Raw genomic sequence first — 57671 nt, 5'->3', positions numbered from 1 at the left:
CGGTATATCATTCTACACATTCCAGACTATGTCTTATTCTATTGATGTGTATCAAAAAAAAGCGAATGCTCAGAAAAATATAATAGATTTCGGTTGTTACGTGGCAATGTTTCCGCAACTTATTGCAGGACCTATTGTACGTTATCACGAAATATCTTTGGAACTTAATAAAAGAGAAGAAACATTTGATAAAGTTTATGACGGTATAAAAATATTTGTATGCGGGCTTTCCAAAAAAGTGTTACTTGCAAATAATATCGGACTATTGTGGGATACTGTTAAAGTTCTTCCAAAAAGCGAGATGTCAGTCGTTCTTTACTGGCTAGGAATATTAGCATTCTCATTCCAGATTTATTTTGATTTTTCAGGGTATTCTGATATGGCAATAGGTTTAGGAAAAATATTTGGTTTTACTTTTCCGAAAAACTTTAATTATCCGTATATAAGTAAATCGATAACTGAATTTTGGCAAAGATGGCATATTTCACTTGGTACATGGTTTAAAGAGTATCTTTATATACCTCTTGGCGGAAACCGTGTTAAAATATCTAAAAATATATTAAATCTTTTGATTGTCTGGTTTGCTACAGGATTATGGCATGGAGCAAGTTATAATTTTATTGTATGGGGACTTTATTACGGAATTTTACTTATTATAGAAAAATTCCTTTTAAAGAAAGTTCTTGATAAATTGCCCGGATTTATATCTCATATATATACTTTGTTTTTTGTAATAATAGGCTGGGTGCTTTTTGCATTTGATTCTATAAATGATGGAATAGATTATATTTTCGGTATGTTTGGCAGTGGTGTTCCTTTTATAAATAATAACGCACTTTATAATCTTTCTTCCTACTTTTTGATATTTATAATACTTGTTATTTCTTCAACACCTTTGTTTAAAAAGATAAAAGTAAATAAGTATTTAACCTTTATACTATGTATTATAGGATTTATAATATCATTTGCGTATATTGTGGATTCAAGTTATAATCCGTTTTTATACTTCAGATTTTAAATTTTAATATTTTATTAGGAGAATTTATGAAAAAGATATTTGTAATTATATTCGGGATAATTTATTTATCCTTTAGTGTTTATAATTTAACAGTACCTCAAAAAGAATTTTTAGAAAATGAAAACAGGTATGCAAAAAAAATGCCTGAATTTTCTTTTTCTTCTTTGGTAGATGGGGGATATACCAAAGATTTTGAAGAACATATAACCGATAAAACTGCATTCAGGGATTTTTTCGTGTCGCTAAAGAGTAATCTTGAAAAACTAACTTTTAAGAAAGAAAGTAATGGCGTATATTTTGCACATGATGATTATTTAATTCAAACTTATCAAAGTAATTATGATAAAAATATTGTTTCAAATAACATAAATGCGATAAATAAACTTGCTAAAGAAAAGGATTTAAATGTAAGTTTTGCTTTAATTCCTACAGCCTATGAAGTTTTAAAAGAGAAACTTCCAAAGTATTCTTATAACAGTTATCAGTTGGATTTAATGGAATATGCTAAAGAAAACCTAGACAACGTAAATTTTATAAATCCGACTGATAGTTTAAATCAAAATAAAGATGATTATATCTATTATAAAACCGACCATCACCAGACGGCAAACGGAAGTTTTATCGTTTACTCTGATATAATGAAAAAAATGGGGATTACTCCGTATTCAAAGGAAGATTTTGAAATCAAAACAGTTTCCGATGATTTTTATGGCACAACCTGGTCTAAGGCGACTATAAATCTTAAAGGGGATAAAATTATAAAATATGAACCTGAATTTAATGTATCATATAAAGTTAATTATGACCTTATAAAAGAGTCAGATTCTTTATATGAAGAAAAAAATATTGCCATCAAAGATAAATATACTTATTATCTTGACGGCAATCATGGTATTACAACTATAAAGACAAATTTTTCGGATGGGGGAAAACTCACTTTTGAAAATGGAAAAAAATTAGCGGTTATAAAGGATTCTTATGCTCATAGTATAATACCATTTATAGCAAATCATTATAGTGAAATAGTCGTATTTGACTTAAGATATTATAATTTAAGTATTCCAAAATACCTTAAGGAAAATGGAATTTCAGATGTGTTATTTATTTATAATACGGATAATTTTTTAACTGACAACAATCTTAATAAAATAAGCGCATACCTACAAGACAAGTAAAAACAGAAATAAGCGCAGAGCATAAAAAGAAAAGAATTTTCTTAAATAAAAATGATGAATTGTTCTTTTTATTCTTGTTTTCATATTCGTAAATAATCTTTTCTGCCTGTTTAATGAGTAGTTCTTCGGGAACTACTCTTTTTTTGTTGTCATTAAGTATAAGAATAATCTTATCAATGTATTCAGAATCGGTATTACTTATCATAATTACATCTTTATCTTTATTCATTGAAACACCCTTTTTATCTTAGGCACTCGGGAGCCGAACACCTTATGCCTTAAATTTGTTAAATTTTAATCTTTTCAACTTGGCGTCCTCGTAAGGCGACGGCCTGACATCGTCCTTCGCATTGAAAATCTTAGAAATTTTCCTGCATTTAAGGTCTAAGAGTTTAAAATTGAGAAATTTTGTTTTAGACAAAGAAATTTCAAGAATTATACTTTCGTATGTTCGCAGGAATTTGTGCAGTATAAAGCGAAATTTCTAATTTTAAACCATAAGGTGTTCGACTTCCGAGTGCCTTAAGCAGATGCGTTAGTATCCAAACTCGTTTCTTGTCGGATTTTTTCGCTACTGCATCGTTAAAATACTCGCAAATATGTTAATATTCGTTCCGTTTTTGCCTCACATTAACAAAAAAATCCAGACAATAAATTCAAGGAACCATAAACCTTTTAAATTCGAGATTTTTTTAGACGGAAGATTTCGATAATACGAGGTATATCGGAAGCGACAACGACAAAAAAGCCGGATTTTAAAGGTTTTGGCGAGTTCGGATATTAACGCATCTGCTTATATTGTAATTATTTCCATAATTACAATTTATATACATTGGCTGACACATTTACTTACTATTACTGTCATATCATCTCTATCCCTGTTTTCAGTGCTTTGTGCAATTTTTAATATAAGGTCGGAAATAACATCAGGGTCATTTGAATTTATTGCTTTTAATGCTTCTATAATCCAGTCTTCTTTGTCAAGAGAATCATAAATCCCATCACTTATCATAATTATTAAGTCGTTTTCCGACAATTTAATTTTTTGCGGAATTTCTTTTTTTTCGTCAATTATTCCTGCAGGAAAAGAGTTGTTTCTTATAACTAAAAATTCACCGTTTGCTTTTTTTATATAAGTAGGGCAGGCTCCTTTTTTTAAGATTTCAAGTTCTGCATTTTTTAAGTCCATAATACTTAAATCTATGGTAGAAAAATAATCGTTTTCCTTATTGCACATAAGTGAGGAATTAATGAGTTTAACAGATGCCGATTTGGAAAAACCTGTTTTTAAAAATTCTTCTAAAAGTTTAATAGTATTTTTAGAATAGAAAGATGCTGTTTCTCCGCTTCCGCTTCCGTCACAAAGAATGATGTATCTTGAGGAGTTGTCAAGCGTTTTTATTGAATAATTATCTCCGCTTTTTTCATTTTTGTTTTTAGAGCATTGTTTTACACTTGATTTAAGAGAATAACTTTCACATTCTTTGAATTTAAGAACACACTCTTTAAATGAGCATTTTCCCGATATTTTTATAAAAGGAATATCAAGAATTTCAGATAGCCTTTGTTCTATAAATTTGTAACATTTATCTTTTTTCTGACAGGGGAAAAGCGTAAGTTCAATCTGAGTGTTTTCGTTGCAGTCTTTTATTACACTTAAGTTTTTAATATTTATACCGTCGTTTTCCAGTTTAGAGGAAATTTCAAGGGATAAGTTCTTATCAAAATATGGATTTTTTTCAATCTCATTCTTTAAATTCTCAACAATATCTGAAAGTTCTAAGAACTGGTCTTTATATATCTTTGCGTTTTCTTTCATTTTACTTTGCCACATAGAATTAAGGCGGTATATTTCATAAAGAGAAATAATCGCCTGAAGCACTTCGTTTACTTTTACGCATTTTCCTTTGAAATAATCAGGGAAATCATCACGGTTGGCAGTCCCTTTTAAATTTATCTTTTTTACTATCTGGGACATGGCTTTTTTCGTTGTATCATAATCCTTTTGCCAACAGTAAAATCTTAATGCACATTTTTTACATACTTTTTCGCCTACTTCGTCATAAAAAGCAGATGAGTTATCCTCTTTTAATTTATCGTTTTTTATAAGAGTAGAACAAATGGTGTCGGATAATTTTTTGAATGCAAAACTAAGCCTGTCCAGTTTGACTGTGGCAATCTTTTTTATGGTAGATGCTGAATCATTGTTAAGACCATACTCAGTGTTTGTTAAAAATATTCTTTTTATTAAAATATCGGGAAGTAATATGTAAAAAAACGATGCAATTAAAATTTCAGGATAGTTTATAACCATATAATATTCAAACCCCATAAGTATGTTCATAAATACATTCCCAAGAGTAAAGCCTAAAACAGATATAACCTTTCCGTATTTTGACATTGTAGATGCTATAAGTCCGTTAACACAGTATGTAGCAATAAAAACTCCCATATAGTCGCTTCCGATACCTGCTGCAATTCCCATAAATGCTGCAATTTGAGAACCTATGCCTATATTACTTAGCGATGCACCCAGAAAAACAATATATACTGAAATGACGTTTTTTAAGTTTATAATATCATAAATATAAATATCTCCTATACCGGAAATCAAAATTGTAAGTATGATAAGAAAAGTTGTGATTTCCTCTAAAGTAAAATATTTCTTTGCATTGATTTTTAAAATTGATATGATTCCCTTTTTTAAAACAAAGTAAGACAAAAAGGAAATTATGGACTCGAATAATACAAGCAATATATCGTAAATAACATAATCTTTAAACAAGGTAAAACATAAACTGAATGTAAATAAAGATATAAAACTTATGGTTGGATTTACTTTATCTTTGTTTATATTAGGGAAAATCCACTTAATAAGTGTGGATAATGTAACACCAAAAAAAACAGTCAGCACATATTTAGGTGCATTTATAGTGTTTGTTGAAATTATACCAAGAAGAGTAAATATTAAGACTATAGGATTGTTTCCCGAAGCAAGTAAAAAGGAAAGTGAAAAAGGAGAAAGAGAAGAAAAAATATTTATTCTTCCTATTAAAAAACCTATTACCGAAAGAATCCCAATATTTTTATATTTCGATAAAGATAAAGTAAAACTCATTATAAAGTTTTTAAAAACCGACAAATTTTTCTTAAGTAATTCCATAATGATATGCTCCTTTTTAATAACTTAATTACATTATACATCAATCATTTGGAAAAAAATGTCAAAAGAGCAGAGGGGTATAAAAAAATTATTCGACAAAGAAAATTAATATTTTTTATAAATTTTATTGACAAATATGTAGAAAGTATGTATAATAAAGAAAGCATAATATGGTCAAACTGTATATGCACCCAAAGCATTTGCTTTAGCGGAGGGAGGGAAAACAAATGTCAGAAATCAGAATTAAAGAAAACGAATCTTTAGATAATGCTCTTCGCAGATTTAAAAGACAGTGTGCCAGAGCAGGAGTGTTAACTGAAATTAAAAAGAGAGAACACTACGTTAAACCAAGTGTAAAAAGAAAGAAAAAATCCGAAGCTGCAAGAAAAAGAAAATTCAAATAATGTGGCTTAATTTGGTATGCATTTAATACTTCTAAAAAATACGGCTCAGAGAAATTCTCTGAGCTGTTTTTTTCATTATAAAACAAAATGGACGCAAAAGGGACAGACCCCAAAACGTCCGAAAAATGGACGTAAAAGGGACAGACCCCGTTGCGTCCATTGTGATTTTACATTCGATTACGAATTATATTGTAGGGTACGGCTGCCTTCCCCTTGAGGGGAAGGGGGACCATCGCAGATGGTGGATGAGGTGTAAAAAAACCGACGAACTGTATTCGGTGCATCCTGAAGGCTGCACCCTACATATATACTTCGAAGAAATTGCCTCCCCAATGTCATCCTGAACGCTACCCTATATGTCATTTTGCATTTTGCACTTTGCATTTTGCATTTACTTTGCGCTCGTTTTCTTAGTTTCTATTCTGAGCCACTTGATATCTCTGTCAAACTGTTGCTTTCTGTACTCGGATGGGGTAAGCATCATAATGCTTTTAAATACCCTGTTAAAATACGTCTGCGACGAAAATCCCAGAAGCTGAGAAATTTCCATAATAGATTTATCGGTAGAAGTTAAGAAAAGTTCAGCGTTCTTAACCCTTATCTGATTTAAGTATTCTACAATAGTTAAGTTCGTTACTTCTTTAAATAATCTGCATAAATATGACGGGTTAATGTAGAATTCCTGACTTAAGGATTCTAAAGTAATGTCATTAGTGTAATTTTCGTGAATATATTCTGTAATCTTATGAATTTTGTCATAACCTTTTTTTGAGGTATCAATAGTCTGGGGTTCCATAAAACCAATTTTTCTGAAAAAAGCGTATAACTGATAGAAATATCCTTTGATATAGTCGGTGGAATAAAAATCGTCAGTATTTGACTTGTGGATATTTGTTACATAATAGGCAAGTTCGTCATAATTTTCTTCACCTTTTCTAAAAATCATATAAGGTTTTTTATAATTATAAGCAAAAATGTTCTTAACATCTTTTTCATCAAGAATAGTCGGAAAGTTAAACTGAATGAGATATTGAATATGATTAAGTTTTGCAAGCGTGCTGTGAACAACCTGCGGATTAATTATAACAATGTCCTCTTCATTTAAAATAAATTCTTCTCCTTGAACGTTTACCTTAAGGGGAATTTTTTTAACCATCAGTACTTCAAATTCTTTATGAATATGAGATGGAGTAAAAAGATCTTCCACTTTGTCGTAATATACAAGATCAATTTTAGTTTTATGATAATGCGTAAGTTTTAAAAATTCAGTTAACATTTCTTCACCATTCCTTTTTTTATGCCATTCTGAGAATGTAGGGCGTGACGACTCGGTACGCCATAATCTAAACCTAAATCGTCGCTGCTATATTGTTGATTATATAATATGAAATAAAAAATGTCAATATTGTACTAAAAAAATACAAAGATATGAGTTGAATACTTTTTGTTTATGTCTTACAATTTAAACAAAGGGAGGGGTAAATTGCCTACCCATTTGTACATATTATACATAAATTTGCCAGTTTCTAAAACTTTATAAATTAATTTAAAAAGTAAAAATAATGAAAATTATGGAAATATAAAATTGCTTCAAGGGTATACCCTTGAGTAATGTATGTAATACATTACTCAAAGGAATCTTAACTAATAAATTAAGACGCAAGGGGCATTTGCCCCGATTGTCTTATAATAAAAAATAAAAGAAGAAAGGTGATTTTTATGGCAAAAAAACTAACAAGTATATGCTTAGCGTTAAGTATGCTTATGATGCTTGGCTTAACAGGTATGGCATATACACTCCCTGCCGATGCGAATGCAGTTATTGTTACAAGAAACGGCAATGTTTATACAGTAGAAGTTTCAAATCCTGTATATGCTAATGCTGATGTGACTTTAGTAGCAGTTGCAAACGGCAATGATATTCCTGAAAGTATGGCAGTCGATAGCGTTGCTTACTTTAACGAAAAGACTGCCGATGAAAACGGCGACGTAACATTTACATTTGAGCCAAAAGACGGATTTAATAATGATAATGGCTTATATGTAGCAGTTTCAACAAAAAGAGGCGTTGACACAGTAATTGCAAGAGCAGAATATTCTGTAAGCGTTAATTCGGAACACGGTGCAGTTTCCGTATACGAATCTGTAAAAGAAGGCGATACTCTTTACTTTAGTGTTAAAGCAGATTACGGATATGAAGTAGCAAATGTTAAGGTTAACGGAAATGTTGTGGAAGAATATATAGTAGAAAAAGTTAAAGATGATATAGAAATTTCCGTAGAATATGAAGTTGTAGCAGCAGCAATTGGAAATGCAACAGTATTTAATACAGATATTATTCCTTCAGAATTTTTAACACAGTATGGTGAAGATATGACTGAAGATGCTCTTAATGCAAAATATGCGGCTGTTATATTCTCAAAAGTTTCTTCCCTTACTTACGAATATGGTATAGTATATTCTAAAACAAATGCTGATCCAACTGCAGACGGAGCTGATTGTAAAGTTCTAAAAGCTAAAAAAGTTGGCTCGCAGGGTGCGTTCGGTATGTACTTATTCAGCGATGTAGAAAATACTGATACATATAATGTAAGAAGTTACGTTAAATCAGGAAACGAATATACTTACGGCGATGTAACAACCTTCACATTACGTGCAGTAGACACAGGCGCTGCAGAATAGGAGGAAATGCAATGAAAAAATATGAAAAAATTCAAATGACTCTTGTGTCAATCGATAATAAAAATATGATATGTAACTTAGCCAACTGGTTAGAAGGCGAAAGTATGTACGCTGATGCGGGAATAACAACATATCAGATAGAATCTTAAAAAAGGAGTTGATATAAATGAAAAGAATTTTATCTTTATTAATTTGCGTAACAATAATTCTTTCAGCGTCTTTCTTTGTAATGCCTGTATATGCGTCAACTGAAGAAGAATCGTTTATAGATTATGCTTATTACAACGATTTTTCAGATGTTTCCGATGCCGCGAAATATCGTCACAGTTCTGGTACAACATACGGTACTATGTCATCAATTTATGACGAGAGTACACAAACTTTTGCAACGGGGTTTGAACATACAAGCGATGGTACATTGAAAATAACTAATTCAAATGATAAGTATTCCGGTGTGTTGATAAATGGCAAAGATGCAGAGGGAAATATTCCAAAACTTATTGTAAGCTATAATATTAAACCATATTTTGGTAGAGATGGGGCATATTATTATGGTACATATAAAGATAACAGGGGAACCAGCAATATTGCTTTGTATAATTACAGCTCTACCGGAAGAGGAATATATACAGGACCTACATCCGGTGGTAAATGGATTGTCGACAATAAGATTTTCGATGTTGGATCTTTTGATGGAACAAAGTGGTATAATATAACACTTGTTTACGATAATGATTCTACGAAAATTAATACCAGAGATATATATATTGACGGTCAATATTATAAAACAACCTCGTCTAATGATGCCAGTGTTATAACATATAATTATGCATCTACAGGTGAAGTGGATATAAGAAACTATTTTAATTCAAATAGTGGCGACTATATTGAATTCGATGATTTTAAAGCATATGCATACCCTAGCAAACTTAAATATGAACTAGAATCTGCTACAGCAAATGAAGTTAAACTTAACTTAAATATGATTCCAGACAGAGCAACAGTTATCCCTGCAAACTTTACTGTTAAAGCAGGCGACAGCGTTATAACACCTGCAACAGCAACTCCATCTGCTGTAGATCCAAGACAGGTAGTGCTTACGTTTTCTGAAAACTTACAACCAGGTACACAATATACTGTATCAGTAGCTAATTTAACAGCAGGAAATAATGATGGAGATGTTGCCGATTCGTTAGTTTTGACTTCGAACCCTGAATTAAGTTTTAAAGTTGCGCCTCCAAAAGTTGAATGGACACAAACAACTAATATTAAATTATACGATTATGAATCTGAATCCTGTCCAATTGGGACAATTACAGAAAAAAATGAAACACTTTATGGAGCATACGAACAAGGCGAAGATGGTATTTATAAAATTGAAGAAGTTGACGGAACAAAAGTTTTAACTATGCAGCAAAATGGAAATACAAGTGTTAATAATACAAGATTAAGATTTCTGCCCAGAAAAGCAAATTTCACTTCAGGTAATGCCTATGCTGCGGAACTTAAGATTAAAACAGATTTTTCAAAATATCCTGAAAATACAATGATTGGTGCATGCCAAAATGCCGGATACGGATTGCCGTTTACTGCATTGAACAATGGGGTTATATATACAAATGAATTACTCCAAAAAAGCATAGGAACTTATACAGACGGAGAATGGTTGACACTTAAAAATGTTTATTACAGTACTCCTGTTATGATTGACTTATCTGATGACGGAATAGATAATCCTACACAACAGTTAAGAAGGGATATCTATGTAAACGGTCAATTTATTAAAACTGAATATGACAGCTGGGATGATTTTGGCAAATATATTATCGGAAATCAAAACTTCAGCCTTTATTTCAGATTAAGAGACAAACATACTTATGTTGAAGATACTAATACTTTAAATACAGTTAATACAGAAGGTAAAGTTTTTATAGATTATATAAGATTTTATAAAACAGTTGATTCTTTTGCAGCAAAACTTGATAAAGCAGAAAATATTGATACAAGTTATATAAATGTAGTATTTAATAACACTCCTGTAGATGCTGATTTAACAAGTAAAATTTATATCGCTGATGAAAATGGAACAAAGGTATCTGACATTTCCGTTCCTGAATTTGTAAATGAATTTAATGCTGATGGTTATGCTTCTAATGTTAATCTTTGGTTTAAAGATGAACTCGAAAACGGTAAAACATATAAATTATGCATAAATGGCGTTACCGATATTATGGATAATACTTTATATCAGGAAGAAACCTTTACAACAAAAGCACTTCCTGAAGCACAGGAACTTGCAATAGTAAATGGTATAGCATCAGTTAAAGTCAACGAATATTCAGAACCTCTTACACTTTATGTGGTAGGTTATGACGTTGTTGACGGCGTTGAACAGATGACAACCGTTGTTACAAAAACAATTAACGAAGCAGGTACATTCTCAACAGATACCGCTGTTACAGAAGATGTTGTTAAAGCCTTCTTATGGAAAGGAACAAAACCGGTTATCGCTTGCGAAAGTGCAAGCGAAGGTACGAATTAAATTAGGAATTAGGAATGAGAAATGAGGAATGAATGTCAAGCAAATTATGCCATACGGCAATTTGCTTTTCAGGACAATTTCTTCGAAGAAGAATATATGTAGGGGAGGGTCTCCGCACCCTCCCGAAACATAAACTGCTCATTATTCATTTAATTGCATTTTATAACAAACAGGTGATTAAAATTAAAGCGGCTTAAGCCAACCAACCCTTAAGCCGCACCGCACCTGTATTCAATTCGTAACTGAAGGTACGAATTGAATAGGTAATAACTAATAGTGAATAGTGAAGAGATAAGGTAAAAACGCGAAGCGTTTCAGAACTAAAATATATAAATCGCTGTGCGATTTATACCTTCATTTCTAATTTCGAATTTCGCATTTCGAATTTACAAAGCCTGCTTGTAGGATATAAATAAGTCAATAAATTCCTGTTGACTTACTTATGTCTTATATAGACAATAAAATAAATACCACTTAACTCATAAGAAAGGATGAATTTTATGAAATTTAAAAGAAGTTTAAGTATATTGCTTATGCTTACGGTTGTTTTGTCAACCATAACTTTTGCAATACCGACTTATGCCAAAACTGAGGAAAAGCCATTCATAGATTATATCTGGTATGAGGATTTTTCTTCGGATACTTTATCTACAGCGTATTTTGGCGGTACTCTTTATAATAGTACAACCCAGATTAATGACGGAACATCATTGATGAGTGGGTATGCATTAACCGATGATAATACTCTTAAAATGACAGGTGCAAGCCAATATGCATATTTTATAACACCATGGAAAACATTGACGGATAAACCTAAACTTTATGTTTCATATCGTGTTAAAACAGATAAACCTACAAAAAACCGTTGGGGAAACAGAGAAGGATATGGTTTGACAACTGTTTTCGGAAGATGGGATGGAAATATCTACACAGATCAGGATACAACAGCAGAAGAAGATAAGGTTGGTTCATTCTCTGCAAATGAATGGGTAACTGTAACTTGTGTATATGATAATGATATTAGCAGTAAAAAGCGTGATATATATATAAATGGTGAACTCAAGAAAACAGCAGACATTTCTGCTAAAGTAACAGGAGATTATATTTATTCGACAAGCGGAAAATATCAGTTTACATTTATGACATATGGTTCATCATTTGTTACAGAACTTGATGATTTTATGGTATATGCATATCCTGAAAAATTAGATTATGAAATTTCTTCCGCTTCAGGGAATGAAATAGTCCTGACATTTAATATGATTCCAAATATAGATACTGTTATTAAAAACAATTTTGCGGTTAATTCAGGTAATATAACTAAGGTGGAGAAGTCTATAAAAGATCCAAGACAGGTTATACTTACTTTAGACGAAACTTTACTGCCTGGAGCTGAATATTCCGTGACAGTTTCAAATATTACTGCCGGTAAAGCAACCGCAGTTGGTGGCTATCTAACAATAGACCAAAAAGATTTAACATTTGAAACAAAACCATATAAAGTTTATGCTGAAAACTTAAAATTATATAACGGAGCAGATGAGGTAACAAGTTTAACTGACGGAACATATAAAGTTAAAACAAACTTTATAAATGAAAGTGAGCAAAATTTAACTCCTGTTATAGCAGCAGGTTTATATGACCAAAATAATGAACTTAAAAACTTACAGTTAATTCCTGTTTCTGATCCAACATTACCGATTGAAGAAGATATTACACTTTCAGGTACTTCAGGGCTTACTTTAAAACTATTTATGCTAAAGAGCAAGACTTCACCCGAAACTGTGTCTAATGTATCGGTATATACTGAATCAAATGCTGTTACTGGCGGGGCATTTGACTCTCAGATTAAAATCATAAGAGATACATTTAATATAGGAACAGTAGTTAACGGGGATACACAGGTTATCACAACAAAAGTTGACACCTTTACAAATGAAATGGCAAGACCTGCAACTCTTATCGTTCTTAAAAAAGGTAAAACACTATCCGATATAGACTTATCAAATCCAATGGCAACAGTTGTTGCACTTGACTCAATAAATCTTACTGAAAGTGGTATGTCATATAAAATCGCAGATGTTAAAGACGATTATGAAGCATATATCTACTTTAAAAACAGTAACAACTTTGGTTATAAAACATTTACATATTATGGCAAAGCGTATATGGACGAAGGTAAAGACATAATAAAAGATATTGAAAAAGAAGAAGTTGATACCTTTATTTCAAACTATAAAGATGCAATAAACCTTGATACTTCCATTTATGATACTCTAAAAGACGGCACAGGAAGTGCAGGCGAAGTTAACGAAAAGGCTATGGTTGCAGAATCAATAGAAGCACAAAGAGAAGAAAAGGATACAAAAGAATTTGCAAGTTTTGAAGAGTTTATAGAAGCATATAATACTGCCCTTGAACTTGTACTTACAAAAACTGACGCAGATGTTATTAATATAATTAATAAACTTGCTCCAAGTGAAGTAACAACATTATATAAAGAAACAATTTCTGATGAGGCAGTAAATGCAGTATATGCTGATTTAAAAGCAAATAAGCCTCTTACAATGAATGAGTTTGAAAAAGCATTTAATAAGAACGTAATATTAAAAGGTATAGAAAAAGAAGAAAATTATACACAAACTCAGACAATAATTGAGAACACAACTTCTATAACAGGAATTGACCTATCGGTTTACAATACACTTAATGAAACAAAACCTGTAATAGAAGCATTATCTAAAAAATCTTTTGCAAATTACGGACTTTTGAAATCTGCTTTTGATGCAGCGGTAACAACAAGAAAAACGGTTGAAAGTAATACTGTTATTCTTCCTCCTAACACACAAACCCCAAGCGTAAGTTTTGGCGGAGGCGGAGGAGGCACTGCAGTCATTCCTTCTCCTATGGAAAAAACTGAAATTGCAGTTGACCCTGAACCAACCGAAGAACCGATTGTTCCAACATTTGGATTTACCGACCTGTCAGGATTTGACTGGGCAAAAGATGCTATAAATAACCTTTATGATAAAGGAATAGTAAACGGCGTATCTAAATCAGCTTATAATCCTTCGGGAGATGTTAAAAGAGAAGAATTTGTAAAAATGATTGATACTCTTTACAGTGCCGAAAGCACAACTTCAACATTTACTGATGTTAATCAAAGTGAATGGTATGCACTATATATAAATAAAGCAGTTACAGCAGGCATAATAAAAGGTATGAATGAAAATACTTTTGGCTTAGGTCAGGGTGTAACAAGAGAAGATATGGCAGTTATGATTGTAAGAGCATTAAAACTTGAAACAAACATCACAGGCGAAACATTCTCAGATGACTCAAGTATAGCAGATTATGCCAAAGAAGCAGTATATACCTTAAAAAATAAAGGAATAATCTCAGGCACAGGTAACGGAAACTATGAGCCTAAGAGAGTAATGACAAGAGCAGAAGCGGCAGTGTTAATCAACAATATTTTAAATATTGTTGATTAACAAGTGCGAAATGCGAAATGAAGGAAAACAAATTGTGCCAAAAAAGGGACTGACCCTTATTAAAATGTTTGCTTTTGTGAACATTTTGGGTCTGTCACTTTTTCGGCACCGAAATTGGAAATTCGCACTTCGAATTTAAAAATGCATTCTGCATTTTGTTGCCAAAGGCAAACAAGGAAGGAGAAAAAGATATGAAAAGAATACTTTCAATGCTTATTGCAGTATCTGTTATTCTGTCTATGATAACAGTTATACCTGCACTTGCAGAAACGGAAGATTTAAAAGTTTATTTTTACGAAGATTTCGTGAGTGGATATAAATCAGGACAAGATGATGTAATCAGTCTTGGTGTTAAACGTTCACTTATAAATGGTGAGTATGTTTACTCTGTTGACCATAATTCAGAAGGTTACGAAACAATCAACTTTGGTACAACTGTAACTGTACCGGATGAAAACAAAGTTGTTGTTGAATATAAAATGAGCGGTTATCTTTACGGTGGTTCAAACTCAATAGGATTCCACCCGACAAGTGGTATTCCGACTGTGTACGTTGCCAAAGAAGGAATTAAGGCATATGCATATACAGATAAGGAAACCATTGCTAAACATGACATAGACAACGGACTCACGATTACTGTGGTTTATGACAATGAAAATCCTATGAGGGATATATACATTGATAATGTTTTTATAGGAACTTATGATATGGGTGGTTTGGATGCAGGAGATAAATTCTGTGAAGAAGGCTCGCTTCCTCTTAACTTTTATAACCACGTTCATGGCGGAGCAAATTTATATTATCATTACTTAAAAGTTTATCAGGCACCATCAGATTACAGCCCTGAAACTTTCGTTCCCGCATTTTATAAAAATATAGGTAAACCCACACCACAGGTTGCAGGCGTTATAAATTATGACGATAATTTTTACTTTAATGTTATAAATGCGTTAGGCTTTTATAACGAAGGAAATATTGGCGAATATAAACCTGATGAGCCTATGACAAGACTTCGATTTGCAGGAATTATTGCTGAAATTTTAAATGTTTCTCCTGTTTTAGAAACAACAGGAATTTATAAAGATATTGCAAGACGTCACTTTATGTCAGGAACTTTAGAAGCACTTAACCAGATGGGTGTTATGAAGGGCGTAGGAGCAGAGGAATTTGGTAAAGATCAGGAAATTACTGTTCCTATGGTTTCTGCAGCATTAGTTCGTGCATTAGGATATAAGGAATTTGCAGAATATTATTCAGGATATGAATTAGGTTATGTAACTATGGCTGATAAGGCTGGACTTCTTAAAGGAATTTCTCAGTCAGGAAGTTTAAAGAGCAAAGATATAATTCGTATTCTTTATAACTTTATGAATGCCGAAGTTTATGAAACAGTTGGTGTAAGTAACAATAATTATATTAAAGAAGCAACAAGCGGAAACACAATTTTAAAAGTTTATCACAACATTGCAAGCGTAAGAGATATCGTAAAATCAAATGAAGTTACTTCTCTTACTTCTAAAAAAGGAACTGATGAAGATGCAGTTGTAATAGGAAATATTTGTCTTAATACTAACGGTACTTCTTTAAATCAGTATCTTGGTTACAGTGTTGAAGCATATTATAATGTTGAAGATGAAACGATTCTTTTTGCAGGTGTAACAGATAAGAATAATGCACTTGTTATTGATATTGACACGTTTGTAAGATATTTAAGTGAAAAGATAACTTACGAAAAAGACTCAAAGGAACTTACAGTTTCACTTTCGTCAAGTGCAGATATAATCTATAACGGAAAATTTGAACCATTTTCAAAGAAACTTTTTGAAAATATTGCAAACGGTAATATAACTTTAATTGATAACAATAATGATAATAAATATGATGTAGCATTTATTAACAGCTACATTAACGGGGTTTTAGATACAAAATCAAATGACGGATATGTGTTAAGATTTAAAAATAATGTTCCAAGCATAAAACTTGAAGATTATGCTGCTTATGATATTAAAGATGCTGCGGGTAAGAATGTTGCTTTTGAAGTAATTTCAGAAAATAACGTTCTTTCTATACAGGAATCAAAAGATAAATCATATATGCTTATAACTGTAGGAACTGCGTCAACTATAGGTTCACTTACTGAAATCTATTCTGATGGCAGAGTTACAAGGCTTAATATCGGTGGGGAACTTATTAAGGCAGACCCTGTATTTGTTAGTTCAAATTCATTCTTAAAACCTGGTATAACAGGCGAATTTTTTGCAGATGCTTACGGCAGAATTGCACACTATAGTGAAATCACAACAAGAAGTGCAGGATATGCGTACTTTATCGGTATGTGGGATGAAGGCGAAAGTTATGATTATGTAAATATTAAAATGTTTACCGAAGGTAAGCAGTTAGTTGAACTTAAAACTGCTAAAAAAGTTACAATTGACGGTGTAGCAGGCGTAAGTTCAAAAACTCTTATGGAAAATAAGCAACTCTTTAACTGGAGTAAAGAGGAAGATCCTAACGATCCCGGAACTTTAATTGACACAAAAGGAAAGGCTAAACCTCAGCTTATTTCATATAAACTTAATTCTGACGGAGATATTATAAAAATTGATACACCATTTTATAATGTTGGAGTGGAAAACCCTGATAATACCCTTATGATAGTTACAATAAACGAAGAGATGGAATACGACAGTATTGATATAGCTTTCGGGGAGTCCGTATATCTTAACGGAGGATGCAGGGTATTTACTATCCCAAATGAGAATATAGCATTTGCAGATGCAACTGAATTTGATGTGAAAGCTCCTTCATCTATTTTCAGAGGTGAAGCTAAATATACGATATCGGCATACAAAACATCGAGCAATACTTTGGGCGCAGATATTTTGGTTACTGAATCGACATCAGGCGGTAGCTTTGATTCTTATGACCATGCTTATGTAGTATCCGATATTACAGATATATGGGATGAAAAGGAAGAAAAGGCAATTAAAAAATTAAGTTATTTCCATGACGGAAAGGAAAGAAATTGCTTAGTTCCTGAATCATCATATCTTAACGGAATTTCAAAAGGTGACGTTGTTATCTTAAGTATAAATTCAGATAACGAACTTACTCAGGCACCAAAATTAAGATATGACTTTGACGCAGATACAGATGGTCTTGATGAAACAGTTCAGGTTGCAGAAGGTAACAGAGGAACAATTCACAGAGTAACCTATGGAGTTATTTATGAACTGAAAGGAAATCTATTTACTATTACGAAAGATCCTTCACCTGCACCTGATGCAGACGGAAATCCTACACCTGTAGCAAAAGAACTTCACAGAATTCCTACTTATATCTATATTGTAGATTCAGCTACACAAAAGGTATCAGTCGGCGAAAAAACCGATATAACTGATTTCGTAAGAGATAATATAAATTATACTAAAGCAGTATTTTATGAAACCAAAGAATATGATTACGACCTTGTTATCATTAAATAAGGGGGAATGCTAATATGAAAAAGTTTTTAAGCATATTTTTAGCAGTTATTATTTGTTTTTCATCTGTATCGGTTCTCGCATTTGATGCAGACGGATTCCCTGAATTTATGCCTCAGGTAAATATCGGAAGAGCAAACTGGTCAGCTGAAACTCATAACGGAACTATATGTTATGACAGAGAGGGAAATCCTCTTATGTGTTTTACAACTCAGGGCGGATTTTTCTGGGTTATAGACCTTATGACAGGACATGTTAGGGAATGTTTTAATACTATTGGAACTTACATTATGGCACATCTTGTTTCAACTGCATCCGATGGTAAAGTATATGTTCATTTTTATCCCGGAAATGTTTTTAATGTATATGATCCTATTGCAAATACTTATACTGTTTTAAATGATGGCTCAGGTTATCATTCACAGGATGGTGGAGTCATTACGGAAGACGATATAGTTTATTTAGGAGAATACAGGGACGAAGGTGCAAGAGTATTTGAATATAATATAAAAACAAATGAGTATAAGTACTATCCTATTTCAGATGTTAAATGTACCTACGTCAAAGGCGTAACTTATGATGATAAGTATATTTATGCTGGTACAGGTACAGGCGCGGAAAATACAAAAATGTTTCGTATTGATAAGGAAACAGGAGAGCAAACTATATTTTTAGAAGATACAGGCGGAGGTATTATTTATACCGCCTATATGATAAATGGTAAGATAGTTGCCAATACAAACGGAAGATTACATATTGTTGATCCAAAAACTCTGGAAAAAGAAATATCCATTCCTTCAAGTCATTCAAGACAGGGGGAAATTTTCCCTTCTCCCTATGACGGAAGAGTTTTCTATCATTATCGTGAAGGTGCCTTATGGTGTTATAATACTGAAACCAGAGAGCATAATAAGGTTGTAGCATGTCCATTAACTGAAACTCTTGCATGGGCAGAACTTTCAAATGGTGACTGGGTTTTATCCTTAAGAAGTGACGCTATGGAAAAAATTGGATATTTTAATCCGAAAACCAATGAAGTAACAGTTCTTAATTTAGACAGAATTGCCGATGCAGGACCAAATGGTCAGGGGTTTGATATTTCTCCTGAAGGAATTTTATACAGGGGCGGATATCAGACATCTATGGGTGCCTATAATATAAATTCAGGCGAATTTATATTCTCAATGCCTAAATGGCATCAGAACGAGGGTACGGGATTTTTAAACGGAAAAGTATATTTTGGTGTTTATGTTGATGCAGTAATGTATCGTTATGATCCTGAAAAACCTTTAACGGAAGACTATCTTAGTTACAATTACAATAATATTTATCAAGGCTATGATGCCAATCCGTCAATGACATTTGATATTGAATATGGGCAGGACAGACCTTTCGTAGTTGAAGGTTATAACGACAAACTGTATATAGGTACAATGTCAGGCTATAACATATCGGGCGGTGCACTTGTTATAATGGAGGAGGAAGACGGAATTAATCCTCCTAAAGCAGAAGTATATAATAATATTATAAATGGTCAATCTATTACAGGTATTGCAGTTAAAGATAATCTTGTATATGTAAGTTCAACTGCCCGTAATGGTAAAGGTGAATTTGAATATCCTGATCTTAGTCCGCAGATAATTGTTTTTGATGAAAATAAAAAAGAGGTTGTTAATACTGTAACACCTGATTTACCTGTAGTAGGAACAAATGCCAAAACCATAGGTGATATTTCATTCGGTCCCGACGGGTTGTTATATGGTGCTGTTGCTGACAGAGATGGCTTAATATTTGCTATGGACCCTGAAACTTTTGAAGTAGTAAGATATGTTTCTCTGAATACCGGATTTGAAAAAGTCCCTCAGGCAAGACAGGCATATTTACGCTGGGGAGATGACGGATTATTATATACTACTTGTGGATGGGATGTTTCTGTTGTTAATCCGTTTACGATGGAGTATAAAAAAATTACCCCTAATTGTTCACTTATGACATTAGACCATAATGGTAATCTTTGGTATTCAAAAGGTGCTTACGTATTTAACCGATATATTAATCAGTATGACAGATTGCAGGGATTTTTAAATATTTTAGATACTTATTTAAATAAAGAAGATTATACTGCGAATGAATGGGCAGAACTTCAGAAAGAAATTGAAAAAGCCAAAAAATATACTAAAGAAACTGACTGGAAGGATATCCAGGATACAATCCGTATAATCAAAGGGTTAAGAGATAAAAAACCTTATGTTAAACCAACAAACGATATTGATATAATCTTTAATGGTGAAAAACTGGATTACGATTATGATACAACAGGAACAATTAAACTTTATAACGGAACAACCTATGTTCCATATAGAGCATACCTTGAAATGTTAGGATATAAAGTAACCTGGAATGTTCACGCATCTAAAATTACAGCAACCAAAGACGGAAGCGAAATTTCTATGATTGTTCATAAAAATGATTATATCTTTAACGGAGAAAAAGTAGAGTCTGATATTTGTCCAATCCTTCTTTCAGGAAGACAGTATATACCCGTAAGATTAATTTCAGAAAAATTAGGATATGAGGTAAAATGGAATGAAGAAGAAAATAAAGTTTACGTCGATAAAAAATAAACTCTTAGTTTTATTAACATCGTTTAGTATAATATTTACCTGCTTTTCCTCAGACGTAATGGCTGAGGGAGGGCAGTTTCCACGCTTTTATGATGAAGAACCTTTAGGAAGAGCAAGCTGGTCTGCGCAGGTTCATCATGGAGCGGTTTGTTACGACAAGGATAACAATCCTTTACTTTGTTTTTCTACTCAGGGAGCATATTTTTTTGTAGTTGAACTTGAAACAGGAAAGGTAAGAGCACAGTATGATATTATAGGTTCGTATGTAAGAGCGGATTATATAAGATGCGGACCTGATAATAAAGTTTATGTTTATTTCTATCCCGGTTTTCAGTTTAACGTATATGACCCTATAGCTGAAACTTTTGAAGCATTTGATATGAAAGAACTTGATCCATACGTTCAGGACGGAGGTTGTATGACCGACGACGGCGTAATATATATGGGGGAATATAACAAAGAAGGTGCAAGTGTATATATGTATAACACCTATACAGGCGAAGAAAGAAAGTATGGACCACTTGATAAAAAATGCCATTATGTAAAAGGTGTTGCCACTGATGATAAGTACATATATGCAGGTACAGGAGTTGGTGCGGAAAATGCAAAAATGTTCAGGATTGATAAAGAAACAGGGGAACAAACTGTATTTTTAGAAAATCCGGGTGGCGGAATTGTTTATACTGCTTACTATATAAATGATAAAATTATAGCGAATACTAACAGTGTATTCCATTTTGTAGATCCTGTAACTTTAGAAAAAACAGGAGAAATTAAAACATCTCATTCAAGAACGGGTGATTTGCAAGTTTCTCCTTATAATGATAAAATTTTCTATCATTATAAAGCTAAAGAAATTTGGGAATGTAACACTGAAACATTGGAAGAAAGAAAAATTTGCAACTCGGAACTTACCACCGCTCTTCAATGGGCAAAACTTAAAGACGGCAGATGGGTTTTAGCAATGAGAACCGATCCTATGGAAAAGGTTGGATATTTTGACCCACAGGCAGGAACTGTTACTTCTTTTGATTTAGATAAAATTGCAGATGCAGGACCTTATGTTCAATGCATCGAAGTAGGGGAAGACGGGCTTTTATATTGTGGTGGATATCAGACATCAATGGGAATATATAATACCAACACAAATGAATTTATCGCATCACTTCCTAAATGGCATCAGAATGAGGGAACGGGATTTTTAAACGGTAAAACATATTTTGGAACTTATGTTGACGCGGTAATGTACCGTTATGATCCTGAAAAACCTATGGATGACAATTATCTTAGTTATAACTACGATACTAAGTACAGAGGTTATGATGTAAACCCTTCTATGATATATGATATTGAGGATGGGCAGGACAGACCTTTTGTTGTAAAGAGTTACAGGGATAAATTGTATGTCGGTACAATGTCTAACTATGCTGAATCGGGTGGTGCATTTGTAATCATTGAAGAGGAAGATGGTATAAACCCTCCTAAAGCAGATGTTTACAGAAATATAATAAAAGACCATTCGATAACAGGTATTACTTTTAAGGATAATTTAGCATATATAAGTTCAACCGCAAGAAACGGACTTGGAACTGAAAATCCTGATACACCTTGCCAGATTGTTGTTTTCGATATAGATAAAAAAGAGGTAGTAAAAACTGTTACTCCCGATTTTCCCGAAGTAGGGAAAACTGCAAAAACAATAGGGGAAATATCAATTGGTCCTGATGGACTTTTATGGGCAGCAATTGAAAGAGACGGATATATTTTTGCACTAAATCCCGAAACATTTGAATGTGTTAAATATGTTAAGTTGAGTCCCGGATTTGACAGAGGTGCTCTGGCACGACCTATCTATTTAAGATGGGGCGATAATGGATTTTTATATACCACAGCAGGATGGAATATTACGGTAGTAAATCCTGAAACTATGGAGTATAAAATTCTTGCCGAAAAGTGCAATGTTATGTCTCTTGGACAAAATGACGATATATGGTACGCTCATGATGCTCAGGGAGAACTTTTTAAAATTCCGATAAATCAATATGACAGATTGACGCACTTTATTAAGGAAACAGAGCGTTTAAAAGAAGAAGATTATACTAAAGAAGAATGGTTAAAACTTCAGGATGAAATTAATAATGCCAAAGTATTAGGCGAAGATACAGATAACAAAACTATTATAAAAACAATCAATACTATTAAAGCATTGAGAGATAAAAAAGCCGTTAAACCTTTAGAAAATGATACTAATATAATTTTTTACGGACAAAATATTACATTTAATGAAGATACAGGTGTAATAAAGCTTTATAAAGACAGAACAATGGCACCATACAAAGCATTTTTGGAAATGTTAGGTTATGAAGTAGAATGGAATGTAAAATCAGGGATAATAAAAGCAAAAAAAGACGGACGCGAAATTTCTATGACCGTTAACAAAAACATCTATACAATAAACGATAAAGTAGTTGAATTTGATGTAACGCCTGTTGTAATGAGTGGCAGAATATATATTCCTGTTCGCTTAATTGCTGAACAGTCAGGCTATGAGGTTAAATGGAATGAAAATGAAAATAAAGTTGAAATTATTAAGTAAAATTTTAATATTTGCACTTTTGGTAAGCAATCTGTATTTTCCGATGGAGGCACTTGCCGCCTCCACGGAAACGGATTTTCCTGCCTACAGTGATGAAATCGATTACGGACGAGGAGTATTCTCTGCTGCGGTAACGGGCGGAGCAATCTGCTATGATAAGGATGGCAACCCTCTTATGTGCTTTTCTGTTCAGGGTGGAATGTTCTATGTTTGTAATTTGCTTACGGGTGAGATTGTAGATAAAGAGTCTATAACGGGAAAGTATGTAATGTCCCATCTTGTTAAAACTGCATCTGACGGAAAGGTATATAATCACCATTATGAAGCGAATACTTTCGATGTGTATGACCCTTTGACAGGGGAGTATAAGGAGGTATATCCGGGTGTAAGCATTCACTCACAGGATGGCGGTAATGTAACCCACGACGGAAAGATTTTACTTGGAAGTTACTATAAAACAGGCGCCTGTGCTTACGAGTATGATATAAAAACCAATACTGTTAAAACTTATGGTCCTCTTGATAAAAACAGTCATTATATTAAGGGGATTGACGCTGATGAAAATTATATCTATGCGGGAACAGGTATTGGAAAAGGCAATACAAAACTTTACCGCATTAACAGAACAACAGGAGAGAAAAGCGTTATTTATGATTTTGGCGGTTCAATTGTATATAATGTAAAGGTAAATTCCAATTATATTATTGCCCAGACAGGTTCTGGATGCTATATTATAGACAAAAATAATTATAGTAGTGTTGATTTGCTTGCAGGATCAATTCCTTCAGACCCATCTCCTTATGATGAAAATTTGTTTTATACTATTGTATCCGGAAAAGAAATACGCAAAATAGATGCAGAAAATAAAAAATCAAAGTGGATGTGTAATATTAGTGATTTGGATGAACACGAAGAGGTGGAATTTACTCAGTGGGCAACGCTGCCGACAGGGGAAAAAGTATTGGGATTTCGAACCAATAAGATGAATAAAATAGGATACTTTAATCCCAAAACGAATAAAGTTGTTATGCACAAATTGGAAAATTTTGAAGTCAGAGGTCCTAAAATTCAATCTTTAGAGATTTCACCCGATAATATAATTTATATGGGAGGATATCAGACTGCAATGGCAGCCTATGATATTGAAAAGGAAGAATTTATATATAAACTTCAATATTGGGACCAAAATGAAGGCGTAGGCTTTTTAAATGGTAAAACCTATTTCGGAGTTTACACAGGTGCTCAACTTTGGAAGTATGATCCCGAAAAAGAATGGAATTATTCGCTATACAAATCTGATGATGGTAACTCACAGGGAGTTAATGCTAATCCCCGTATGGTATATGATATTAAAGAATCTCAGGACAGACCTTTTGTTATAAAGGAATATGATAATAAACTTTATATAGGAACAATTCCTGCGTACAATATACTTGGCGGATCACTTACAATATACTCTGAGAATGAAACCGAAACACCTTCAGCTGTTACTTACAAAGATATTATACAAAATCAGTCAATTACAGGTATCGCCGTTAAAGGTAATCTTGTATACCTTAGCAGTTCGGTAACAGGAGGACTAGGTATTGATCCTATAGAAACTCAGGGAAAAATTGCAGTATTTGATACCGATACCGGAACTTTGGTAACCCAACCATTTACCCCTGATTTGCCGATAATCGGGACAAATTCAAAAGCAATAGGAGAACTGTCATTCGGACCTGATGGGCTTTTATGGGGCGCATCATCAAATCAGGGGTTGGTATTTGCTCTTGACCCTGAAACTTTTGAAGTTAAAAAATATGTATCAGTTGCAGATGCCGATCAGGGTGCTTTTATGAGGCCTGTGTATTTAAAATGGGGCGATGACGGTCTTTTATATACAACAGCAGGAGCTCATCTTTCAGTTATAAATCCCGAAACTATGACATACAAAAGGTTGACAAGAAATGTTGCTATTATGTCTTTAGATTCAAATGGGGATATTTGGTATGCTAAGCAGGGTAATTTCTACAAAATGGAAATAAATCAGTTTGCAAGGCTTAAAGCAATTTTAGACAGTATTGATTATAATGATTACGAATCATCAACAGCTTTAGGGGAATTAAAACTTCTTTGTGATTCCGCTAAATTACTCACTGAAGACTCTGACAGAAAAGATATAATTGATGCTATAAAGAATATAAACGCAAAGAAGAAGGAACTTAATAATACATCTAAATATGTTTCGGATTTTAGTGCAGAACTTGATTATCTGAAACAGACTGTTAAAATTTCAGGAACGCTTAAAACAGGTGAAGAGGTATCGATAAGAATTTTATCTCCTGAAGGAAAAGTAGTTTTACTTGATCAAGTTTCAAAAGACGTAAAAAGTTTTACAAAAACTTATCGAATTAGTCCTCTTTTAAAGGGTGAATACAAGATTTATCTTGATGCTAAATCCTATTTAAAACCTGTTATGAGGTCAGTTAACTCAAATCCTCCAGAGGATGCAATTGTAATTAACAGTGTTTCGGCTTCTGATGATAGTGGTGTTGTTACTACAAGGCTTTCCAATTATTATGATAACACCGTAACACTTAACGTGTTTGTTGCAGAGTATTATAAGCAAAGTCAGATTTTAAAACAATCAAAGTTTGAAACATATAAAGTTAATCCGGGTAGTTTTGCAATTTTTGAAAGTCAGTTTGCAAACACATCGGATACTGAATATAAACTGTTTATCTGGGATGAAAATATGGCACCGATAACGGCTCCTTATGAGAATTAATTTTACAGATTAGAATGACTATTGCGAGGTTGGTTGAATGATACTAAAAGAAGAGTTTCAGAATATAAAGGGTAAAATTTTTAAGTTATATGATTTTGAAAGTGATGTTTTATTTGAACTTTTAGAAAGAGAAGATGTGTATATCTCTTTTGACGGAAAAAAAGCATTAATTTGTGGTAAGATTAAATCTAATACTGCCCGTGCTCTTACCCTCTTTATTAAAAATATAAATGAGGGAAGAAAAACATTTGAAATTTCAGAAACCAAACATTTTAAAAATTTAGGATTTTCCCTTGACGTTTCAAGAAATGCGATAATGAAGATTGAAAAGGTTAAAGAGTATATCGATATTTTAGCATCTTTAGGTTTTGATTCAATGATGCTTTATATGGAGGATACCTTTGAACTTCCAGGATATGAATATTTTGGATACAGGCGAGGAAGGTACACCTTAGAGGAACTTAAAGAGATAGATGATTACGGCTTTATGATGGGTGTTGAAATTGTACCGTCAATCCAGACTTTAGGGCATCTCGAACAGTATTTAAGATGGAGAGAGGCGGACGCTATTAAAGAAAATTCAAAAGTTCTTTTATGCGGAGAGGAAAAAACTTATAAGTTTATAGAAGATTCTTTAAGAACGATAAGTAGTGCTTTAAGAAGCAGAAGAATAAATATCGGATGTGATGAAGCCTCAGGTGTCGGATGCGGTAATTATCTTATTAATAATCCTTATCGTGAGCGTTTTGAAATTATAACAGAACATCTTAAAAAAGTATATAGTATCTGCAAAAAATATGATTATAAGCCAATGATATGCGGCGACTTATATCTTGCACATTTTGGAGAGAGTTATTATGATTTTAATACCAAAATAAATGAAGATGTAGTACGGGAAATTCCTGGTGCTGATATTTTATACTGGGATTATTATCATAAAGACAGGAAAGATTATGAAAAGTTACTTACCCTTCACAAAGAACTTAAAAAGAATATAATTTTTTATGGAGGAATATGGACCTGGTGCGGAATTCTTCCAAATCCTTATCACACATATCGTACAATGGAACCTGCACTTTCAGTAATGCTTGAAAATAATATAAAAGAAGTATGGGCAGCAACCTATGGCGATGACGGAACTGAAACAAATATGTTCTTTGCCGTTCCATCTCTTACCGTATTTTCCGAAAAATGCTTTAAGGGTACAAATTGCACTGATAAAGATATTGAAGATATGAGTAAGTTTGTTACTAAAGTTTCTTTAAAAGATTTTTATGCTTTATCAGAATTTCATTATCCTTTTATTGAAAAGATTGAAAAAAATGAGTATATCTGGCCAAATTATATGGGTAAAAAATTATTTTATACTGATGTATTATATAACTTTGCCAATACTTATGATTTTAAAGAAATCAAAGAGCATAATCTTAAAGGATATGAGTTAATTAGAGAATCAGGAATCGGCACAAAGTGGGAAATGTACTTTGATTATGCAAGGCTTGCTTTTGAAATAATCTTAGATAAAACAAGAATTATAACAATGATAAGAGATGCTTACGATAAATGCGATCTTAATAAATTAAGTATTATTGCAAGTAAAGATATTCCGGAAATTTTTGAAAAATATGAGTCTATACATACTTTGGCTGAAAAACTATGGCTTTCTACAAATAAAGTTTTTGGCTGGGAAGAACTTGACTCAAGGTTTGGTGCTGTAAAATCAAGGCTTTTATATGCCAAAAGAACGATTGAAAGTTTTGTAAAAGACGATATTTCAAAAATTGAAGAACTGGAATATGAGTTTATTGATGATATGCACGGAAAAGCATATCAGTGTGGTGGAGTAGCAAAATATGCTGAAATAAAATCAACTGCACTTGTTTAAAAAAGGAGGATAAAAAAATGAAAAAAACATTATGTTTACTAATGGCATTAATTATGGCAGTAGGTTTACTTGCAGGATGCACAAACGGTACTACAGCAAATGAAGTGTATGACCCTGATATCAAAGTAGGGGATACAGGCGGGCTTAAATTGCCTCTTACCAAAGAACCAATGACATTGACTTGGCAGGTTGTATCAAGTGAAACTGATATTGGTGATAGTTGGTTTATGCAAAAATTAAGAGGTGTAACAGGTGTTGACGTTCAGCTTAATATTATGCAGGCATCAACAGTTAATGAAAAACTTCAGGCATTAATCGCAGGTGGAAATATTCCAGATATTATTGGTTCTATTCCAACCGACGAACAGGCAATTGACCTTGCAATGCAGGGAGCTTTTGCACCTGTGGAAGATTACGTTGATAAACTTCCAAACTTTAAGAAAACATTTGTTGATAATAAAGATAACAACTGGATTTTCGATGCATTTGCTGCTCCTGATGGGAAATTATACGGATATTATGGATATGATTATAACCGTGATGTTAATCATACATTTATGTATCGTAAAGATATCTTTGATAAGCATGGAATAAAAATGTGGAATTCTCCTGAAGAATTCTATCAGGTGCTTAAAAAATTAAAGGAACTTTATCCATCTTCAACTCCTTATGTTTCAAAAGTTACCGACCAGATATTTTCAAAATGGGCACCAGGTTGGGGAATTAAAGCGCATGAAACATACTTTGATGAAGATGAAAAGGTATGGAAATATACAGATACAGATCCAAAATATAAAGAAATGCTTGACTTTATGAAAAAGTTATATAATGAAGGTTTAATAGACCCTGAATTTTTAACAGCAACTCAGTCTGCATGGACTCAGAAGATGACACAGGCTGATAAAGCATTTGTAACATTTGACTGGATTGACAGAATGACAATGTTTAAAGAACAAACTTTAGAAACTGTTCCTTCTTATGATTTAAGATTTGCAAATCCTGTAGGACCTAACCAGACTTATGCAGAAGCAAATCAGGTTTGCTGGGCAAGATATGTTAAAAAGCAGGATCCAAAAAGAGAAGAAGTTGCATTTAAACTTCTTGACTTCTGTCTTTCACCGGCAGGTAAAGAACTTATGACATTAGGATTAGAAGGCGAAACTTATACTATAGGCGAAGACGGAATGGCAAAATATATTGGTTTTGAAGAAACTCCTTCAATGACTGAGTTGATTGAAAAATACGGAATGTTTACCGAAGGTATGTACTTATCATTTGACAGAAGAAGTTGCTATTTTAACTTCAAACCACAGCTTAAAGAAGCACAGGAATATATGAAAGATGAAAAACATGTTGATCCTTTAGATCCTGAACTTGCATTTACCGAAGATGAAACTGAAAAGAAAAATGAATATCTTGCAACTTTACAAAAATCAGGAAAAGAATTTGCTGTTAAGTATATTCTTGGTAATGCATCATGGGATGAATGGGTAAATAAAGCAAAATCACAAGGTTCAGAAGACTTAACTAAGATTTATAATGATGCATATAAAAGAATTGCAAAATAAAATGAGGATATGATATGAAAAAGTTTTGGTATATTGTACTTGTTATATCGGTATTTATTAACTGTTTATCATTTTTGACAGTTTCGGCAGATACTTATGATACCAATTGGACAATGACAATTAAAAATGAAGATAGCCAGACTGAAGGATTTAAGGCAGGAGACAAACTTATTGTTGAAATTATAAACAGTAACAAAGTCACATCACTAACCGATACAGTTATTAAATTTACTTATAACAGTAATTTGTTAGAATATGCGACAACTGTACCTGTGTGCGGACTTTCAAGTTCGGATATTTCTAAGGATGTTTCTTACGAAGAACTTAATACTGACGGTCTTTTCAGGGGTGCTTTTGCTACTGCCACAAAGGCTGAAATCTTGGCTGGGCAGACAATGTATAAAGTTTATTTTAAAGTAAAAGATGAGATCCCTGATGGTATTACCGCACTTAATTTCAGATGGATTCATACAGGTAACGATAAAAGTTATGTTGCAAGCGGGGAAAAAAATTACAGTATAGATTTTATTGATGCTTCTACGACTGTAAAGGGAAACGAACTTGCAAAAAATCCTGATAAACTTTCCGGTATTTCGGATTCTATGTTCGTTCCATCAGAAAATCCTACGGCAAGTAATCCTGAAACTGTAAATTTAAACGGTAATATTGTTACACTTACATCTCCTTATGTTGTTGTGTTTTCAAAACTTCTTCCTGCTAATTCAAAATATATCGAAGCAGGTATTATGATTTCTGAAACACAAAATGAAAATATGGATAAGGATACATCAGGAGTTTACTATGCCAAAGCTGAGAAATTTACATCAGATAACCGATTTGGTATACTCTTCTATGGAAAAGGCTTGAAAGCGGGAACAAACTACTATGCAAAAGTTCGTGTCGAATATGAAGATTTTGTGATATACAGCGATACCTTTATGGTTACAACGGCTAAATAGGGGGGCAGGAGAATGAAGAATATATATAAAGTTATTATCTTTTCACTTTTACTTTCCTTATTGTCTTTTAACGGATTTGCTGCCAACACAATAGAAATTTCAGATGACACAATTTCAGAAATAAACAAAACAGTAGATGTTAAATTTTCATCAAATGGATTTACAAATGGTGATGATTTGACAGTGCTCGTTTTTAAAGTTACTGATGAACTTAAAACTCCGCACGACTCAAACATTGTTTATGTAGGGCAACCTGAATATATTGACGGTATGCAATCTATAAGCTTTGAACTTCCCGAAGATGCAAAGGGGACTTATGAAATCCGTGTCGGAGGAACTGGCGTTACAGCGTATTCTGCAGGTCAGTTTACTGCAAGTGAAGTTTTGGTTGGCGATTTGGATAATAATGGTGTTATAAATAAAGATGATGCTATTATAATCTTAAAAGTCTTTTTCGGAGAAATAATTATTGATGATAAATCAAGTTGCGATCTTGTCAAAGATGAAAAAATCAATGTTAAAGACGCAGTAAGACTTTTACAGTTAATCAAATAATTATTCAACAACCTAAAAAAATAGAAATATATAAAAGGCAGAAACAATTTTGTTTCTGCCTTTTGAAATTCTTGATTTATTAGTTATTTTGCACGTTGTTTTTACATCTTCTTTGGTTTTATACTCCACAGTATGCATTAAACCCACCGTCAATTGGTAGAATAATACCGTTGATAAAGCCTGAAGCTTCTTTGCAAAGTAAGAATAATAAACCACCAAGTAATTCTTCAGGTTCGCCCATTCTCTTCATAGGTGTTCCTGCTAAAATCTTATGACTTCTGTCTGTCCATGTGCCGTCAGGGTTTTTAAGTAAGTCTTTATTCTGAGCAGTTACAAAGAAACCAGGAGCAAGAGCGTTTACTCTTATATTTGTTGTAGAGAAATGAGTTGCAAGCCACTGTGTAAAGTTTGAGATAGCCGCTTTAGCAGCACTGTATGCAGAAACTTTAGTAAGAGGAGAATATGCACTCATTGAAGAAATATTTATAATTGACGCATCATCTTTATCAACCATATCAGGAGAGAAAACCTGAGTAGGAATTAAAGTACCAACAAAGTTAAGATTAAATACGAACTGAATGTTATCAGGGCTTAAATCATAGAAAGAAATAACATCAGGATTCATAACATCTTCTTTAGAGAAATATTCGTTTGTTGTGTTACCTCTTGGGTGGTTACCACCTGCACCGTTTATTAAAATATCAACGCTGCCTAATTTTTCATTAACAACAGCTTTTGCTGCCTGACATGCTTCTGTTGATAAAACGTTACATGCAACCCCAATAGCAACTCCGCCTTCAGCATTAATTTCGTCAGCAACTTTTTGAGCCGCTTCTTCTCTTAAATCAAGAACTGCAACTTTTGCACCGCATTTAGCGATTGCTTTAGCCATTACTGCACAAAGCACACCGCCACCGCCTGTAACAACTGCAATTTTATCTTTTAAATCAACTTTTAATGGAATATTCATTTAGAATTCCTCCTTTAATATTTTATAATATAATTTTACTTTAAATGTAATTTAATGTCAAGAAATAAGAATAAAAAGTTAAAAGTGGCATATTTTATGCAAATTTTTTATAATTTTTGTTTAAAAACTATACTTTGAAACTGTCTTTTAAACTTACAATTCTTATAAATACATTTTCATCTTTTGTATCTTTTACGAAATAACCGTTTCTTACAAACTGGAATCTTTCGCCCGGTTTTGCATCTTCAGTAGATTTTTCAAGCAAGCAGTCTTTTAAAACGGTTAAAGATTCAGGGTTAAGATAGTTAAGATAACTGTCACCTTCGTCCAACTCATTTAAGTTTTCTTTTGTAAATAGATTATCATATAATCTTATTTCCGATTTAACTGCAAAATCTTTACTTACCCAATGGATTGTTCCTTTAATTTTTCTTCCGTCAGCAGGATTTTTGCCTCCTGTTTCTAAATCAGCAGTACATTTAAGTTCTATGACTTCTCCGTTTTCGTCTTTTACCACTTCATTTACTTTAATAACGTAAGCGCCCATAAGACGAACTTCGCCGCCTGGCTTTAATCTATGGAATTTTGCTACAGGCTCTTCCATAAAATCACTTTTTTCAACATATACAGTATTTGTAAAAGCAACTTTTCTTGTTCCTGCGTTTTCGTCATTAGGATTGTTTGAAACGTCAAAGTATTCAACTTTACCGTTTTCATAGTTTGTTATAGTAACTTTTAATGGATCAAGCACCGCAATTCTTCTTTGAGCACTTATATTGAGTTCTTCTCTTATACAATGTTCTAAAAGCCTTATATCAACTAAACTGTATGCTTTTGATATACCTGCTCTTTTAACAAATTCAAATATTGCAGATGGTGTGTAACCTCTTCTTCTTAAACCGCAAAGAGTAGGCATACGAGGATCGTCCCATCCGTCAACATAATTTTCAAAGACAAGTTCTCTTAAATAACGTTTGCTCATAACAGTATTTGAAACATTAAGTCTTGCAAATTCGTACTGATGAGGTTTGTTTGAAAAACCAATATTTTCAACAACCCAGTCATATAAAGGTCTGTGATTTTCAAATTCCAAAGAGCATAAAGAATGGGTAATACCTTCTAATGCATCCTGAATAGGATGTGCATAATCATATAAAGGATATATACACCATTTATTGCCCTGCCTGTGATGACTTTTATAGGTAATTCTGTAGATAGCAGGGTCGCGCATATTCATATTAGGAGATGCCATATCAATTTTTGCTCTTAATGTACATTCTCCTTCTTTGAATTCTCCGTTTTTCATTTTTTCAAAAAGTTCAAGGTTTTCTTCGACACTTCTGTCCCTGTATGGACTGTTTTTACCTGGCTCGGTTAAAGTCCCTCTGTATTCTCTCATTTCATCAGCAGACAGATTACATACATAGGCTTTTCCATCTTTGATAAGTTTAACTGCATATTCATAGCACTTATCAAAATAGTCGCTTCCGTAAAAAATTCCGCCATCAGGATTTGCTCCTAACCATTCAAGGTCCTCTCTTATTGAATTAACATATTCGTCATCTTCTTTTGCAGGATTGGTATCATCATATCTTAAATTGAAAAGACCATCATATTTTTTTGCAGTCATATAATTTATATAGATTGCTTTAGCACTTCCTATATGAAGATAACCGTTCGGTTCGGGAGGGAAACGGGTATGAATTTTAAGTTCGGGATTTTTAATTAAATCTTCGTCAATTATATCGTGAATAAAGTTGGAATTTATTTCAACCATTATTTTACCCCCTTAATTGCTTTTTCAAGTCTTTTAATAACTCTGTCTTTTCCTAATATATTCATCACAGTATAAAGGTCAGGAGAGTTTTGTCTGCCTGTAATTGCAACTCTTATAACCTGACTTACATCTCCAGGATTGCCTTTATATAAATCAGGGTTTTCTTTGTAATCTTTTGTGGTTTTTGCAAAACCGAATTTTGCACCAACTTCACAAATATCATTAAACCAATCGTTCATATCTTCTCTTTCCTGATAAGAGGATACGTAGCAATTAAGTATTGACAATATATCTTCTTTGTTAAGATTTTCAGGATAATCGTATTTTTCATCAAATAATTCATCATAGAAAAATCCCATATAATCTTTAACTTCGCTCCAGACAGCAATATCTTTACGAGGTTTTTTACCACCTCTTCCGATTGCAAATATATCAGTAGCGTATTTTGCGTCACGATTTAAAAGTTCAAAAAATTCTTTATCATATTCTTTTGCCCATTTTGTTACATAATCATAAACTTCTTTAGCGTTCATAACTGCTACAACATTTTTACTTACATCTCTTAATTTGTCAATATCAAAAAGTGAGCCTGAAACACTCATTTTCTTAGTTGTAAAATTAAACTTATTGTAATCTTCCTTAGGGTTTGCAATTCTCCATTCTTCAAAATTGGAGTTAAGAAGTGTTAAAAGATATTCAATAACCGATGGAACAGGATAACCGACTTCGCTATAGTAGGAAAGGGCAAGTTCAGGGTCCTTTCTCTTTGAAAGTTTTCTTTTGCTTTCTCCGTCCATCTTCATAAGCTGTGCAGTGTGAGCGTATTTAGGTTTTTTGAATCCTAACGTGTCAAATAACTGTATGTGAATAGGAAGTGTTGCAAGCCATTCTTCGCCTCTTACGACAACGCTTGTCCTCATAAGATGGTCGTCAATAACATGAGCAAAATGGTAGGTAGGAATTCCGTCAGATTTAAGTAAAACAATATCCTGGTCGTTTTCAGGCATTTCGATAAGCCCTTTTATAAGGTCGGTATGCTTAATTTTGTTTTCAGGATTGCCAAAAGATTTAAATCTTAAAACGTAAGGAACACCGTCTTTTATTTTTTTTGCAGCTTCATCTATCGGGAAATCTCTGTACTTAGCATATTTCCCGTAATATCCAAAATTCTCCTTATTTGCTTCCTGCTTACTTCTCATATCAGAAAGTTCTTCTTCGGTACAAAAACAAGGGTAAGCAAGACCTTCTTTTACAAGATGCTTTGCATAAGTTTTATAGATTTTTTCTCTTTGCCTTTGACGGTAAGGTCCGTAATCGCCTTTTTCTCCGTCTAAGGTAACACCTTCATCAAATTTAAGACCGAACTGGTCAAATACTTTTATTATAGTTTCAACACCGCCCTCAACTTGTCTTTTAAGGTCAGTATCTTCTATTCTTAAATAAAATACTCCGTCGGACAGGTGAGCAAGTCTTTCATCCGTAATTGCTCCGAATAAATTTCCAAGATGCATAAATCCTGTAGGACTCGGCGCAATTCTTGTAACTTTTGCACCTTCCTTTAAATTCCTTTCAGGATATTTTTTCTCATAATCTTCCATCGTAAGAGTAATGTCAGGAAATAGTAATTCCGAAAGTTCTTTATAATCCATTTTTTAACACTTCCAAACTTTTTTAATATCTTTTAGAATACCACATTTCAAAGGGATTGTCAACGATTTAGAGAGTTGATTTTTTTAAAAGTTTATATTATAATGATCTCATCGAAGATGAAATCAGCGATATAAATTCCTGACCGAATTCGCGATATACCTTGCGGTGCGATATATTGCTTCGTAATGCGATATGTCCCTTCGGGACGAGATAAAGGAATTTATTACGAAGTAACAAGGTTCTCCAAAATATAGGAATCTTTGATTTCGTAATATTTTGTGAGGTTCTTATATCATATCGCAATCGAATGTAATGAGATTATATCGTATTTGAACAGAGTGAAAATATATCGCACGGGCGAGAGCGAGTATATCGCCAGAAAGTTTGGCATCTAAATCGTACACTGATTTTAGTAAGATTGTCAAAAAAAGTCGAAATGATAAATAATAATTTGTGAGGCAAAAAAATGAAAATATTAATGCGTAAATACGAAGAAACAGATCTAATTGAAATGATACAAATTTGGAATGAAATTGTTGAGGAAGGTAATGCATTTCCGCAAGAAGAATTCCTGAACTTTGAAAGCGGAGCAAGTTTTTTTGCAGCGCAAACTTATACAGGCGTTGCGGTAGATGTCGAAACGGAGATAATATACGGACTTTATATTTTGCATCCAAACAATATTGGCAGATGCGGTCATATTTGTAATGCAAGCTATGCAGTTAGATCGCAAAGCAGAGGATTACATATAGGTGAAAAATTAGTGTTAGATTGTATTGAGCAGGGACGAAAACGCGGTTTTTCTATTTTACAATTCAATGCAGTTGTTGCGACAAATAAACACGCGAGACATTTATATGAGCGTCTCGGATTCACTCAATTAGGAACAATCCCAAAAGGATTTCGTATGAAAGATGGGTGTTTTGAAGATATTTGTCCTTATTATCGAGTTTTATAGGCTTAAATCTGTCTATAATTTTTAAACCTAGACTTGATTATGATGTACCACAAAAAAACATTGGCATCTAGTTTATACAGTCTTTATATAATAATTATATATTTCGGCGGGAAGTAAAAGGAGACTTAAATGAATAAAAAAAGAATTTTTATAGTCGGTATCTTAGTTTTGGTTATAGCAGGGTGTATTTGTTTTACCCGGTTTTTAAAAAATGAAGAAATTATAAACGATGAATCTAAAAAGGAATCTGAAATTATTGAGCAAACAGACTTTGTTCAGATACCGATAGACAGTGTTAGCGGGATAACAACCAAAAAAGCAGAAGAACTGTGCTATAACGTTTTAGGAAAAAAAGATGAGAAAACCGGAAACTTGTTTTCTTATGGTGTTTCAGATGCAGTAAAAAAAGGAAATAGAGAGTATTATATAGTACGAGTATCCTGGCTTGTTAATAATGATCATATGTCATATATCGGTGATTTTTTTGTTTCATCAGATGGTAGCAAAATTTATAACGGATTTGCTAAACCGGGCGAGTATGAAATTGGAGATATTGTGTGGAGTGAATAATTTTTAAAATAGGATGGCTCTTTAAACATTAAAAGTGTTTAAAGAGCCATCCCATTTCATAAGTTGATTTTAAGTTTTTTAAATCTATCCCAGATAAACTTCTTTATAAAAATTTTCCGAACGTGTAACGGTAGCAGGTGGTGCAAAATCAAGTTTTTTATCTGCTATACCTAAAATATCTTCAGGTTTTATCCAAGGTTTATTTTGCATAGCACTTGTTTCTTCGTGTGTAAGGTAACCTTTATATGTTGTAAGACTTCTTCTGTAAAATCCGTCTTTAATACAGCATTTTTCAACACCGTCATTTAAAATGCTCATAATCATCGGAAGCATTTCTGAAGCATACGCAACTGATGTAGTATTCGCAACTGCACCTGGAATATTTGACACACAGTAGTGAACTACACCATTAACAACATATCGGGGATCATCGTGATGTGTTTCATGGCTTGATTCGATTGCACCCGGATCATCGTTTGAAATATCAACAAGAACACTGCCCGGCTCCATAAGTTTAAGCATTTGCTTATCAATTAAAAAGTCTTTTCTTTCTTTAGGCCATTTAACACAGTTTAGCACCATATCAGTCTGAGGAAGAACCGATGCAATTGTTTCCTTATTACATAGCATTGTGTTAATCTGTCCTTTGTACTGGCTAAGAAGAGTTCTTAAAATACCTACATTTATATCCATAACTGTACAGTTTGCACCAAGCGCAAAAAGAACTTCAAGAGCGCTTTTTCCAACAACTCCGCATCCTAAAATAAGAACGTTCATTCTTGGAGCACCTGCAAATCCACCTACATATTTACCTTTTCCTCCGTTAATTGTAAGCATTGACTCAAGTCCGAAAAGTGCACCCTGTTTACCTGCTGCTTCGCAGTTAGGTGAACCAAATCTATGAGCATCTTCTGCAGTGAATGCTATGCATTTACTCTTAAGAAGTGCATCAACTTCTTCAGGATGTCCTGCAGGGTGAATACATCCAAGAATTATCTGATTTTCACGCATAAGAGGATATTCAACAGGCGTAAATTCTTTTACTTTTGCGACCATATCGCATCTTGCCCATATTTCCTCTTTTGTCATAACAATTTCGGCACCTGCTTCAATATACTTTTCGTCAGGAAATCCTGCCAATTTACCGCAATCGTGTTCAGCAAGAACTTTGTGGCCTGCCGCAACAATCGTCTTTACTTCGGAAGGTGTTGAAATTACACGAAATTCACCCTCTTTAATATCTTTTAAAATACCGTAAATCATAGTTTTTTTCTCCTTCTTGTTTATATTATAGATTATATTATATTTATTGTCAGTTATCAGTTTCTAAAAAACCTTCTCCATGAACTTCTCTCACATCGGAGATTATTGTAAATGCTGTTTTATCATATTTTTTAATCATTCTTAGTAATGACGGAACTTCTTTACTTCTTACGATACACATAAGCATCGTAGAATCTTTATTATAATAGAACCCCTTACTGTATATACCTGTAACTCCACGTTCCATTTTATCCATAACCTCAGAGGCGATTTCATCGGATTTTTTAGAAATAATATATACAGATTTTGCAAAATTTCCCCGAATTAAAATAAAATCAGTAACTTTAGTACTTATATAAAGGGAAAGTGCTGAATAAAACATAAGCGAAATGTCAGATAGAGCAAGTCCTGAAGATATAATAATTGTAGTATCTATAAAGAGAATAAATGAAGCAACACCGATATGTGGAATAAGTTTGTGGAGCATAATTGCCGCAAAATCAGAACCTCCGGTTGATGCATCAACAAGAACAGTAAGGCCAACGCCTGCACCTACAAGAACACCGCCAAAAATAGTGGAAATAATAATATCATCACCGAAATTTATGCCTATGTTATGTAAGTAAACGGTTAAAAAGTCTGTTATTGCAAGAAATCCTGACAGCATAAAAATTCCGACAACAGTTTTTAATATTGCAGACTTTTTAAGTGTTTTAAAACCAAAACCAAACAAAACAAGATTAATAATTAGAGTAGAAATGGATTTTGGGACTTTAAAAAGAGCCTCCATTGTTATAGCAATACCACTTACGCCACCTGTTGAAATATTAAAAGGGGCATGAAAGAAACTTATTGCAAATGCAAGTATAAAAGTACCTAAAGCGGCGTATAAATAGTCGGTGAAAAATTTCCTTTTCATAAACATACATTCCTCTTGCCTTTTCATAAAAGATATTGTACAATTATAATATCGTAAAATTATGGCAAAATCTTGCCAAATAATAAAAATATATTGCCAAATATTGACATGAGGTAATTATGAAACCGAGATTTTATATTGAAAGAGAAAAAGAAAACGACATTTTTTATAAGGAATATACGAACGGAACAGGTTTTTTTGGTTTTCATTCACCTGTTGAACTTTATTTTGTTGATGATGGCGAAATGGAGGTTTTTATAAATAATCAGAAAAAACTTCTTACTAAAAACCAGATGTCCGTTGCTTTAAGTTTTGATGCTCATACATATAAGACCATTAAAAGTTCTAAATCGAGTGTTCTTATTATTCCCACGAATATGTGTGAAGAATTCGTTTCGCTTTATAAAAACAAAAGAACGCATTGTCCGTATATTTGTGATGAAAAAACGGTGCTTGAAATAAAAAAATATGTAAAACTTCTCAATGAGAAAGGGATTAATCCAATTAAGAAAAAGGGACTCATACATATTATTCTTGGTATAATTATGGATAATCTTAATTTTGAGGATGCGAGTAATACTGTCGATGTAGATTTATCAGCAAAAATTCTTATGTATATAAATGATAATTTTAATAAAAATATAAGCCTTTCTTCCATATCGGCAGATTTAGGATATAATAAGAGTTATATTTCGCGTTATTTCAAAAATTGTTTTGGTATAGGATTGAATCGGTATATTACAATGGTTAGGCTGAAAAACGCCGTAATGCTTATGCATGAGGGGAAAAATACAATTATGTATTGTGCGCTTGAAAGTGGATTTAATTCTGCAAGAACATTTTACAGATGCTTTTTTGAGGAGTTTAATTGTGCACCTAAAGAGTATGAAAATGAATTGAAACGAATAACAAAAATATAAGAAAAGGGGATTTGAAAGTGGAAAATAAAAAACTCAAAGTTGCGCTTATCGGTTGTGGTATGATAGGGCATTCTCATGCTCAGGCAGTCATAGAAGATGGCAGAGCAGAACTTAGCTGGGTAGTGTGCGGCAAAGATTATAAAAAAGGTGAGTCTTTTAAAGAAAAGTATAATATTCCTTATCTTACAAATGACTATAAAGATGTAATAAATAAGGGAAATGTTGATATGGCAATTATAGCAACGCCAAGTTCATATCACTCAGAATGTGCTATAGATTTTCTTAATGCAGGAATTGATGTTTTATGTGAAAAACCTCTTGATGTAAAAATAGAAAAAATGACCAAAATGATTGAAGCGGCAAATATGAATAATAAACTCTTAGGTTGTGTATTCCCGAACAGAACACAATCGGGAATTGTTAATGCTAAAAAAATACTTGATTCAGGCGAACTTGGTAAAATGAGAATAGTAGAATTTCAGTACAGAGGTTACAGAAGTCATTCTTATTATGCCAATTCGTACTGGAGAGGAGATAAAGATATAAACGGAGGCGGTTGTCTTATAAATCAGGGAAGCCATGGCGTAGATGCACTTGTGTATCTTTGTGGAAATGCAAAACGAGTTTTAGGTGTTTCCGATATTATGGGAAGAAAAATGACAGGGGAAGATACTGTCAATGCACTCATAGAATTTGATAATGGAGCACACGGAACTTTAATGGCGACAGTTCTTTCATATTTTCCCGAAACCAATTCCGAATGTGACCGTATAAGAATAGAATGTGAAAAAGGAACTATTGTTTTTGCAGATGGCAAAACAATGCTTTATAAAAGTATGTCGGAAGATGAACTTAAAGTAGAAGAAATTCAACTTTCTGATAAAGTTGAAATATTTGGAGATAAACCCGAAGATATTGATATGAATGCACATAACCGTGTTGTATCAAATTTTATTGACGGGATATTAAAAGGAGAAGAACTTATTGCACCGGCAACTGATGCAAGACGTGCCGTTGACTTGATTTTAAGTATTTATAAATCAGCAGAAACAAATGAGTGGGTAGAAGTGCCTCATTTTTAAAAAAACGGGGGAAAATTTTATGAAAGTTGCAGGGATAGTTTCGGAATATAATCCGTTTCATAACGGGCATTTATATCAAATCGAAGAAACAAAGAAAAATACTGGTTGTGACTGTACTGTTGCAGTAATGAGCGGTAACTTTGTTATGCGCGGAGAGACGGCACTTTATAATAAGTTTATAAGAGCAAAAAGTGCGGTTCTTGGAGGAGTGGATTTAGTGCTTGAACTGTCAGTTCCTTATGCACTTTCTTCTTCAGAATATTTTTCTTTTGCAGGGGTGTCAATACTTGACAGCCTTAATGTTTTAGACTGTATCTCTTTTGGCTCGGAAGAAGGGGAAATTTCATCACTTTCAAGAATTGCAGACTGCCTTTTAGAGCCAACCACAATAGAAAAAATAAAAGAGAATCAAAAGCAAGGTATACCGGTTTTTTCTGCTATAAGTGAAGAGTTTTCAGATAAAGATAAAAATGTTCTGGAAAAGCCAAATAATATTCTTGCGATAAATTATATAAAAGCATTAAAACGCCTTGATTCCAAAATCGTTCCATATACTGTTAAAAGAAAAAATGTTGGATATAATGAAAGTAAGATAAAAGAAAACTTTGCATCTGCAACAGGTATAAGAGAAATGCTGAAAAATGATGAGGATATCAAAGAATATATTCCTGAACTTTCTTACAATTTAATAAAAGAAGAAAAACCTGTGTTTGAAGAATCAATAGATGATATTATAACATACTTATTAAGAATAAAAAAACCTGAGGACTTACTTAAATATGCCGATGTTAATGAGGGAATAGAAAACCTTATTATAAAAACGGCACTAAGAGAGTTCGGAATAAAAGATATTGCAATGGGTGTTAAGTCAAAACGATATACCTATACCAGAATAAAAAGGATATTATATAATATTTTACTTGATATAGATAAATCTGAAAGAGAGATAAAACCACAGTTTGCAAGAGTCCTTGCTTTTAATGAAAAGGGGCAGGAAATTTTATCAAAAATAAAGAAAAAAAGCGATATACCTGTCTTTACAAATCCGACAAAAGATATGTATAAAAAATATGAAATATTAAATACTGATTTAAAAGCATCTTATATTTATCATATTTTAAGTAAAGAAAAAAATCCATATACGGATAAAATTTTACTTTAATTTCAAAAAAAACTTGAAAAATAAGGTTTTTTACTATATAATATATATGTTTAAATTATATTAAAGGAGATGGAGTCTTACATGACTTTTTTAGAAAGCATTAAAAACCGTGCAAAAGCCGATGTTAAAACAATTGTTCTTCCTGAATCTATGGACAGAAGAACTTTTGAAGCGGCGGAAACAATTTTAAAAGAAGGTATCGCTAATCTTATAATTATCGGTACTCCGGAAGAAATAGCAGAAAACAGCAAAGGACTTGATATTTCTAAAGCAACAATAATCAATCCTTTTACTTATGAAAAAACAGAAGAATATATAAATCTTTTTGTTGAACTTAGAAAATCAAAAGGGCTTACTTATGAAGAAGCAAAGAAACAGGCTCTTTCCGATTATATGTACTATGCTTGTCTTATGGTTAAAGCAGGGGATGCAGACGGTGTCGTTTCAGGTGCTTGTCACTCTACTGCAAACACTCTAAGACCAAGTCTTCAGATTGTTAAAACAAAACCTGGAGTTAAACTTGTTTCAGCATTTTTCGTAATGGTTGTTCCTGACTGTGAATACGGAGCAGACGGAACATTCATCTTTGCAGACAGTGGTCTGGAACAAAATCCTGATCCTGAAAAACTTGCTGCAATTGCTGCTTGTTCTGCAGAATCTTTTGAACTTTTAACTCAGAAAGAAGCAATCGTTGCAATGCTTTCTCACTCAACAAAAGGAAGTGCAAAACACCCTGATGTTGATAAAGTTTTAGAAGCAACAAGAATATGTAAAGAAAACAATCCTGAACTTAAGGTTGACGGGGAACTTCAACTTGATGCTGCTATCGTTCCAAGCGTTGGCGAATCAAAAGCACCTGGTTCACCTGTTGCGGGACATGCAAATGTTTTGGTATTCCCTGATTTAGATGCAGGTAACATTGGTTACAAATTAGTTCAGAGACTTGCTAAAGCGGAAGCATACGGACCTGTTACACAAGGTATTGCAAAACCAATTAACGACCTATCAAGAGGCTGCAGCGCTGAAGATATCGTTGGTGTTGTTGCTATTACATGTGTTCAGGCTCAAAATCAAAATTAAAAGGAGTATTTAAAATGAAAGTTCTTGTTATAAACGCAGGCAGTTCTTCACTAAAATATCAGTTGATGAATCCTGATACAAATGAAGTTATCTGCAAAGGTCTTATTGAAAGAATAGGTATTGACGGAAAACTTACTCATAAACCACAGGGCAAAGAAGATTTTGTTTTAGAAACAAAGATGGACAATCATCAGGACGCAATAAAAGTTTTAATTGATGCTTTAATTGATGCCGATCACGGTGTTGTTAAATCAATGGACGAAATTGATGCAGTAGGGCATAGAGTTGTTCACGCAGGCGAATACTTTAACGATTCAGTTTTAGTAACAGAAGAAGTATTAAAGAAAATTGAAGCATGTGTGGAACTTGCACCATTACATAACCCTCCAAACATTTTAGGAATTAAAGCATGTCAGGAAATTATGCCTTCTGTTCCTCAGGTTGCAGTGTTTGATACTGCTTTCCATCAGTCAATGCCAAAAGAAGCATATTTATATGCTGTTCCTTATGAATATTACGAAAAATATAAAGTAAGAAAATTCGGTTTCCATGGTACAAGTCATAAATATGTTGCAGGGAGAGCCGCAGCAATGCTTAATAAACCGATTGAAGATTTGAAAATTATCACTTGCCATTTAGGTAATGGTTCTTCAATTTCTGCAGTTAAAGGCGGAAAATCTATTGAAACATCAATGGGCTTTACTCCTCTTGCAGGCGTATGTATGGGAACAAGAAGCGGAGACATAGATCCTGCTATTGTTGAATTTATCGCAACAAAAGAAAATCTTTCGGTTTCAGAAGTGCTAAACATCTTAAATAAAAAATCAGGTGTTTTAGGTGTTTCAGGATTATCAAGTGATTTCAGAGATTTATTAGGAGATGAATCGGAAACAAAAGAAAGATCAATCCTTGCAGTTGATATGTTTGTATATCATGTTAAGAAACAAATTGGTATTTGTGCCGCAGTAATGGGTGGAGTAGATGCAGTTGTATTCACAGCAGGTGTCGGCGAAAATACTGAATATGTAAGAAAGAATGTAGTGGATGGTTTAGAGTTTATGGGAATTGAAATTGACCCTGAACTTAATAAAGAAAGAGGCTACGAACTTGATATATCTAAAAAAGATGCAAAAGTAAGAACACTTATTATTCCAACAAACGAAGAACTTATGATTGCACTTGATACAAAAAAATTGGTTGAATCTAAATAATGCTTGACAAATGAGTATTATTTTAGTATAATGTTATTCGGTATTATATGTAAATCTTTAAAATGCTATGTCAACTAAAGGAGTCTGTATGGTTATAGATATTTCTAAAATCGCAGGAGCGGACGGGGCAACCCTTGATTTTAGCGGTGAAGTTAAATTTGATGATTATGAATATCCCGTTAAAGTTAAAGGGACAGTTAAAAATTATTCCGGTCAGTATGTATTAAACTGCGATATGGAAACGGTTTTTTTGGCACAGTGTGCACGTTGCCTTAAGGAATTCAAAAAGGATATTTCTTTTTCGATGGAAGAAGTTCTGGGCAGTGAAGACTGTTTGGAATGTCTTAAGATTGTACAGAATACCATAGATATAACCGAAGGAGTTTACACTCTGTTATCAATTAATTTATCTCAGAAATTTTTGTGCAAAGAAAGTTGTAAAGGGCTTTGCTTTGTGTGTGGAACAAATCTTAATGAGAGTGAATGTAACTGTGATAAAGATGTTGTAGATCCGAGATTTGAAGTATTAAAAAATTTGTTAAATAAAGTCGAATAAGGAGGTGTTTTTGATGGCAGTTCCAAAGAGAAAAGTGTCAAAAGCAAGAAGAGATAAGAGAAGAGCAAACTGGAAACTAACTATTCCGGGTATGGTAAAATGCCCTCAGTGCCAAGAATATAAATTACCTCACAGAGTATGTATGTCTTGTGGTAGTTATGACGGCAAAGAAGTTATCAAAGTTGAAGCGTAGTAACTAAAATGTGAGAAGGCGATTTTTGTATAAAAACAGCCTTCTCTATTTTTATATAGGGATATGCGGTCTTTGACCACAACTAAGTTTGCCTGATGGCAAGTGAAGTTATCTTGTGATAGTGAAGTTTACTAAAGTAAGTGAAGATCTGCCTTAGTGCAGTAATACTCGAACCCAATATGGTTTTAAAATGGAAATTTCGCGTAATATGGCAGAAATCCCTGCGAACATACGAAAGTATAATTCTTGAAATTTCTTCATCTTACCCAAAATTTCTCATTTTAAAACTTGCAGACCTTAAACCTTGGAAAATTTTCAAGATTTTTGATGCGGAGTCTGCAGTCAGGCTATCGCCTTACAAAGACGACAAATTAAAAAGATTGGAATTTAACAGGTTTAAGGCATATTGTGTTCAAGTCTTACTGCACTACGGCAGAGTGACAAACTTAACTTCACTTTAAACGAATGTTTAAAACTTCACTGCGTAAGCAACTTCACTTTGAACGATAGTTCAAAACTTCATTAAAACAACTGGCATCTAGTTTATACAGTCTTTGTATGAGGAATGTCGAAAATATTAAGGTATATAAAAACCATAGGAGGATTATTATGATTTATAATGTACTGGATTTTAGTGTGGATTATGCAGCAATGGGAGTTGCTGAACCACCAAGGAAAACAACATTAACATCGTATATTTTGACACCATCTGATGTGGAATGGGTTGTTCGTCCGGCAATTATTATTTGTCCCGGAGGGGGATATGGATTTACATCAGCAAGAGAGGCCGAGCCTATTGCTATGAAATTTTTGTCTGCTGGATTTCATTGTTTTATCTTAGATTATGCAGTGGCGCCTTCTGGGTGGCCGGCGCCTTGTTGTGAACTTTCAAAAGCGGTTTCGTATGTGCGAAGTATAGCCGATGAAAATGGGATTGATAAAAATAAAGTTTTTGTTTGCGGATTTTCGGCAGGTGGTCATTTGGCTGCAAGTATAGGAGTTCATTATGATAAAGAAATTGTTCGCAAATTTTCCGGTGTGGAAGGTTTTGAAAATAGACCGGATGGTATGATTCTATGCTATCCGGTTATAACTGATCATGATACTCATGAAGGAACAATGAATAATTTTATGGCCGGAAGAGATGAAGTGAAAGAACTTTTTGGGCTTGAAAACCATGTAACAAGGAATACCCCTAGAACATTTATATGGCATACCTTTGAAGATCAGGCGGTACCTGTCGTAAGCACAACAAGATTTGTTAATGCTTTAGTTGAAAACGGAATTGAGTGTGAAGTGCATATTTTTCCAAAAGGTCAACACGGACTATCTCTGGCGGACAGACAAACAGGCGTTGTGGTTGAAGAAGTTTCCGGTTGGATTGATATGGCGATTAGATGGGTCAATAACTTTTAACAAATGCACTTTTTAGGGTTTAAAATTAGAATAATTAAAATCCTGTATTTTTCAGCTCTAACTTAGTACGAAATATGCGTTGCATAGCAACGCAGCTAATATGAATTCTTGCGAATTCTCGATATGTGCTTCACACACGATATGTTGCTAACGCAAGAGAATTCATATTCACTGTAGGGCAGAGGCTTGCTCCTGCTGATAAAAGATATCGATTTTACAATAGTAAAAAAAGAAGGACCTCTCAAAATATAACGAAATTACAAATTTCTATATTTTGGAGAACCTTGATACTCATAAATTCGTATGCGGGCAGACAAAGTCTATATATCGACAAAAATTTTGTCCCTGACTTGACAGAGGCAATAAGAAATTTTAAAATGGAAATGGTGGTATATGAAAATTTCGACAGAAATTGCATCAGCAGCAAAAATTATCGGCGAAGAAAAAGCTATTGAATATTATGCGAAAGCAGGCTTTGATGCTTGGGATTTTTCTATGTTTAATATGTGTAAATATGATAGGGATAATAAATGCTTGCTTGAAAACGATCATCCTTTATCACAAAATAATTATCTTAAATTTGCAAGAAAACTAAAGCAAACAGGTCTTGATAACGGAATTAAATGTAATCAATCTCATGCTCCTTTTCCTACATATTGTCCTGAAATACGTTCGTATTTCAAACGTGCTATTGAATGTACGAAAGAAGCAGGCGGGGAAATTTGTATTATACATCCTGATAATAATAAGACTGCAGAGGAAAATAAAGAAATATATCTGGAACTTTTGCCTTTTGCAAAAGAATGTAATGTTAAAATTGCAACTGAAAATATGTGGAACTGGGACACTCTGAAGGACCAGTCTTCCTTTGCCGCATGCGCTACTCCTGAGAGTTTTAATGCACATCTTGATGCAGTAAATGATGAATATTTTGTTGCCTGCCTTGATATCGGTCATGCAGAAATGAGGGGCAGTGACACAAGTGCTGTGGAAATGATAAAAGCACTGGGTAATAGACTATCGGCATTACATATTCACGATAATGATAAATGGCATGATTCTCATCAAATTCCATTTTCTATGGATATTGATTTTAACAAAGTTGTCGAAGCCCTCAGGCAAATAAACTACAAAGGATATTTTACACTTGAAGCAGATCAATACTTAAGCGCATACACCAAAGATAATATATTTGATGGAATTAAAAATTTAGCAGATGCAGCAAGAAAACTTGCTGATATGTTTGAAAATAATAACAATTACTAAACAGGAATAAGATTACAAATTATTTATGAGTTTGTGCATAGATACAAAGATTAAACTTGGATACATATATAATCAGGAGGCAATATGTCGGCAGAAATAATAAAGGTTGAAAAAGGCAGTATAGCAGAAGAAATAGGCTTAGAAATCGGTGATAAAATTCTTTCGGTAAACGGTGAAAAGTTTAGCGACGCTTTAGAATACCGTTTTTTGATTTCAGAAGAATATATTGAACTTGAAATTGAAACAAAGGATAATGAAAATGTTATCTGCGAAATAGAAAAAGAAGAATATGAAGATCTTGGAGTCGAATTTGAAAACCCTCTTATAGACAAGCCGAGAAGTTGCAGGAACAAATGTATATTCTGTTTTATCGACCAGCTTCCAAAGGGACTTAGAAAATCTCTTTATTTTAAAGATGACGATACAAGGCTTTCTTTCTTAAACGGGAACTATGTTACACTAACTAATATTGACGATGCCGAAATTGATAAAATTATAAAAATTCGACTTTCTCCCATAAATATTTCAGTTCATACAACAGATGATGAACTTAGAAAATTTATGTTAAACAATAAACTTGCAGGTGGAATATTAGAAAAAATAAAAAAACTTACAGATAATAAAATTACGGTTAATTGCCAGATAGTTTTGGTTAAAGGCGTTAATGATAAAGAGAATCTTTATAAAACAATAAAAGACTTGTCCTCATTTTATCCTTATATGCACAGTTTGTCAGTTGTTCCCGTTGGTATTACTGATTACAGAGAAAATTTATATAAGGTAGAAGAGTTTGATAAAGAAGATGCGAATGAAATTATAAAACTTGTGACTGATCTTCAAAAAGAATTTTTAAAAACCAAAGGTTCAAGAATTGTATATCTTGCTGACGAGTTTTATATTATGTCCGATTTCGATTTGCCGAAAAGCGAAGTATATGAGGATTTTCCGCAGATTGAAAACGGTGTGGGAATGATGTCATCTTTCCTTAGTGAAGTGTATGAAGAACTTGATTTGAAAAAAGATGATTATAAAACATTTAAAACAACTAAAACTATTGTTACGGGAGTACTGGCATATCCGTATTTTATAAAAATTAAAGAAAAAATAGAAAAAGAATTCCCGCTTGTCAAGTTAAATATTGTAAAAGGGATAAATAAACTGTTCGGAAGTAAAATTACTGTAACGGGGCTTTTATGCGGACAGGATATCATAGATTCACTAAATGGTGTTGAGATAGGAGATAACCTTCTTCTTTCTGTTGATACATTAAGAGCAGAAAAGGATTTGTTCTTAGACGATATGACTATCGCCCAAATGGAAGAAAAACTTAACACAAAAATTTTATTTAATGATATTTCAGGAAAGGATTTTATTGATAAAATTTTCCTTTAATGATATAATAGAAAAAAAGGAGTAAATTATGAAACCGATAGTTGCTATAGTCGGCAGACCGAATGTAGGAAAGTCGACATTGTTTAATAAAATAGTAGGAAAAAGAATTTCAATAGTTGAAGATACGCCCGGTGTTACAAGAGACAGAATTTATCAGGACGCAGAGTGGTGCGGGCATAATTTCACACTTATTGATACAGGCGGTATTGAGCCTAAAACCAAAGATGATATATTAATGAAAATGAAAATTCAGGCAGATCTGGCAATTGAAATGGCAGATGTTATTATTCTGCTTACCGATTTAAGAGATGGGCTTACTGCAAACGACGCTGATGTTGCAGCGATGCTTCAAAAATCAGGAAAACCGATTGTTCTTGCTTGTAATAAGGCAGATACTATATCCAAAAATCAGTACCTTCATTATGAATTTTACAATTTGGGACTGGGAGATCCTGTTTCGGTTTCTTCTATTCACGGATTAGGTGTCGGTGATTTACTTGACGAGGTCGTTTCATATTTTCCTGAGAAAAATGAAAACGAAGATGAAGATGAAAGCATTAAGGTTGCTGTCATAGGAAAACCTAATGCAGGAAAATCTTCTTTAATTAACAGGATTTTAGGGGAAGAAAGGCTTATTGTAAGCGATATTGCAGGTACAACAAGAGATGCAATTGATACAAAAGTTACAATCGGCGAAAAAGAATATACCTTTATTGATACTGCAGGTGTAAGAAAAAAAAGCAAGATAAATGATAATATTGAAAAGTACAGTGTTATAAGGTCTTATCAGGCAGTTGACCGTGCCGATGTTTGTCTTCTTGTGATTGACGGAACAAGCGGTGTTACTGAACAGGATACTAAAATCGCAGGCTATGCTCACGAGCAGGGAAAGGCAATTATTATTGTTGTTAATAAATGGGATATTGTAGATAAAGACGGAAGAACAATGCAGGAATACAGAAAAGACTTGCAAAGGGATTTGATTTTTATGACATACGCACCAAGTGTTTTTATTTCTGCTAAAACAGGCTTAAGAGTTTCTAATTTATTTGAACTTATTAACTTTGTTAACGAACAACAATGTATGAGAATTAAAACAGGTATGCTAAACGATATTTTAGCAGAAGCAACTGCTAAAGTTCAACCTCCAAGTGATAAGGGAAGGCGCCTTAAAATCTATTACGGAACTCAGACAGGTATTAAGCCTCCGACATTTGTTATATTTGTTAACGATGTTAGGCTTATGCATTTTTCCTATGAAAGATATATCGAAAACCAGATTCGTGCTATATTCGGTTTTGAGGGAACTCCGATAAAATTCTTTATTAGAGAAAGAAATTCAGATAATCCAAATAAGTAAGGGAGACAGCATATGAAATATATAGTTATATTATTAAGTGCGATAATAGGATATTTACTCGGAAGCTTAAGTTTTGGTGTTATTGTCGGTAAACTTTTCTATAAAAAAGATGTAAGAGAAGCAGGTTCTAAAAGTGCAGGTGCGACTAACGTTTTAAGAACTTTTGGGAAAAAAGCAGCAGCGCTTGTTACCATTGGCGATATGCTAAAAGGGATATTTTCTTATTTAATAGCATATCCTATCGGAAATATATTTGGCATAGGAGAACTATCGGCAGTTATAGCAGGTACTACAGCAGTTTTCGGGCATATTTTCCCTTTGTTTTTTAGTTTTAAAGGTGGAAAAGGTGTACTGTCATCATTGGCACTTTCGTTTATGATTGACTGGCGAGGCGGACTTTTGGCACTGCTTGTTGCATTGATTATAATGGCATTAACTAAATATGTATCTTTAGGTTCAATGCTTGGCTGTGTTTTTAATTCTGTTATAATATGCTTTTTAGCACCTTTTGACTATTTAAAAATTATACCTGTAATTTTCCTTACAAGTGTTGTAATAATAAAGCATAAAGATAACATTAAAAGGCTTATACAAGGTAAAGAAAACAAACTTGGGAAAAAAGCGTAACAACAGGTTTGAAATAAGGAGTGGACAAGTTGAAAAAAATAGGAGTAATAGGTTCTGGAAGTTGGGGAACAGCTATAACTGACGTTCTTGCAAATAACGGGCATAAAGTTACATTATGGTCATATTTAAAAGAAGAATATGATATGTTTTTAAACTACAGGGAACATATAAAGTTTCTACCTGGTGTTATTCTACCTGAAAGTGTTGAATTTACAAATGATATAAATAAAGCAGTCGAAGGAATGGATATCATTGTTGTTGCCTGCCCTTCTTTTGCTGTAAGAAGTACGATTGAAAAAATAAAACCATTCTATAAAAATCAGACTATTGTAAGTATTGCAAAGGGAATGGAAGAGGGGACACTTAAGTGTATATCTTCCGTTATAGAAGAAATCCTTATGCCTAAAAAACAAGTGTGTGTTTTAAGCGGTCCATCTCATGCAGAGGAAGTGGGTAAGAAAATGTGTACCACTTTGGTTGCTGCATCAAAGGATATAAATGTTGCTTTAGAAATCCAGGATACTTTTATGTGTGACTATTTGAGAGTTTATACATCAGATGATGTTATAGGCGTTCAGCTTGGTGGTGCGCTTAAAAATGTTATATCTCTATGTGTGGGTATTGCAGATGGTTTAGAGCTTGGAGATAACACAAAAGCCGCACTTATGACACGAGGTATGTCAGAAATAATAAGACTTGGAACAAAAATGGGCGGAAAAATTGAAACTTTCAGTGGACTTACAGGAATGGGAGATTTGATAGTAACCTGCCTTAGTATGCACTCAAGAAACCGACGTGCAGGTATTTTAATCGGTCAGGGAAAAACTCCCGAAGAAGCAAAAGAAGAAGTAGGTATGGTAGTTGAAGGTATACTTGCAACAAAAAGTGCCTATGAACTTTCCAAAAAATATGATGTGGATATGCCGATAGTAGAAGAAGCGTATGGTGTATTATACTTAGGATATGATGTTAATTCATCAATGAAAAATTTAATGTTAAGAGATAAAAGGGCAGAGTAAACTTATGAAAAAAATAAGATTTATATTATCAATCTGGGTTTGTAAAATTCTTATATCAGTGGGTAAAATTATGGGTAAAAAAGGCTCGGCAACACCGGGTGTATATGCTCTTAAAGTATGCCCCAATGTGCTTAAAATTCTATCAAAAAAAGTTAAATGCGGTATTGTAGCAGTTTGCGGAACAAACGGGAAGACTACTACCAATAATCTGATTGATAAAATTTTAACTAAAAAAGGTTACAAAGTGGTTTGCAACAATATCGGTGCAAATATGCTCTCAGGAGTTGTTACTGCGTTTATAGAAAAATGCGATATATTCGGAAACTTAGATTGCGACTTTGCAACTTTGGAAATGGACGAAGCATTTTCAGTAAAAATTTTTGAACACCTTACTCCTGATGTTATGGTTATAACAAATCTTTTCAGAGACCAGCTTGACAGATACGGAGAGGTGGAACTTACGGCAGGATACTTAAAAAAAGCACTCGATATTGCTAAAGGTACGCGCCTTTTAGTAAATGGCGATGATCCTATTTTAGTTAAAATGGGTGAAGAATATGGAGAATTTTTATCATTTGGTGTTTTGGAAGATGTTATAACCAACGAAACTCAGGAAGTGCATTTTTGCCCAAGATGTAATGAAAAACTTAAATATAACTATTCTCACTATTCCAAACTTGGAGATTTTAATTGCGAAAAATGTTTGCTTAAACGTCCTGAACTTGACTTTTATGCTAAAAAAGTTGATTTATCTGACGGGCTTTCATTTGAATGTAACGATGAAATTAATATAAAAGTTAACTACAGAGGCTTTTATAATGTATATAATATTTTAGCATCACTTTTAACGGTCAAAACATTAGGTATTGATTTAGATAATATAAATGAAATTTTATCAGACTACAAGCCTCAGGTCGCGAGGATGGAACAGTTTAATTTGAAAAAGCCTGCTATTTTAAATTTAGCAAAAAATCCTGCAGGATTTAATCAGGCGTTTGCAACAGTGCTTTCAGACAGAAGAAAAAAGGATATAATTATAGCACTTAATGACTGTGAGTCGGACGGAATGGATATTTCGTGGATCTGGGATGTTGACTTTGACAGTCTTTCAGATGAAACTGTAAATTCCGTTACCCTATGCGGATTAAGGTGTGACGAACTTAATGTAAGAATGAAATATTCTTCTTTTAATAAAGAATGTACTGTATATGAAAACTTAAAAGAAGCAGTGGAAGATAATCTTAAAAAAGATGGCGAGGTTTTATATCTTTTAGTAAATTACACAGTGATTTTCGATGCAGAGAAGATATTAAGAAATATGGAGGGGAACGAATAATGGAACTTAAAGTAGGTGTTATCTATCCTGAACTTCTTAATATGTTTGGCGATATCGGCAATATAAAAGCGATTGAAAAAAGGCTTTTATGGAGAGATATAGACGTAAATATAACTGATATTTATATAGATGACGAAATTGATTTTTCGATATTTGATATTGTTTATATTGGCGGAGGTGGAGATAGAGAAATTCTAACCGCAAAAGATAAACTTTATCCTATAAAAGATAAACTTAAAGAGTATGTTGAAAGTCACGGAGTTTTACTTGCCGTTTGTTCAGGGTTTGAACTTATTTCAAAAGAATTTCATATAAAGGGAGAAAAGCAGGAAGGGCTTGGTGTCCTTGAAGTAAAATCGTTATGGGATGAAAAAAGATTTGTTTCAAATGTTGTAATAAATACTCCTTTTGGTATAGTAACAGGTTTTGAAAACCATAACGGAAGAATGGACATAGGAAACCTTAATCCTCTTGGAGAAGTTGTTTTTGGAAATGGAAATAACGGGCAGGATAAAAAGGAAGGAGTAATTTATAAAAATACTTTTGCATCTTTCTTAGACGGACCTCTTCTTCCTAAAAATCCAAAATTATGTGATGAAATTATCAAAAGAGCTCTTATAAAAAAATATAATGAAGATATTGTTTTAAAAGAACTTGACGATAAGGAAGAAAGAAAAGCAAGTAACTATATAGTAAGTAAATACACAAGCCAGATATAACTTAAAATAAATAATATAAATCCTGTCAGTAAGAGATAGGATTTTTTATTTTTAAAGTTTATAAAAAGTTTTGTACCGGTTAAATTAATTTCAATAACCTTTCCGTTTGTTACTTTTTCTCTTAAAACATTAAATTCAAACTTTTTATTTATTTCTTTTATGTATCTTAAGTACATTATAATATAAATTAAAGACAAAACAGTTGCCATAAAGCAATTTACTAACGCTGTGAAGTCAACTGACTTTACAGCGTACTGAGAGTAAATTATGAAAGAAAAACTTACAGTATAACTTATAATTATCAGCAGATTTATAATATGTTTTTTGACTTCTTTTACATTAAAATCTGAACCTGAATTTATAAGTTTTATTGTAAAAAGAACAAAAAGATTTAAGTAAAATAGTGTTAATGGAATAATATATAAAGTTTTTAAAAATAAAATATCTTCGCTTAATCTTTTGTCAAAAATAATGTAAAAATTATATAGTGTAAGAAAGAAACTTAAACTTAAACTAAAATAATCTAAATATAAGAAACGGTCACTGCTTTTTGTTAAGTCTGAATTTGAAAAAACTATTTTTTTCATTTCGTTGCAGCAGGTAAAATATTTAAATATTATTATTAAAAAATATAAAAAATTCATTAATCCGAAATATAAAAAATTATTAAAAATAAGACTCAAAGAAAAAAAGAATGCTGTTACATTAAAAAGAAAATTCCTGAAATTTTTAATTAAAAGATTTGCTGATAAACTTTCGTTTGTAAAGTTTACCATAAATATAACTTTTTTATAACTTACCGAAAAGAAAAATAAAATAAACATAAATAGATAAGAAATAACATTTATAATAAAATAATACTTACTCATAATATCACCAATATTATTTTAGCAAATGGATAATATATTTTCAAGTATTACTCCCATTTATCTTTAAATGCATAAAATAAAGTAAGGGGGAATAAATGTATGCGTGAAATAATTTATGACAGGCGTCTGGCAGTTTCCTATGCTAAAAAGTGGGCTTATGAAAGAAATCCAAAGTATTATGATTTTTCTGATATTGGAGGGGACTGCACTAATTTTGTGTCCCAGTGTATTTATGCTGGAATTGGTATTATGAATTATACTAAGGATTACGGCTGGTACTATATAACATCTTCTGACCGAAGTCCTTCCTGGACAGCGGCGCAGTATCTTAATCGTTTTTTACTAAATAATGAATCAGTTGGTCCTTATGGAACACTTACTGATTCTTATAATGTAAATTTGGGAGATATCGTTCAGTTTGAAAATGAGGAGGGAAGAATATATCACTCTTTAATGATAACTAAAACAGAGCCTCAGATTTTGGTTACAACACACAGCTTTAATGCTTATAACCGTCCGCTTTCAACCTATAACTATTATAAGGCATATTTTATACACATTGAAGGAGGAAGAGCAGAGTAAATAATATTAAGTAAAAATTGACTGCTTAGTTTTTTTGTGTTATAATAATCTCGGTGGAGTTTCATTTCTAGTTGTATTCTACAATAAGTAAAATGTTTTTTGCTTATGAGTCATTGATGACTGCGTAAAAATCTCTTTGCCATCAAACGTTTTTACTGGTGGAATAATGATTTTATCGAAGATAGAATTGTTTAGAGTAGGCTTTAAGTTCAAAATTTAACTGTCATTTTTCATTTAAGTTTTGACACAAGTATAAACAAGATTTATTATAGTATAATTTTGCAGGAGAAATATATGATTAAGAGTAAAATTACAGTTGGTAGTATGTTTGCTGGAATTGGTGGTATTTGTCTTGGGTTCAAACAGGCAGGATTTGATATCGTGTGGGCAAATGAAAAAGATTCTTCTGCTTGTAGAACATATCGGAATTATTTTGGTAATTCGTATTTAGTGGAAGGTGATATTTGCTGTATAGATAAGAAAACGATACCTTATTTCGATGTCCTCACAGCGGGGTTTCCTTGTCAACCCTTCTCGGTGGCAGGACCACACAAAGGATTCCAGGATAAGAGAGGAAATTTGTTTTTTCAAATAATTGATGTGGCAAAATGTGTGATGCCTAAAATAATTTTTTTGGAAAACGTAGCGAATCTTATTGATCATGATAATGGTCAAACCTTTATTATTATGTATAATGCGCTGTCGGAATTAGGTTATGTTGTAAAATATAAAAATATGCCATCCAATGAGTATGGAAATACTCCACAAACAAGAAACCGTACTTATGTAGTTGCTTTCAAAAATGATTACTTGTGTGAAAAGTTTGCTTTTCCGGAACCTGTAGAATTAAAAATCAGTATTTTTGATATTATTAAAAGAAATGTTCGGCAGAAAGATGTTTATTATTATAATTCAGAAGATAAAATATGGAATTATATGACTAGTAAAGTCAAACGTATAGATTCTATATATAGAGTTCATGATTCCGGTATTCATATAGCTAAAAACCAATCATGCCCAACACTGACTGCTTCAATGGGTACTAGAACTGATAGAGTTCCCATTATTATAGACGAATATGGATATCGAAAATTAACTGTAAGGGAATGTCTCGAATTTCAGTGTTTTCCAAATGATTTTACTTTTCCAAAAGGAACCACATTACAGGAGGCATATAAACAAGTTGGAAATTCAGTTTGTGTAACTGTTATACAAAGAATTGCCAAACAAATTAGGTTGATAATGGAGAAAGAAGATGTATTATAGTAATATTAAAGTTGAACAAGTAAATGAGAAATATGAAGTAGTAGAAGATTATGGTGAAATATTATCTTCTAAAGAATTAGTGCATATATTAAAAAAATATTTTCCGAAAGTAGAACTTAAAGATGGTTGTTTATATGGTGAATATGATAAAGAACATTATTGTATATATTTCAAAAATGTAAGTTATTTAGGAACTCCTCATCCTTACTTTAAAAAACGAATTCAAATAGGCGATAATTTTAAGGAAGTATATGTAAAAAACAAAAAACAGGGGATACATACATTATTGATAGGAGTTTATAAATATAAACAAACAATACTTTTCGTTGATTTTGATGTTGAAAAATATGCAAGTAGAAAAGCACATAATTCCTCTGCTCATGTTTATACAATTGATTTAAAAAATGGTCTATTATTTGGCATTTTTCAAAAAAAAGATATAAATAAAAATATAATCACGGTTGTCAATACTGAGAATGTTGAGAAATTCTTACAAAGTAAATTTGATACCGGTATTGATCTTAGATTAGATTTTATTGCGGTACTTGATGATTTTTTTGCAAAATTATCAAAATCTTGGCATGGTGTTAA

General features: G+C 32.9%; 43 protein-coding genes (2 of these 43 cut by a window edge). 34 read left to right on the top strand and 9 right to left on the bottom strand.

From position 1 onward, the window contains the following. A protein-coding gene (locus E7419_02505; protein MBE7014062.1) for an MBOAT family protein crosses the window boundary here: on the top strand, positions 1–1018 show its 3' portion. Its footprint begins 359 nt before the window's first position; 1018 of the gene's 1377 nt are visible here — the last part of the coding sequence; its start codon lies beyond the left edge, outside the window; its stop codon occupies positions 1016–1018. A gap of 26 nt (positions 1019–1044) precedes the next feature. Next, the gene (locus E7419_02500; protein MBE7014061.1) at positions 1045–2193 is read left to right on the top strand and encodes a hypothetical protein; all 1149 of its coding nucleotides are present in this window, start codon (positions 1045–1047) and stop codon (positions 2191–2193) included. On the opposite strand, the gene E7419_02495 is transcribed toward E7419_02500, so the two are convergent. Further along, positions 2159–2422: a hypothetical protein gene (locus tag E7419_02495; protein ID MBE7014060.1), complete on the bottom strand. Its 264-nt coding sequence runs from the start codon at positions 2420–2422 to the stop codon at positions 2159–2161. The two genes, E7419_02500 and E7419_02495, sit on opposite strands and share 35 nt — an antisense overlap. Before the next feature lie 594 nt (positions 2423–3016). Further along, the gene (spoIIE, locus tag E7419_02490; protein ID MBE7014059.1) at positions 3017–5356 is read right to left on the bottom strand and encodes a stage II sporulation protein E; all 2340 of its coding nucleotides are present in this window, start codon (positions 5354–5356) and stop codon (positions 3017–3019) included. A 227-nt stretch (positions 5357–5583) separates the two neighbouring features. On the opposite strand from spoIIE, the gene E7419_02485 reads away from it, so the two are divergent. Next, positions 5584–5760 (top strand): 30S ribosomal protein S21, encoded by a 177-nt coding sequence (locus E7419_02485; GenBank protein ID MBE7014058.1) that lies wholly within the window; start codon positions 5584–5586, stop codon positions 5758–5760. A gap of 391 nt (positions 5761–6151) precedes the next feature. Here the strand turns inward: E7419_02485 and E7419_02480 are convergent, their stop codons facing one another. Then, on the bottom strand, positions 6152–7036 hold the full coding sequence (locus E7419_02480) for a helix-turn-helix transcriptional regulator (protein MBE7014057.1): 885 nt from the start codon (positions 7034–7036) through the stop codon (positions 6152–6154). A 443-nt stretch (positions 7037–7479) separates the two neighbouring features. On the opposite strand from E7419_02480, the gene E7419_02475 reads away from it, so the two are divergent. The 11 genes from E7419_02475 (at position 7480) to E7419_02425 (ending at position 30917) form a co-directional block, all read left to right on the top strand. Next, positions 7480–8442, top strand: a complete 963-nt coding sequence (locus tag E7419_02475) for a hypothetical protein (GenBank protein ID MBE7014056.1) — start codon at positions 7480–7482, stop codon at positions 8440–8442. Positions 8443–8608: 166 nt separating this feature from the next. Further along, entirely contained in the window at positions 8609–10984 is a 2376-nt protein-coding gene (locus E7419_02470) for a hypothetical protein (GenBank protein ID MBE7014055.1), read from the top strand. 491 nt (positions 10985–11475) lie between these two features. Further along, on the top strand, positions 11476–14478 hold the full coding sequence (locus tag E7419_02465) for a hypothetical protein (GenBank protein ID MBE7014054.1): 3003 nt from the start codon (positions 11476–11478) through the stop codon (positions 14476–14478). Between the two features lie 191 nt (positions 14479–14669). Continuing rightward, on the top strand, positions 14670–17963 hold the full coding sequence (locus tag E7419_02460) for a hypothetical protein (protein ID MBE7014053.1): 3294 nt from the start codon (positions 14670–14672) through the stop codon (positions 17961–17963). A 14-nt stretch (positions 17964–17977) separates the two neighbouring features. Then, positions 17978–20584: a hypothetical protein gene (locus E7419_02455; protein ID MBE7014052.1), complete on the top strand. Its 2607-nt coding sequence runs from the start codon at positions 17978–17980 to the stop codon at positions 20582–20584. Continuing rightward, positions 20547–23180 (top strand): copper amine oxidase N-terminal domain-containing protein, encoded by a 2634-nt coding sequence (locus tag E7419_02450; GenBank protein ID MBE7014051.1) that lies wholly within the window; start codon positions 20547–20549, stop codon positions 23178–23180. Before E7419_02455 ends, E7419_02450 begins: the two co-directional genes overlap by 38 nt. Then, entirely contained in the window at positions 23146–25950 is a 2805-nt protein-coding gene (locus E7419_02445; protein ID MBE7014050.1) for a hypothetical protein, read from the top strand. Before E7419_02450 ends, E7419_02445 begins: the two co-directional genes overlap by 35 nt. Before the next feature lie 37 nt (positions 25951–25987). After that, entirely contained in the window at positions 25988–27835 is a 1848-nt protein-coding gene (locus E7419_02440) for a beta-N-acetylhexosaminidase (GenBank protein MBE7014049.1), read from the top strand. Between the two features lie 17 nt (positions 27836–27852). Further along, a complete protein-coding gene (locus tag E7419_02435) occupies positions 27853–29403 on the top strand; it encodes an extracellular solute-binding protein (protein MBE7014048.1) in 1551 nt (516 codons plus the stop codon). Positions 29404–29417: 14 nt separating this feature from the next. Further along, positions 29418–30362 carry a hypothetical protein gene (locus tag E7419_02430; GenBank protein MBE7014047.1) on the top strand — a complete coding sequence of 315 codons (945 nt, stop codon included), beginning with the start codon at positions 29418–29420 and terminating at the stop codon, positions 30360–30362. A 12-nt stretch (positions 30363–30374) separates the two neighbouring features. After that, complete coding sequence (locus tag E7419_02425) at positions 30375–30917, top strand: hypothetical protein (GenBank protein MBE7014046.1); 543 nt, start codon at positions 30375–30377, stop codon at positions 30915–30917. A gap of 118 nt (positions 30918–31035) precedes the next feature. Here E7419_02425 and E7419_02420 read toward each other — a convergent pair whose 3' ends face one another. The 3 genes from E7419_02420 to E7419_02410 all read right to left on the bottom strand — a co-directional run bounded on the left by E7419_02420 (position 31036) and on the right by E7419_02410 (position 35313). Then, a complete protein-coding gene (locus tag E7419_02420; GenBank protein MBE7014045.1) occupies positions 31036–31887 on the bottom strand; it encodes an SDR family NAD(P)-dependent oxidoreductase in 852 nt (283 codons plus the stop codon). Between the two features lie 127 nt (positions 31888–32014). Beyond that, on the bottom strand, positions 32015–33664 hold the full coding sequence (locus E7419_02415) for a glutamine--tRNA ligase/YqeY domain fusion protein (GenBank protein MBE7014044.1): 1650 nt from the start codon (positions 33662–33664) through the stop codon (positions 32015–32017). Beyond that, on the bottom strand, positions 33664–35313 hold the full coding sequence (locus E7419_02410; GenBank protein MBE7014043.1) for a glutamate--tRNA ligase: 1650 nt from the start codon (positions 35311–35313) through the stop codon (positions 33664–33666). Before E7419_02410 ends, E7419_02415 begins: the two co-directional genes overlap by 1 nt. 467 nt (positions 35314–35780) lie before the next feature. On the opposite strand from E7419_02410, the gene E7419_02405 reads away from it, so the two are divergent. Next, positions 35781–36272: a GNAT family N-acetyltransferase gene (locus E7419_02405; protein MBE7014042.1), complete on the top strand. Its 492-nt coding sequence runs from the start codon at positions 35781–35783 to the stop codon at positions 36270–36272. A 129-nt stretch (positions 36273–36401) separates the two neighbouring features. Further along, positions 36402–36842, top strand: a complete 441-nt coding sequence (locus E7419_02400) for a hypothetical protein (GenBank protein ID MBE7014041.1) — start codon at positions 36402–36404, stop codon at positions 36840–36842. A gap of 84 nt (positions 36843–36926) precedes the next feature. Here E7419_02400 and E7419_02395 read toward each other — a convergent pair whose 3' ends face one another. Both E7419_02395 and E7419_02390 read right to left on the bottom strand, forming a co-directional pair. Then, positions 36927–38105, bottom strand: coding sequence for an alanine dehydrogenase (locus tag E7419_02395; GenBank protein MBE7014040.1), 1179 nt, complete (start codon positions 38103–38105; stop codon positions 36927–36929). Positions 38106–38154: 49 nt separating this feature from the next. Further along, entirely contained in the window at positions 38155–39051 is an 897-nt protein-coding gene (locus E7419_02390; protein MBE7014039.1) for a YitT family protein, read from the bottom strand. Positions 39052–39143: 92 nt separating this feature from the next. Here E7419_02390 and E7419_02385 point away from each other — a divergent pair, with 92 nt between their 5' ends. The 15 genes from E7419_02385 (at position 39144) to E7419_02315 (ending at position 54363) form a co-directional block, all read left to right on the top strand. After that, positions 39144–39944 (top strand): helix-turn-helix transcriptional regulator, encoded by an 801-nt coding sequence (locus E7419_02385; protein ID MBE7014038.1) that lies wholly within the window; start codon positions 39144–39146, stop codon positions 39942–39944. A 17-nt stretch (positions 39945–39961) separates the two neighbouring features. Then, positions 39962–41026 (top strand): Gfo/Idh/MocA family oxidoreductase, encoded by a 1065-nt coding sequence (locus E7419_02380; protein ID MBE7014037.1) that lies wholly within the window; start codon positions 39962–39964, stop codon positions 41024–41026. A gap of 19 nt (positions 41027–41045) precedes the next feature. Beyond that, positions 41046–42188, top strand: a complete 1143-nt coding sequence (locus E7419_02375) for a nucleotidyltransferase (GenBank protein MBE7014036.1) — start codon at positions 41046–41048, stop codon at positions 42186–42188. Between the two features lie 81 nt (positions 42189–42269). Further along, positions 42270–43268: a phosphate acetyltransferase gene (gene pta, locus E7419_02370; GenBank protein MBE7014035.1), complete on the top strand. Its 999-nt coding sequence runs from the start codon at positions 42270–42272 to the stop codon at positions 43266–43268. Between the two features lie 14 nt (positions 43269–43282). Continuing rightward, positions 43283–44479: an acetate kinase gene (locus tag E7419_02365; protein ID MBE7014034.1), complete on the top strand. Its 1197-nt coding sequence runs from the start codon at positions 43283–43285 to the stop codon at positions 44477–44479. A 67-nt stretch (positions 44480–44546) separates the two neighbouring features. Beyond that, positions 44547–45035 carry a DUF177 domain-containing protein gene (locus E7419_02360; GenBank protein ID MBE7014033.1) on the top strand — a complete coding sequence of 163 codons (489 nt, stop codon included), beginning with the start codon at positions 44547–44549 and terminating at the stop codon, positions 45033–45035. A gap of 13 nt (positions 45036–45048) precedes the next feature. After that, positions 45049–45228: a 50S ribosomal protein L32 gene (locus E7419_02355; protein MBE7014032.1), complete on the top strand. Its 180-nt coding sequence runs from the start codon at positions 45049–45051 to the stop codon at positions 45226–45228. 558 nt (positions 45229–45786) lie between these two features. Next, entirely contained in the window at positions 45787–46644 is an 858-nt protein-coding gene (locus E7419_02350; protein MBE7014031.1) for an alpha/beta hydrolase, read from the top strand. A 393-nt stretch (positions 46645–47037) separates the two neighbouring features. Further along, complete coding sequence (locus E7419_02345; protein ID MBE7014030.1) at positions 47038–47910, top strand: sugar phosphate isomerase/epimerase; 873 nt, start codon at positions 47038–47040, stop codon at positions 47908–47910. Between the two features lie 84 nt (positions 47911–47994). Beyond that, the gene (locus E7419_02340; GenBank protein MBE7014029.1) at positions 47995–49302 is read left to right on the top strand and encodes a DUF512 domain-containing protein; all 1308 of its coding nucleotides are present in this window, start codon (positions 47995–47997) and stop codon (positions 49300–49302) included. Positions 49303–49327: 25 nt separating this feature from the next. Further along, positions 49328–50662, top strand: a complete 1335-nt coding sequence (locus E7419_02335; protein MBE7014028.1) for a ribosome biogenesis GTPase Der — start codon at positions 49328–49330, stop codon at positions 50660–50662. 12 nt (positions 50663–50674) lie between these two features. Continuing rightward, positions 50675–51289: a glycerol-3-phosphate 1-O-acyltransferase PlsY gene (gene plsY / locus E7419_02330; protein MBE7014027.1), complete on the top strand. Its 615-nt coding sequence runs from the start codon at positions 50675–50677 to the stop codon at positions 51287–51289. Positions 51290–51318: 29 nt separating this feature from the next. Continuing rightward, positions 51319–52308, top strand: coding sequence for an NAD(P)H-dependent glycerol-3-phosphate dehydrogenase (locus tag E7419_02325; GenBank protein MBE7014026.1), 990 nt, complete (start codon positions 51319–51321; stop codon positions 52306–52308). Between the two features lie 4 nt (positions 52309–52312). Continuing rightward, entirely contained in the window at positions 52313–53644 is a 1332-nt protein-coding gene (locus tag E7419_02320; protein ID MBE7014025.1) for a DUF1727 domain-containing protein, read from the top strand. Next, complete coding sequence (locus E7419_02315) at positions 53644–54363, top strand: glutamine amidotransferase (protein ID MBE7014024.1); 720 nt, start codon at positions 53644–53646, stop codon at positions 54361–54363. Before E7419_02320 ends, E7419_02315 begins: the two co-directional genes overlap by 1 nt. On the opposite strand, the gene E7419_02310 is transcribed toward E7419_02315, so the two are convergent. Next, positions 54330–54950 carry a hypothetical protein gene (locus E7419_02310; protein MBE7014023.1) on the bottom strand — a complete coding sequence of 207 codons (621 nt, stop codon included), beginning with the start codon at positions 54948–54950 and terminating at the stop codon, positions 54330–54332. The genes E7419_02315 and E7419_02310 overlap by 34 nt on opposite strands. A 381-nt stretch (positions 54951–55331) precedes the next feature. Between E7419_02310 and E7419_02305 the strand changes: the two genes are divergently transcribed. The 3 genes from E7419_02305 to E7419_02295 form a co-directional block, all read left to right on the top strand. Beyond that, positions 55332–55814 (top strand): amidase, encoded by a 483-nt coding sequence (locus E7419_02305; protein MBE7014022.1) that lies wholly within the window; start codon positions 55332–55334, stop codon positions 55812–55814. A gap of 294 nt (positions 55815–56108) precedes the next feature. Then, positions 56109–57080, top strand: a complete 972-nt coding sequence (gene dcm, locus E7419_02300) for a DNA (cytosine-5-)-methyltransferase (protein ID MBE7014021.1) — start codon at positions 56109–56111, stop codon at positions 57078–57080. Continuing rightward, positions 57070–57671, top strand: partial view of a hypothetical protein gene (locus E7419_02295; GenBank protein ID MBE7014020.1) — the 5' portion only. 571 nt of this gene lie beyond the right edge of the window; the window shows 602 of its 1173 coding nt (coding positions 1–602); it begins with the start codon at positions 57070–57072; its stop codon lies beyond the right edge, outside the window. The genes dcm and E7419_02295 overlap by 11 nt, the downstream gene beginning before the upstream one ends.

Source organism: Oscillospiraceae bacterium (genome assembly GCA_015068525.1).
In the GTDB taxonomy this organism is placed as follows: domain Bacteria; phylum Bacillota; class Clostridia; order UMGS1840; family HGM11507; genus SIG450.
This window is presented reverse-complemented; position numbering and strand designations above follow the sequence as displayed.

What these genes read in the sequence shown, in the direction of transcription:
- E7419_02500 (MBE7014061.1), top strand. Translation starts at nt 1,045, where the DNA reads ATGAAAAAGATATTTGTAATTATATTCGGGATAATTTATTTATCCTTT.
- E7419_02495 (MBE7014060.1), bottom strand. Translation starts at nt 2,422, where the DNA reads ATGAATAAAGATAAAGATGTAATTATGATAAGTAATACCGATTCTGAA.
- spoIIE (MBE7014059.1), bottom strand. Translation starts at nt 5,356, where the DNA reads ATGGAATTACTTAAGAAAAATTTGTCGGTTTTTAAAAACTTTATAATG.
- E7419_02485 (MBE7014058.1), top strand. Translation starts at nt 5,584, where the DNA reads ATGTCAGAAATCAGAATTAAAGAAAACGAATCTTTAGATAATGCTCTT.
- E7419_02480 (MBE7014057.1), bottom strand. Translation starts at nt 7,036, where the DNA reads ATGTTAACTGAATTTTTAAAACTTACGCATTATCATAAAACTAAAATT.
- E7419_02475 (MBE7014056.1), top strand. Translation starts at nt 7,480, where the DNA reads ATGGCAAAAAAACTAACAAGTATATGCTTAGCGTTAAGTATGCTTATG.
- E7419_02470 (MBE7014055.1), top strand. Translation starts at nt 8,609, where the DNA reads ATGAAAAGAATTTTATCTTTATTAATTTGCGTAACAATAATTCTTTCA.
- E7419_02465 (MBE7014054.1), top strand. Translation starts at nt 11,476, where the DNA reads ATGAATTTTATGAAATTTAAAAGAAGTTTAAGTATATTGCTTATGCTT.
- E7419_02460 (MBE7014053.1), top strand. Translation starts at nt 14,670, where the DNA reads ATGAAAAGAATACTTTCAATGCTTATTGCAGTATCTGTTATTCTGTCT.
- E7419_02455 (MBE7014052.1), top strand. Translation starts at nt 17,978, where the DNA reads ATGAAAAAGTTTTTAAGCATATTTTTAGCAGTTATTATTTGTTTTTCA.
- E7419_02450 (MBE7014051.1), top strand. Translation starts at nt 20,547, where the DNA reads ATGAAGAAGAAAATAAAGTTTACGTCGATAAAAAATAAACTCTTAGTT.
- E7419_02445 (MBE7014050.1), top strand. Translation starts at nt 23,146, where the DNA reads ATGAAAATGAAAATAAAGTTGAAATTATTAAGTAAAATTTTAATATTT.
- E7419_02440 (MBE7014049.1), top strand. Translation starts at nt 25,988, where the DNA reads ATGATACTAAAAGAAGAGTTTCAGAATATAAAGGGTAAAATTTTTAAG.
- E7419_02435 (MBE7014048.1), top strand. Translation starts at nt 27,853, where the DNA reads ATGAAAAAAACATTATGTTTACTAATGGCATTAATTATGGCAGTAGGT.
- E7419_02430 (MBE7014047.1), top strand. Translation starts at nt 29,418, where the DNA reads ATGAAAAAGTTTTGGTATATTGTACTTGTTATATCGGTATTTATTAAC.
- E7419_02425 (MBE7014046.1), top strand. Translation starts at nt 30,375, where the DNA reads ATGAAGAATATATATAAAGTTATTATCTTTTCACTTTTACTTTCCTTA.
- E7419_02420 (MBE7014045.1), bottom strand. Translation starts at nt 31,887, where the DNA reads ATGAATATTCCATTAAAAGTTGATTTAAAAGATAAAATTGCAGTTGTT.
- E7419_02415 (MBE7014044.1), bottom strand. Translation starts at nt 33,664, where the DNA reads ATGGTTGAAATAAATTCCAACTTTATTCACGATATAATTGACGAAGAT.
- E7419_02410 (MBE7014043.1), bottom strand. Translation starts at nt 35,313, where the DNA reads ATGGATTATAAAGAACTTTCGGAATTACTATTTCCTGACATTACTCTT.
- E7419_02405 (MBE7014042.1), top strand. Translation starts at nt 35,781, where the DNA reads ATGAAAATATTAATGCGTAAATACGAAGAAACAGATCTAATTGAAATG.
- E7419_02400 (MBE7014041.1), top strand. Translation starts at nt 36,402, where the DNA reads ATGAATAAAAAAAGAATTTTTATAGTCGGTATCTTAGTTTTGGTTATA.
- E7419_02395 (MBE7014040.1), bottom strand. Translation starts at nt 38,105, where the DNA reads ATGATTTACGGTATTTTAAAAGATATTAAAGAGGGTGAATTTCGTGTA.
- E7419_02390 (MBE7014039.1), bottom strand. Translation starts at nt 39,051, where the DNA reads ATGAAAAGGCAAGAGGAATGTATGTTTATGAAAAGGAAATTTTTCACC.
- E7419_02385 (MBE7014038.1), top strand. Translation starts at nt 39,144, where the DNA reads ATGAAACCGAGATTTTATATTGAAAGAGAAAAAGAAAACGACATTTTT.
- E7419_02375 (MBE7014036.1), top strand. Translation starts at nt 41,046, where the DNA reads ATGAAAGTTGCAGGGATAGTTTCGGAATATAATCCGTTTCATAACGGG.
- pta (MBE7014035.1), top strand. Translation starts at nt 42,270, where the DNA reads ATGACTTTTTTAGAAAGCATTAAAAACCGTGCAAAAGCCGATGTTAAA.
- E7419_02365 (MBE7014034.1), top strand. Translation starts at nt 43,283, where the DNA reads ATGAAAGTTCTTGTTATAAACGCAGGCAGTTCTTCACTAAAATATCAG.
- E7419_02360 (MBE7014033.1), top strand. Translation starts at nt 44,547, where the DNA reads ATGTCAACTAAAGGAGTCTGTATGGTTATAGATATTTCTAAAATCGCA.
- E7419_02355 (MBE7014032.1), top strand. Translation starts at nt 45,049, where the DNA reads ATGGCAGTTCCAAAGAGAAAAGTGTCAAAAGCAAGAAGAGATAAGAGA.
- E7419_02350 (MBE7014031.1), top strand. Translation starts at nt 45,787, where the DNA reads ATGAGGAATGTCGAAAATATTAAGGTATATAAAAACCATAGGAGGATT.
- E7419_02345 (MBE7014030.1), top strand. Translation starts at nt 47,038, where the DNA reads ATGAAAATTTCGACAGAAATTGCATCAGCAGCAAAAATTATCGGCGAA.
- E7419_02340 (MBE7014029.1), top strand. Translation starts at nt 47,995, where the DNA reads ATGTCGGCAGAAATAATAAAGGTTGAAAAAGGCAGTATAGCAGAAGAA.
- plsY (MBE7014027.1), top strand. Translation starts at nt 50,675, where the DNA reads ATGAAATATATAGTTATATTATTAAGTGCGATAATAGGATATTTACTC.
- E7419_02320 (MBE7014025.1), top strand. Translation starts at nt 52,313, where the DNA reads ATGAAAAAAATAAGATTTATATTATCAATCTGGGTTTGTAAAATTCTT.
- E7419_02315 (MBE7014024.1), top strand. Translation starts at nt 53,644, where the DNA reads ATGGAACTTAAAGTAGGTGTTATCTATCCTGAACTTCTTAATATGTTT.
- E7419_02310 (MBE7014023.1), bottom strand. Translation starts at nt 54,950, where the DNA reads ATGAAAAAAATAGTTTTTTCAAATTCAGACTTAACAAAAAGCAGTGAC.
- E7419_02305 (MBE7014022.1), top strand. Translation starts at nt 55,332, where the DNA reads ATGCGTGAAATAATTTATGACAGGCGTCTGGCAGTTTCCTATGCTAAA.
- dcm (MBE7014021.1), top strand. Translation starts at nt 56,109, where the DNA reads ATGATTAAGAGTAAAATTACAGTTGGTAGTATGTTTGCTGGAATTGGT.